Source organism: Candidatus Tisiphia endosymbiont of Thecophora atra, from assembly GCF_964026395.1.
GTDB lineage: Bacteria > Pseudomonadota > Alphaproteobacteria > Rickettsiales > Rickettsiaceae > Tisiphia.
Map to the genome: position 1 here is coordinate 1,730,143 of NZ_OZ032145.1, position 57,671 is coordinate 1,787,813.

General features: G+C 34.3%; 39 protein-coding genes, 1 tRNA gene and 2 pseudogenes (1 of these 42 running past the window's edge). 18 read left to right on the forward strand and 24 right to left on the reverse strand.

The features are described from left to right. Together AAGD45_RS08160 and AAGD45_RS08165 are read right to left on the reverse strand one after the other, a co-directional pair. Positions 1 to 111 carry the 5' portion of a cold-shock protein gene (locus AAGD45_RS08160; protein WP_341751689.1) on the reverse strand. 99 nt of this gene lie to the left of the window's left edge, so 111 of the gene's 210 nt are visible here — the first part of the coding sequence; the start codon lies at positions 109 to 111; the stop codon falls past the left edge of the window. A 239-nt stretch (positions 112 to 350) separates the two neighbouring features. Continuing rightward, the gene (locus tag AAGD45_RS08165; RefSeq protein WP_341761389.1) at positions 351 to 1,055 is read right to left on the reverse strand and encodes a TraX family protein; all 705 of its coding nucleotides are present in this window, start codon (positions 1,053 to 1,055) and stop codon (positions 351 to 353) included. A gap of 415 nt (positions 1,056 to 1,470) precedes the next feature. Here AAGD45_RS08165 and AAGD45_RS08170 point away from each other — a divergent pair, with 415 nt between their 5' ends. Next, positions 1,471 to 2,427 (forward strand): transposase, encoded by a 957-nt coding sequence (locus tag AAGD45_RS08170; RefSeq protein ID WP_341760848.1) that lies wholly within the window; start codon positions 1,471 to 1,473, stop codon positions 2,425 to 2,427. 549 nt (positions 2,428 to 2,976) lie between these two features. Here AAGD45_RS08170 and murJ read toward each other — a convergent pair. From murJ to AAGD45_RS08185, 3 genes are all read right to left on the reverse strand, one after another. Then, positions 2,977 to 4,500, reverse strand: a complete 1,524-nt coding sequence (gene murJ / locus AAGD45_RS08175) for a murein biosynthesis integral membrane protein MurJ (protein ID WP_341761390.1) — start codon at positions 4,498 to 4,500, stop codon at positions 2,977 to 2,979. A gap of 195 nt (positions 4,501 to 4,695) precedes the next feature. Then, positions 4,696 to 5,238 carry an inorganic diphosphatase gene (ppa, locus tag AAGD45_RS08180; protein ID WP_341761391.1) on the reverse strand — a complete coding sequence of 181 codons (543 nt, stop codon included), beginning with the start codon at positions 5,236 to 5,238 and terminating at the stop codon, positions 4,696 to 4,698. A gap of 4 nt (positions 5,239 to 5,242) precedes the next feature. Continuing rightward, positions 5,243 to 6,868, reverse strand: coding sequence for a class I SAM-dependent methyltransferase (locus AAGD45_RS08185; protein WP_341761392.1), 1,626 nt, complete (start codon positions 6,866 to 6,868; stop codon positions 5,243 to 5,245). A gap of 593 nt (positions 6,869 to 7,461) precedes the next feature. Here AAGD45_RS08185 and AAGD45_RS08190 point away from each other — a divergent pair. The 5 genes from AAGD45_RS08190 (at position 7,462) to AAGD45_RS08210 (ending at position 11,595) form a co-directional block, all read left to right on the forward strand. Further along, positions 7,462 to 8,418 carry a transposase gene (locus AAGD45_RS08190; protein ID WP_341760848.1) on the forward strand — a complete coding sequence of 319 codons (957 nt, stop codon included), beginning with the start codon at positions 7,462 to 7,464 and terminating at the stop codon, positions 8,416 to 8,418. Positions 8,419 to 8,722: 304 nt separating this feature from the next. Then, positions 8,723 to 8,797, forward strand: a tRNA-Gly gene (locus tag AAGD45_RS08195). 204 nt (positions 8,798 to 9,001) lie between these two features. Then, entirely contained in the window at positions 9,002 to 9,529 is a 528-nt protein-coding gene (locus tag AAGD45_RS08200) for a c-type cytochrome (RefSeq protein ID WP_341761393.1), read from the forward strand. Positions 9,530 to 9,997: 468 nt separating this feature from the next. Then, a complete protein-coding gene (locus AAGD45_RS08205) occupies positions 9,998 to 10,954 on the forward strand; it encodes a transposase (RefSeq protein ID WP_341760795.1) in 957 nt (318 codons plus the stop codon). 167 nt (positions 10,955 to 11,121) lie between these two features. Further along, positions 11,122 to 11,595, forward strand: coding sequence for an NfeD family protein (locus tag AAGD45_RS08210; protein ID WP_341761394.1), 474 nt, complete (start codon positions 11,122 to 11,124; stop codon positions 11,593 to 11,595). A gap of 374 nt (positions 11,596 to 11,969) precedes the next feature. On the opposite strand, the gene AAGD45_RS08215 is transcribed toward AAGD45_RS08210, so the two are convergent. Next, the gene (locus AAGD45_RS08215; RefSeq protein ID WP_341761395.1) at positions 11,970 to 12,971 is read right to left on the reverse strand and encodes a serine/threonine dehydratase; all 1,002 of its coding nucleotides are present in this window, start codon (positions 12,969 to 12,971) and stop codon (positions 11,970 to 11,972) included. A gap of 89 nt (positions 12,972 to 13,060) precedes the next feature. Here AAGD45_RS08215 and lon point away from each other — a divergent pair, with 89 nt between their 5' ends. The 3 genes from lon (at position 13,061) to AAGD45_RS08230 (ending at position 17,501) form a co-directional block, all read left to right on the forward strand. After that, positions 13,061 to 15,400 (forward strand): endopeptidase La, encoded by a 2,340-nt coding sequence (gene lon / locus AAGD45_RS08220; protein ID WP_341761396.1) that lies wholly within the window; start codon positions 13,061 to 13,063, stop codon positions 15,398 to 15,400. Positions 15,401 to 15,616: 216 nt separating this feature from the next. After that, positions 15,617 to 16,168, forward strand: coding sequence for a cytochrome b (locus AAGD45_RS08225; protein ID WP_341761397.1), 552 nt, complete (start codon positions 15,617 to 15,619; stop codon positions 16,166 to 16,168). A gap of 349 nt (positions 16,169 to 16,517) precedes the next feature. After that, entirely contained in the window at positions 16,518 to 17,501 is a 984-nt protein-coding gene (locus AAGD45_RS08230) for an LD-carboxypeptidase (protein ID WP_341761398.1), read from the forward strand. 332 nt (positions 17,502 to 17,833) lie between these two features. Here AAGD45_RS08230 and hemC read toward each other — a convergent pair whose 3' ends face one another. The 4 genes from hemC to AAGD45_RS08250 form a co-directional block, all read right to left on the reverse strand. Further along, the gene (gene hemC / locus AAGD45_RS08235; RefSeq protein WP_341761399.1) at positions 17,834 to 18,736 is read right to left on the reverse strand and encodes a hydroxymethylbilane synthase; all 903 of its coding nucleotides are present in this window, start codon (positions 18,734 to 18,736) and stop codon (positions 17,834 to 17,836) included. Positions 18,737 to 18,892: 156 nt separating this feature from the next. After that, positions 18,893 to 19,843 (reverse strand): aminoglycoside phosphotransferase family protein, encoded by a 951-nt coding sequence (locus AAGD45_RS08240; protein WP_341761400.1) that lies wholly within the window; start codon positions 19,841 to 19,843, stop codon positions 18,893 to 18,895. Beyond that, positions 19,782 to 22,514 carry a preprotein translocase subunit SecA gene (secA, locus tag AAGD45_RS08245; protein WP_341761401.1) on the reverse strand — a complete coding sequence of 911 codons (2,733 nt, stop codon included), beginning with the start codon at positions 22,512 to 22,514 and terminating at the stop codon, positions 19,782 to 19,784. The genes AAGD45_RS08240 and secA overlap by 62 nt, the downstream gene beginning before the upstream one ends. 219 nt (positions 22,515 to 22,733) lie before the next feature. Then, positions 22,734 to 23,690, reverse strand: coding sequence for a transposase (locus tag AAGD45_RS08250; protein WP_341760795.1), 957 nt, complete (start codon positions 23,688 to 23,690; stop codon positions 22,734 to 22,736). Between the two features lie 532 nt (positions 23,691 to 24,222). Here AAGD45_RS08250 and AAGD45_RS08255 point away from each other — a divergent pair. Continuing rightward, positions 24,223 to 25,068: a peptidylprolyl isomerase gene (locus AAGD45_RS08255; protein ID WP_341761402.1), complete on the forward strand. Its 846-nt coding sequence runs from the start codon at positions 24,223 to 24,225 to the stop codon at positions 25,066 to 25,068. 227 nt (positions 25,069 to 25,295) lie between these two features. On the opposite strand, the gene AAGD45_RS08260 is transcribed toward AAGD45_RS08255, so the two are convergent. Together AAGD45_RS08260 and AAGD45_RS08265 are read right to left on the reverse strand one after the other, a co-directional pair. Continuing rightward, entirely contained in the window at positions 25,296 to 25,766 is a 471-nt protein-coding gene (locus tag AAGD45_RS08260; protein ID WP_341761403.1) for a hypothetical protein, read from the reverse strand. Between the two features lie 118 nt (positions 25,767 to 25,884). After that, positions 25,885 to 26,466 (reverse strand): disulfide bond formation protein B, encoded by a 582-nt coding sequence (locus AAGD45_RS08265; protein WP_341761404.1) that lies wholly within the window; start codon positions 26,464 to 26,466, stop codon positions 25,885 to 25,887. A 367-nt stretch (positions 26,467 to 26,833) separates the two neighbouring features. On the opposite strand from AAGD45_RS08265, the gene AAGD45_RS08270 reads away from it, so the two are divergent. Together AAGD45_RS08270 and AAGD45_RS08275 are read left to right on the forward strand one after the other, a co-directional pair. Continuing rightward, a complete protein-coding gene (locus tag AAGD45_RS08270) occupies positions 26,834 to 29,011 on the forward strand; it encodes a Sca4 family protein (RefSeq protein WP_341761405.1) in 2,178 nt (725 codons plus the stop codon). Positions 29,012 to 29,247: 236 nt separating this feature from the next. Continuing rightward, positions 29,248 to 29,784: a hypothetical protein gene (locus tag AAGD45_RS08275; protein ID WP_341761406.1), complete on the forward strand. Its 537-nt coding sequence runs from the start codon at positions 29,248 to 29,250 to the stop codon at positions 29,782 to 29,784. A 434-nt stretch (positions 29,785 to 30,218) separates the two neighbouring features. Here the strand turns inward: AAGD45_RS08275 and gltX are convergent, their stop codons facing one another. The 9 genes and pseudogenes from gltX to AAGD45_RS08320 all read right to left on the reverse strand — a co-directional run bounded on the left by gltX (position 30,219) and on the right by AAGD45_RS08320 (position 45,547). Further along, complete coding sequence (gltX, locus tag AAGD45_RS08280) at positions 30,219 to 31,571, reverse strand: glutamate--tRNA ligase (RefSeq protein ID WP_341761407.1); 1,353 nt, start codon at positions 31,569 to 31,571, stop codon at positions 30,219 to 30,221. Between the two features lie 20 nt (positions 31,572 to 31,591). Then, a complete protein-coding gene (topA, locus tag AAGD45_RS08285; RefSeq protein WP_341761408.1) occupies positions 31,592 to 34,003 on the reverse strand; it encodes a type I DNA topoisomerase in 2,412 nt (803 codons plus the stop codon). 2 nt (positions 34,004 to 34,005) lie between these two features. Then, positions 34,006 to 34,926, reverse strand: coding sequence for a DNA-processing protein DprA (gene dprA / locus AAGD45_RS08290; RefSeq protein WP_341761409.1), 921 nt, complete (start codon positions 34,924 to 34,926; stop codon positions 34,006 to 34,008). A gap of 27 nt (positions 34,927 to 34,953) precedes the next feature. Then, a complete protein-coding gene (locus AAGD45_RS08295; protein WP_341761410.1) occupies positions 34,954 to 35,250 on the reverse strand; it encodes a DNA processing protein DprA in 297 nt (98 codons plus the stop codon). A 188-nt stretch (positions 35,251 to 35,438) separates the two neighbouring features. Next, on the reverse strand, positions 35,439 to 36,041 hold the full coding sequence (locus tag AAGD45_RS08300; protein ID WP_341761411.1) for a peroxiredoxin: 603 nt from the start codon (positions 36,039 to 36,041) through the stop codon (positions 35,439 to 35,441). A 578-nt stretch (positions 36,042 to 36,619) separates the two neighbouring features. Then, on the reverse strand, positions 36,620 to 38,896 hold the full coding sequence (locus AAGD45_RS08305; protein WP_341762250.1) for an excinuclease ABC subunit UvrA: 2,277 nt from the start codon (positions 38,894 to 38,896) through the stop codon (positions 36,620 to 36,622). Positions 38,897 to 39,336: 440 nt separating this feature from the next. Beyond that, a pseudogene (locus tag AAGD45_RS08310) lies at positions 39,337 to 39,495 on the reverse strand (IS6 family transposase); the annotation flags it as partial. A 219-nt stretch (positions 39,496 to 39,714) separates the two neighbouring features. Beyond that, positions 39,715 to 40,005 (reverse strand): annotated as a pseudogene (locus AAGD45_RS08315) (transposase); the annotation flags it as partial. An 814-nt stretch (positions 40,006 to 40,819) separates the two neighbouring features. After that, positions 40,820 to 45,547 carry an autotransporter outer membrane beta-barrel domain-containing protein gene (locus AAGD45_RS08320; protein WP_341761412.1) on the reverse strand — a complete coding sequence of 1,576 codons (4,728 nt, stop codon included), beginning with the start codon at positions 45,545 to 45,547 and terminating at the stop codon, positions 40,820 to 40,822. A gap of 1,252 nt (positions 45,548 to 46,799) precedes the next feature. Here AAGD45_RS08320 and AAGD45_RS08325 point away from each other — a divergent pair. Beyond that, positions 46,800 to 47,756 (forward strand): transposase, encoded by a 957-nt coding sequence (locus tag AAGD45_RS08325; RefSeq protein ID WP_341760848.1) that lies wholly within the window; start codon positions 46,800 to 46,802, stop codon positions 47,754 to 47,756. Between the two features lie 190 nt (positions 47,757 to 47,946). Here the strand turns inward: AAGD45_RS08325 and AAGD45_RS08330 are convergent, their stop codons facing one another. Next, the gene (locus AAGD45_RS08330; protein ID WP_341761413.1) at positions 47,947 to 48,507 is read right to left on the reverse strand and encodes a PD-(D/E)XK nuclease domain-containing protein; all 561 of its coding nucleotides are present in this window, start codon (positions 48,505 to 48,507) and stop codon (positions 47,947 to 47,949) included. Positions 48,508 to 48,521: 14 nt separating this feature from the next. Then, positions 48,522 to 49,112, reverse strand: a complete 591-nt coding sequence (locus tag AAGD45_RS08335; RefSeq protein ID WP_341761414.1) for an AAA family ATPase — start codon at positions 49,110 to 49,112, stop codon at positions 48,522 to 48,524. Between the two features lie 391 nt (positions 49,113 to 49,503). On the opposite strand from AAGD45_RS08335, the gene AAGD45_RS08340 reads away from it, so the two are divergent. From AAGD45_RS08340 to AAGD45_RS08355, 4 genes are all read left to right on the forward strand, one after another. Further along, positions 49,504 to 50,775, forward strand: a complete 1,272-nt coding sequence (locus AAGD45_RS08340; RefSeq protein WP_341761415.1) for an HlyC/CorC family transporter — start codon at positions 49,504 to 49,506, stop codon at positions 50,773 to 50,775. Beyond that, entirely contained in the window at positions 50,765 to 52,741 is a 1,977-nt protein-coding gene (locus tag AAGD45_RS08345; protein ID WP_410521069.1) for a heme lyase CcmF/NrfE family subunit, read from the forward strand. Before AAGD45_RS08340 ends, AAGD45_RS08345 begins: the two co-directional genes overlap by 11 nt. After that, positions 52,738 to 53,265 carry a histidine phosphatase family protein gene (locus AAGD45_RS08350; RefSeq protein ID WP_341761416.1) on the forward strand — a complete coding sequence of 176 codons (528 nt, stop codon included), beginning with the start codon at positions 52,738 to 52,740 and terminating at the stop codon, positions 53,263 to 53,265. The genes AAGD45_RS08345 and AAGD45_RS08350 overlap by 4 nt, the downstream gene beginning before the upstream one ends. Before the next feature lie 126 nt (positions 53,266 to 53,391). Then, entirely contained in the window at positions 53,392 to 54,282 is an 891-nt protein-coding gene (locus AAGD45_RS08355; RefSeq protein ID WP_341761417.1) for a HEPN domain-containing protein, read from the forward strand. A 210-nt stretch (positions 54,283 to 54,492) separates the two neighbouring features. On the opposite strand, the gene prfB is transcribed toward AAGD45_RS08355, so the two are convergent. Beyond that, positions 54,493 to 55,603, reverse strand: a protein-coding gene (gene prfB / locus AAGD45_RS08360; protein ID WP_341761418.1) for a peptide chain release factor 2 whose coding sequence is annotated in 2 segments (ribosomal slippage) — positions 54,493 to 55,533 and positions 55,535 to 55,603 — 1,110 coding nt in all. Because the reading frame shifts where the segments join, the coding sequence is not laid out codon by codon here. Positions 55,604 to 55,686: 83 nt separating this feature from the next. Here prfB and lepA point away from each other — a divergent pair. Then, positions 55,687 to 57,489 (forward strand): translation elongation factor 4, encoded by a 1,803-nt coding sequence (gene lepA / locus AAGD45_RS08365; protein ID WP_341761419.1) that lies wholly within the window; start codon positions 55,687 to 55,689, stop codon positions 57,487 to 57,489. Positions 57,490 to 57,671 lie beyond the last annotated feature (182 nt).

Genomic DNA, 57,671 nt, shown 5'->3' on the forward strand with positions numbered 1-57,671 from the left:
CTCTACAGCCGAGATGTGAACAAAAACGTCACTCCCCCCATCGTCTGGCTGGATGAAACCGAAACCTTTGGTTGTATTAAACCATTTAACCTTACCTACTTTAGTAGCCATAAAAACCTTTTAGTATAGAGTTACTTATTTGAACTTAATTCGCAACTCTTCCGTAGAAATTAAACCAAATAAATCGATAGATACAAGGTTTTCATGCTATTAAAGAGTTAATTATTAAACTCAACAAACATGTTACTCTTTTTCTTAATAATTGTCAACAAGGGATAAGACAATTATGTGTAGATTCTATATTTTTCTTTGAAACATAGACATTTTAGCACAGTTTATTAACTGATTTATCAATTCTGTAAGTAGAATTTGAAAAATAAAAATTGTAAAATTGCTAGATGTATAGCATAGATATATAAAGCATTATGGCTTATAATTCGCAAATTTATAGCAATTTTTTGTTCAAAATTTCTTGCAACCATAAATATATATTGCAAAACTCCAAATATAACTACTATAAGTACATAGATATGCGACAAGGGAAAAACAGCAATGGTATGCAGTACAGTCAAAATCATAGATATTGCAACGGCAATCCTAAGATTACCTAGATCATGTTTAGCTATATAGCCAAGTAACATGATAGCTAAACCTATGGTACCATAATCAACCAAGAACCAAGTGCAGAACCAAAGAGTCCCAAGGAAGACAACATGACAATAACCCTTATAGAAAAAATTATTTAGGCTATTTTGAAAACAATAAAGATAGCACTGACCTAGAAAAATAGGAATAAGTATGTTAGTTGTGGTGAACTGCTTAAATAATATAGTAGTAAAAATATGTAGTAGAACTCCGACTACAAGAATTTTAATTTTTGGTTTTTTATAAAAATTATAGCCAACAAAAAAGCAGAAAATAGGCATACTAATACGACCAATAACCCGCATTATCTCGTATTCAGGGAAAAAGTATAACCCTAAATGATCTATTACCATGGTTATTATGGCTATAGTTTTCAAAAAATCTTGATAATTAGATTCAGTTTTCATCATTAATATACTACTATGATTTCAAGAGTTGATAGACACCCCAGTTCAGGATAAGAATTAGTTAATCTTATCCCGAATTGGCTTTAATATTAGTAAATACACCTTCTCTACACGTCTATTAGTGAGAAGACCGTAAGGTTGACGAAGCAATTGTAAGTTAAAAGTATGATATAATAGATATTGAAGTCAATGTAAATAATGATTTATACTGACTTATAAGGGGGTATTACAGCGATAGTCATTAATAATATAAATGACTATCGCTGTGCAGGCGTGAGCGACCGTGAAGCAATTGGTTTTAAGACCGAATGGATATTGGTACTCTAGCCCAAATCCCCGAGACGTTTGAATAGTTGATTGGGATGCCTTTGCACGCCCGCTTACAATCGTAAACAACATTAAAAGTCTTCGAGGTATTATGCTATTATATAATAATTTTATCGGTCTTGATATAGGAAAATTCAATTTTGTTGTTGCTATTCATGGAAAAAAAGAAACTAAAGAATATAATAACAACTCTAATGGAATAGCTGATTTTATCAAGGATTACAAAAAAGAGATTAGTTCTGCATTGTGTGTTTTAGAAACTACTGGTGGATATGAAATGGAACTATTACTAACGCTTTGCAATCAGGGTTTTGCTGTACATAGAGCCAATACTCGTAAAGTTAAAAACTTTATTAGGTCTTTTGGTAATGCAGCTAAAACTGACAGTCTTGACGCTAAAGCTCTAGCACTTTATGGTTTTGAACGATCAGAAAGATTAGAGCTATTTAAAGTACAATCTAAGCAAGCTTTAAACTTGTATGAATTAGTAGGACGTAGGAACGATCTTAAACAAATGTTGATTGCAGAAAAAAATAGGTTTCAGTCCCCGAGAGCTGATTTAATCAAGTCTAGTTGTGTTAAAATGATCGAAGTACTAGAAGAACAAATTGCATCTATTACTAAAGAAATAGATGACTTAATAGCAAAAGATAAGCTCTTGCAAGCTAAGAAAGAGACTCTGCAAACTATTAGTGGTATAGGCGCAGTAGTATCTAATGAGCTTATAGCTTTGTTACCTGAACTTGGTACATTGAACCGCAAACAAATAGCATCATTAGTAGGTGTTGCACCAATATCTAATGATAGCGGTAGATATAGCGGATATAGACATACAGGTCATGGTCGAAATTTTGTTAGACCTATGTTGTTTGTAGCTGCTATGGCTGCTAGAAATTCTAACTCTGAACTGAAGGTATTTTATGAGAAATTGATCAATAGAGGAAAAAAGAAAATGGTGGCGATGGTAGCATTAATGCGTAAAATCATTGTGATTGCAAACGCTAAGTTACGTGATTTAACTAGCTCTGCACAAGCAATAAAAATTTAAACCAAATTTATTTAAATTTTTATTGCGAACATAGTTGATCCAGTAACATCATTTATCTATAGATTGTTTCCTAGATTGCTTCGCTTACGCTCGCAATGACGCATAGGCGTCAACTTAAGAGCGTAATGATTGAGCATGTATAAACAAATTAAACACAGCCGTTATAGCAAGGCTCGTTAGATGCCGTGGCGATCCAAATAAACAGCGAAGCTGTTTTTTAGAGTAACGCTTCGCGTATCTTAGATTGCCGCGTCGCCGCTTGCAGCGGCTTCTCGCTAATAGACGTTTAGGTTTGATTTACTTATACATGCTCAATCATTACGCTCTTAAGTTGACGCCTATGCGTCATTGCGAGCGAACGTACGTGAGCGTGGCAATCCATGAAGTTTGTCATATAGATCGCTTCGTTGACCTACGGTCTCCGACGGCTTTAACTTTCAACAGTTGTGGCTCAAATCCTCAAGTACGTCTTTGTACACTACAGTTTTGTGTTCCGTGTCTCCTTCAAATTCCTCGGAATAAATTAATTTCGGGAATTGGTATTATATATTATTTTGGATAAAGTCTAAAATAATAAATCATTAGAAAAAACGTCATCGCTCCAGATAAAATTGTGGCTGCCAGCATAAAAGTTTTTACTAATAACAATTCGGAATAATAATATTCAGAACAATAGTGCTTAATCACCCAAATTACTAGTGCCATTATTACGCAGCTGAATAAAATCTTGCCACAAAAAAAGTATAATTTTGAATCAATGAAAGAATGACCATACTTCTTTGTATATATATATAACAACCAAACATTATACCAAGCGGTAATAGAGCAGCCAAGAGCGATACCAAGATGACCATATGGTTTCATCAGAACGATATTTAATATAGTATTCACAGTAAGAGAATATAATGTTATTTTTAAAGGAGTTTTCGTATCACTATTAGCATAAAATATAGGCATCAAAATTTTGGCAAGTATAAAAGCTGGTAAACCAAGGGCAAAACCGGAAATAGCTTCAGCAGTTTTAATTGTATCAGCATAAGTAAAAGCTCCACGCTCATATATTACATGAATGATTGATTCTGATAAAGCGATAATACCGAACGCAGCTGGCAAAGATAATAAAAGTCCAACTTTAATAGCATTATTTTGAATCCTTGCTGCTTTTTCTAAATCATTCATTTGGTATGTTTTTGATAATTCTGGTAATAATATAGTACCAAAAGTTACCCCTATTATAGATAAAGGAAATTGGTATATTCTATCTGCATAGGATAATATTGAAATTGTTCCTTCGATGAAGCTAGCTATTGATTGCGAGATAAATAAGTTAAGTTGCTGAAATCCAGAGCTAATAGTCGCTGGACCCATACCAAACAAAAACTTTTTTACATCTTTATTACATGGGTCAAAAACTAGTGGGAATGATAAACCAACCCTAATTACACAAAAAAACATAAAGATAATTTGTAATAACCCAGCAATCAACAAAGATAAACTAATCGATATAGGAGTAGATATATGTTCTTGTAATATTATTGTTGTAATTATAACAGTAATACTTAAAATGATCGGAGAAAAAGCAAAAGCTGCAAATCTTTTTACTGAATTTAAAATTCCCCCTAGTAAAGCACTTACCGAGATAAAAATTAAATATGGCATGGTAATGCGACACAAAATAACTGTCAAATTAAACTTGTCTAGATCTTCATGAAAACCAGGAGCAATAATGAACATTAATGATGGCATGAAAATCTGCATTAACACTACCACACTCACTAAAGTAATAAGTAAAATAGTAAAGATAATGCCAGTGAAATGGCGTGCTGCTTCTCGAGATTCTATGAGTTTTGTATTAAAAATAGGTACAAAAACCACTGAAAGCGCCCCTTCCCCAAAAATACGCCTAAATAGGTTGGGTAATTTAAAAGCAACATTAACACTATCAGCAATATTACCAGCACCAAATAATGAAGCAATGAATAATTCGCGAGCCAAACCAAATATACGGGAGATTAAAGTAAAGACAGATACTATAATTCCAGAACGAAATAATGTATATCCTTCGCCTTTCATTTAAGCCGCCTCGATGTTATGTAAGCACTGTTCTTCACCTTATCGTTTTCGGTCATAAAGCAAATGCCAATTATTGATTTTCTATCTTATACCATTTCCCAAAACTAAATTGCTACTCGGAGTACGAGTGTCGGCTACCTTCGCGTACAACTAGTACGTGAGGAGAGGAGATCATGAAGTACGACGACGTGATGATTAGTTTTCGGAAATGGTATTAGTAGATACCCTTAATATACCTTCATTAATCAACTCCTTAGCTTTTTGAGCATTTTCCCAGCCAGTTACCTTCACCCACTTACCTTTCTCTAGATCTTTATAATGTTCAAAAAAATGTACTATACGTTGTTTCAACATCGGGCAAAGATCATCTAAATCTTTTATTGAATCAAAAGTAATATCTAGTTTAGAGCTAGGCACAGCAATAATTTTTTCATCCAATCCAGATTCATCTTCCATCATTAAAACACCAATAGGGCGTGACCTAATCACAGAGCTAGGTATGACAGGATAATGTGATACAACCAATACATCTACTGGGTCTCCATCCTCTGATAAGGTATGCGGAATAAACCCATAATTACATGGGTAAAACATAGCAGTTTGCATAAACCTATCAACAAATATTGCTCCTGATTCCTTATCCATCTCATATTTTATAGGACTATCTTGCATTGGAATCTCGATAATCACATTTATCTCTTCATGACCGACTTTGGTCTTAATTTTATCAACTAACATCACTTTACCCAATTAATAAATAATTTCTTTTGCATTTTTGCAAGCAAACATCTACATAATGACTAATAAATGGCTTTAAAAGGTTTTCGTCGCTTATCTTACCATTTTCATTAGATGCCACTAATACTCCAGAAGCAAATTTTTCAAATATTTTTTCTTCAATCTGCTGAATAGAGTTGTGTCCATCTAATAGCTCAATAATATATTTTTCATGCAATTGCAATGGAACAACAGCATTAACTCGATTTGTCACAAACAAATTAGTTGAGTCTAATTTTTGAGCTTGATATCTTGCTAAATCACTTACTTTTGGTTTTGCCGAGATTTCATATACTGACTGAGGTTTTGTTGCAAATATTTGTACGTACCCTTGTAACATTAGTTTTATAATTACAGGATCTAATTCTGCTCTAATATCTTTAAGCTGTAATTTTTCTAATTTTTTCATAGCCAATTTACAAATTTGATCCAAAGTCAAAGGATTACCAATATTATCAGCATAAACATAGAAAACTGCCTTTATTATAGGAGAAGACGTTGAAATATTAGGGGATTCTGAATTATTATTATAATGAAATCCTAAACTTTCTACTGTATTATTCATATCCACTTCATTTTCAGGTATTACTGGTATAATATTAGCAGTAGTATAAAAATCACTTAACTTACTTGGTTCAATTTTCCTATCTATAGTGACATTATTGTGGCATAACAAAGTAGTCCTAAATTTACGATTAGTGATAAAATCCATATATTGTTCGGTTCTAACAATATCATTTATCGCTTGTAATTGCTCTGCAGCCTTGGCAGGTAAATTACCGACAAACATCGCAGAAAGTGCAGAATCTCCAAGATAATTTAAATTATGTTTTCTAGCTGTACTTATGAATTCATGGAAATAAAAAGCTGTATTTTCTTCTCCAAGATATTCATGTAGTAAATATGAATCATTTGTAGTTTTAAGAAGTTTAGTTTCGTGTTGTAAGAATTTAGAATAAGAATTATCTGAACCTTCTAAAGAATCATTAACAAAATCTAATAATAATCTAGCTTGTTGTATTTTACTATGGTTGTCAGTAAAGGTGCTACTGTGAAACATCATCATATCTCTGATAGTTTTTTGCATATTCCAGCCTGGCAGAGTATTATAACTAATAAAGGCAATACCGTCGGGGTTTAATAATTTATTGCAAATTTCAAAAATCTTGTCCTTAACTATAGTAGGCACCCACGAGATTATTCCATGGCAAATTATATAATCAAATTTACCAACTGACTCATCAAGATTTAGTATAGATAAGTGTTTTAGTTCAATATTTTTAAGACCTAAACTCTTAACTATTTCCATGCCATTAACAATTTGGACATTTGACAAATCAATTCCTAAAGAATAAGATTTTGGGTAACTTTCAGCAAAGTCAATTATATTAGCACCTTCAGCACAACCAAGCTCAAGTATCCTAGCGGTCTCTATAGCAGGAGGTTTCATGTTAAATAATAGACCAATAGTTCTTAAATGTTCCGGCCTTGTATAAGTAAAAGGAAAACTTTCATAAGGAAAATCATCATAATTAATATTATTTGTTTGCTTTTCTAACAAACTGTTATTAGGATTGTTTTTTTGCCCCATAATTTGCTCCATGATAAAAGTAATAATTTCTAGTGGATTTAGTTATTTTAAGCAAGGATTTTCTACATTTCTGTAGGGTAATCTAATTAACCTCAAGTATCGATGTAAAAAATTAATAGTAGGCTCAAGTAATCATTGCCATTAGGGATGATGTCACCCCACGATTGTTGAAAGTTAAAAAACTGTCTATTAGCGAGGAGACCGTAGGTCGACGAAACAATCTATATGACAAGCTTCATGGATTGCCGCTACAACTGTTGAAAGTTAGTAAATACAGCTTCCCTATGCGTCTATTAGCGAGGAGGCTGTAAGGCCGACGAAGCAATTGTAAGTTAAAAGTATGATATAATAGATATTGAAGTCAATGTAAATAATGATTTATACTGACTTATAAGGGGGTATTACAGCGATAGTCATTAATAATATAAATGACTATCGCTGTGCAGGCGTGAGCGACCGTGAAGCAATTGGTTTTAAGACCGAATGGATATTGGTACTCTAGCCCAAATCCCCGAGACGTTTGAATAGTTGATTGGGATGCCTTTGCACGCCCGCTTACAATCGTAAACAACATTAAAAGTCTTCGAGGTATTATGCTATTATATAATAATTTTATCGGTCTTGATATAGGAAAATTCAATTTTGTTGTTGCTATTCATGGAAAAAAAGAAACTAAAGAATATAATAACAACTCTAATGGAATAGCTGATTTTATCAAGGATTACAAAAAAGAGATTAGTTCTGCATTGTGTGTTTTAGAAACTACTGGTGGATATGAAATGGAACTATTACTAACGCTTTGCAATCAGGGTTTTGCTGTACATAGAGCCAATACTCGTAAAGTTAAAAACTTTATTAGGTCTTTTGGTAATGCAGCTAAAACTGACAGTCTTGACGCTAAAGCTCTAGCACTTTATGGTTTTGAACGATCAGAAAGATTAGAGCTATTTAAAGTACAATCTAAGCAAGCTTTAAACTTGTATGAATTAGTAGGACGTAGGAACGATCTTAAACAAATGTTGATTGCAGAAAAAAATAGGTTTCAGTCCCCGAGAGCTGATTTAATCAAGTCTAGTTGTGTTAAAATGATCGAAGTACTAGAAGAACAAATTGCATCTATTACTAAAGAAATAGATGACTTAATAGCAAAAGATAAGCTCTTGCAAGCTAAGAAAGAGACTCTGCAAACTATTAGTGGTATAGGCGCAGTAGTATCTAATGAGCTTATAGCTTTGTTACCTGAACTTGGTACATTGAACCGCAAACAAATAGCATCATTAGTAGGTGTTGCACCAATATCTAATGATAGCGGTAGATATAGCGGATATAGACATACAGGTCATGGTCGAAATTTTGTTAGACCTATGTTGTTTGTAGCTGCTATGGCTGCTAGAAATTCTAACTCTGAACTGAAGGTATTTTATGAGAAATTGATCAATAGAGGAAAAAAGAAAATGGTGGCGATGGTAGCATTAATGCGTAAAATCATTGTGATTGCAAACGCTAAGTTACGTGATTTAACTAGCTCTGCACAAGCAATAAAAATTTAAACCAAATTTATTTAAATTTTTATTGCGAACATAGTTGATCCAGTAACATCATTTATCTATTAGATTGTTTCTTGGATTGCTTCGCTTACGTTCGCAATGACGCTGTGGTGTAGGTATTTGTAAACTTTCAACAGTTATGGAATGACACCCTGGGCTATTAAACCGATGTCTTACATCGAATTAAAGGTTAATTAACAGTATCTACGATTAAAATTAAATTTCTTTTTATGTTATTTCTTCTTGATCTTTTTACAGTATTTCCTTATATTCATGACTTGTTTTTATATAAGTGAGCCTTTTAAAAGCGGGTGTAGCTCAGGGGTAGAGCGCTACCTTGCCAAGGTCGAAGTCGAGGGTTCGAATCCCTTCACCCGCTCCAGTATAAAAATGGTTCTAAGATAATATACTGTTCGTAAATGAAGAGTTGGTAGACGATAGTATAACTTCAAGAAGAGCTAGGAGTGTCAAAGTCGAGCTGCTAGGCGTACATTAGTACGTGAGCAGCTTCGATCTTTGGTCGCGGGAACGCCAATTCTTGAAGTTCACCGAGTATACATATTCTCTCTACGGAGACGACCTAAATATGTCTGGAATAGAATTAAATAAAATTGCTGCTTCTATTTTGTTAGCCAGTTTAATTGCAATGATGGTAGGGTTTATAACAAATATTTTGTATAAGCCTGTTTTACATCCTGAATCTCGAGGTTATAGTGTAGAAGTAACAGAAGATTCTCATAGTGACCTTGACGCTAAGGTTGCCGTAGAAGCACCAGTGAATATAGAAGAATTGATGAAAACTGCTAATGCTGAAGCAGGAAGGGAGATAGCAAAAAAATGCCTAATGTGCCATTCTCTTGATAAGAGTAAAGCTAATAAGGTTGGACCACATCTATGGAATATCGTTGGGGCAGAAAAAGCTAAAGCAGAGAATTATAAATATTCAAGTGCTTTATCCAGTAAAGGGGGAATTTGGGATGAAGAAAGTTTATTTCATTTTTTGCATAAACCTAGTCAATATATACCTGGTACAAAGATGACTTTTGCTGGTTTAAATAAACCTCAAGATATAGCTAATGTTATAATGTTTTTAAAGACATTTGTTCATGACTAAATTCTCCTTGGAAGCTTGTTATATCGAAACAATTAGATTTGAGATAGCTCTGCATCTGATTGTTAAATCATGTCTATTAGCGAGAAGGTCGTAAGCACAACTGTCGAAAGTTCGAAGGTATAACGGGTTTTAGGCAGGGCAGTTTAAAAGTTGTATATGGTCAACGTCATTGCGAGAAGATCGTAGGTCGACGAAGCAATTGTAAGTTAAAAGTATGATATAATAGATATTGAAGTCAATGTAAATAATGATTTATACTGACTTATAAGGGGGTATTACAGCGATAGTCATTAATAATACTAAATGACTATCGCTGTGCAGGCGTGAGCGACCGTGAAGCAATTGGTTTTAAGACCGAATGGATATTGGTACTCTAGCCCAAATCCCCGAGACGTTTGAATAGTTGATTGGGATGCCTTTGCACGCCCGCTTACAATCGTAAACAACATTAAAAGTCTTCGAGGTATTATGCTATTATATAATAATTTTATCGGTCTTGATATAGGAAAATTCAATTTTGTTGTTGCTATTCATGGAAAAAAAGAAACTAAAGAATATAATAACAACTCTAATGGAATAGCTGATTTTATCAAGGATTACAAAAAAGAGATTAGTTCTGCATTGTGTGTTTTAGAAACTACTGGTGGATATGAAATGGAACTATTACTAACGCTTTGCAATCAGGGTTTTGCTGTACATAGAGCCAATACTCGTAAAGTTAAAAACTTTATTAGGTCTTTTGGTAATGCAGCTAAAACTGACAGTCTTGACGCTAAAGCTTTGGCACTTTATGCTTTTGAACGATCAGAAAGATTAGAGCTATTTAAAGTACAATCTAAGCAAGCTTTAAACTTGTATGAATTAGTAGGACGTAGGAACGATCTTAAACAAATGTTGATTGCAGAAAAAAATAGGTTTCAGTCCCCGAGAGCTGATTTAATCAAGTCTAGTTGCGTTAAAATGATCGAAGTACTAGAAGAGCAAATTGCATCTATTACTAAAGAAATAGATGACTTAATAGCAAAAGATAAGCTCTTGCAAGCTAAGAAAGAGACTCTGCAAACTATTAGTGGTATAGGCACAGTAGTATCTAATGAGCTTATAGCTTTGTTACCTGAACTTGGTACATTGAACCGCAAACAAATAGCATCATTAGTAGGTGTTGCACCAATATCTAATGATAGCGGTAGATATAGTGGATATAGACATACAGGTCATGGTCGAAATTTTGTTAGACCTATGTTGTTTGTAGCTGCTATGGCTGCTAGAAATTCTAACTCTGAACTGAAGGTATTTTATGAGAAATTGATCAATAGAGGAAAAAAGAAAATGGTGGCGATGGTAGCATTAATGCGTAAAATCATTGTGATTGCAAACGCTAAGTTACGTGATTTAACTAGCTCTGCACAAGCAATAAAAATTTAAACCAAATTTATTTAAATTTTTATTGCGAACATAGTTGATCCATAAAAGTAACCAAAAATGGATTGCTTCGTCACTGCGTCGCAGCTCCTCGCAATGACGCTAGGCTGTTTTTCCTATGACTTTTAAATTGCCATGCGTAAGGTGAGTACATTAGTTGAAGGTATCCTATGATCCTATCTGAAATTTCAATAGTAGAATGGTGGTTGATTGCTGGCGTTATTTGTATAATTATAGAATTTGCTAACATTCCAAATGTTGGTTTTTTATTTTTGGGTCTAGGTGAAGTATCTACTGCAATAATATTAAACAATTACCCGGGTCTTTTAAAATACCAGTATATAATTTTTGGCTTTGCTTCTTTTATGTGGCTGATTACCTTATGGTATCCGCTAAAATTTTATGTTTACAAGAAATATGATAAGTACGAATATTCTGATATGGTTGGTAAGGAAGTAGTGGTATACAGCAATAAACTTCTAGTAGGGGAAACAGGACAGGTATTGTGGTCAGGAACTATTATGAATGCTAAACTCAGCAAAGATACTATCAAATCAGTACATAAAGGAGATCTACTCCGCATAGTACAAGTTGATGGTAATGTGCTTATATGTACTGTAAAAAATGGGAGTGTTACGAACTGATTTTTTTTGGTAATTTTGTTGTCAAAATGTGTTGTTAAAATTTGCTTTTGCTCTATAACAATCGTCTGTGTATGCGAAGCACAACTGTTGAAAGTTAAAAAATCGTCATTGCGAGGCGTCTACTTAAGAGCGTAAATTGAATATGTATAAACAAATTAAACACAGCCGTCATAGCAAGGCTCGTCAGATACCGTGGCGATCTAGATAAACAGCGAAGCTGTTTTTTAGAGTAACGCTTCGCGTATCATGGATTGCCGCGTCGCCGCTTGCAGCGGCTTCTCGCAATGACGGTTTAGGGCTTGCAAAGCTCATTGCGATGACGATTTTTTAACTTTCAACAGTTGTGCTTTTTGCCCCAATTCGTGTAAACTAGGTTACATTAATGGGCTTGGTAAATTAGATAGATAGTTCCCCTTCCAAAGCTCCTGATAAAGAGCAGGATCAATGTTTCCACCTGATATAAGTACTAAAACTCTCTTAGGTTTTGATTGTCTCTTTAACCAATCAACTACTCCAACCATATTTAAAGCACATGATGGTTCACAAGCAATTTTTAGTAAATGCGTTAACCAAGCGGTCCAGTAATATATAGAATATTCATCAGCAAGAAAGAAATCATCAAGTTTATTTAGATAATTAAATGTACGTGGTGAAACTGCTAAAGTACGCAAGCCATCTGCTATAGTATGTGGTGAATTAGCAAATCTGTATATTGAACCTTGCTGAATAGATAAAAAAGCATCATTCGCATTAACCGGCTCTGAACCTATAAGCAAGCTGGATGGAGACAGTAATTTTTTTGCTAAATATGATCCAGAAAGTAATCCACCACCTCCACAAGAAGCAAAAATAGCATCTGGGCTAAACCCCAGCTGTTGCAAGGCTTCATAACACATAGTACCAGCCCCAGCTATACTCGAATCGCTATCAGAAGGATGCAAATAGTAGAAATCATTTTCTATGTCACCTTTTGCCCTATCTTCTGCCACTTGCCTAGTATCGGTCAGTATAACCTCTGCTCCGTAATATCTTGCTGCTTGTTGCTTAATTGGAGAAGTATCTTTGGGCAAATAAATTCTTGCATTCAGATTAAGAATTTTTGCTACCCAAGCAAGACCAATTCCATGATTACCTGTACTATATGCAACAATTTTATCTAGTAAACGATTTCGTTCTTGTAACTCTAATAAATGGTTTAATACCCCTCTAACCTTGAATGCTCCAGTTTTTTGCAACGATTCTATTTTAAAGAAAATTTTATGCCCCAGCATTTCATTTAAAGTTTCAGACTGGACTATTGGAGTCAAATGAAGATATTGTTTTACCCTATTACTTGCTATTGATATTATATTTGGAGATTGAGGTGATAAATGCATATACAAAATAAATGTAGCTTGAAATCCCAGCACGGCAACATTATATAGTTAACAATCCCTTTAGTATATAAATTTTTCAAGGTTTTAGTATGACAAATAAAGAAAAATTACCCCTACTCGCATTAAAAGACATGGTGATATTTCCCGGCATGATTGCTCCCATATTTGTCGGTAGGACAAAGTCTCTAAAAGCCTTACTGAATACTAAATCCACAGATACTAATAGATATATATTATTGGTGTTACAAAAACAACAAGATCAAGACACTCCAGATATTCAAGATCTTCATTCTACAGGAGTAATTGCTAAAATTATACAAACAGTAAGGTTACAAAATAATGCAAAAATTCTTGTTGAAGCAATGCAGAAGGTTAAACTTCATAACATAACTAATAAAGAAATGTTTGAAGCTGAATATAGCATACTACAAGATGAAGAGGTAATTGATGTGGAAGCTTTAAAAGTTTCTACGTCAATTGTCATTGAGTTATTTATGAAATATACCAAGAATCATAAAAAAATTAATCCAGAAATAATAGAAACAATAGCTGATGAAATAACCAAAGATCCGACAAATTTTAGTTATATTACTAATGTGCTAGCCTCTTATCTGACTGCACCATTACTAATAAAACAAACTTTATTAGAAGAAACAAAACCTCAAACACGAATTAAAACTATAATAGATACATTGACATCTAGTATGGCTCAAATGGAAGCAGAACAAGCTTTACAACTACGAGTAAAAAAACAAATTGAAAAAACTCAGCGTGATTATTACTTGCACGAACAAATGAAAGCTATACAAAAAGAACTCGAGCAGGATAAATCTGACTTCTCTGATATAGAAAAAAAGATTAAGACCTTAAAACTTTCAAAAGAAGCAAAAGAAAAAGCCGAATCAGAACTGAAAAAGCTAAAGCTTATGAATCAAATGTCAGGTGAATCCTCAGTTGTTCGTAACTATCTTGATACAATATTAGCTATGCCATGGGGAAAATTTGATAATAGTAAAACTGATATAAATAAAACTAGAGAAATTTTGAATCGGGATCATTTTGGTCTTGAGAAAGTCAAGGATCGCATCATTGAATATTTAGCAGTATTACAACGCTCTAAAAAAATTAAAGGACCTATACTATGCTTAATTGGTCCTCCAGGAGTGGGGAAAACATCACTGGTCAAGTCAATTGCTGAAGCAATGGGTAGGAAATATACTAAATTTGCTCTTGGTGGCATTAGAGATGAATCGGAAATTAGAGGTCATAGAAAAACATATCTTGGTTCTATGCCAGGAAAAATCATAAACTTAATTAAAAAAGTTAAAACTAATAACCCTGTTATGTTATTAGATGAAATTGATAAAATGGGTTCTGATTTCCGAGGTGATCCAGCATCTGCTTTACTTGAAGTTTTGGATCCTGAACAAAACAGCCATTTCGTTGATCATTATTTAGAAGTAGAATATGATTTATCAGAAGTAATGTTTATTGCAACAGCCAATTCTTATAATTTGCCAAGAGCTTTACTAGATCGTATGGAGATCATTAATGTTTCTGGTTATGTTGAAGAAGAAAAATCACAAATTGCTAAAAATTATTTAATACCAAAGCAATTGAAACTACATCAAATGAAGAAAAATGAGCTAACTATTGATGATGGAGCAATTTTAGAGTTAATCAGATATTATACCAAAGAATCAGGGGTAAGATCGCTTGAAAGAGAAATTAGCTCTGTTACAAGAAAAATATTGCAAAGGATTCTGAGTAACAAAGAAGTAAAAAGCATATCAATATCATCTGAAAATCTTGAAGAATATTTAGGTGCTAGAAAACATAATTTTGGTTTAGCTGAGAAAGAAGACCAAATAGGTAGTACCACGGGGCTTGCTTATACAGAAGTTGGCGGAGAACTATTAACCATTGAAGCATTGTCATTTCCTGGAAAGGGAGATATTAAAACTACAGGCAAGCTTGGGGATGTAATGAAAGAATCCGCTCAAGCAGCTTATAGTTGTTTCCGCTCTAGAGCTAATAATTTTGGACTGAAGTATGAAGATTACAAAGACCTTGATATCCATTTACATGTGCCAGCTGGGGCAATTCCAAAAGATGGACCATCTGCTGGATGTGCAATATTTACCACTATTGTTTCACTTATGACCAAAATACCAGTCAAAAGAACTGTGGCAATGACTGGAGAAATCACCCTAAGGGGTACAGTGTTACCAATTGGAGGACTAAAAGAAAAATTATTGGCTGCTAGCCGAGGTGGTATACAAACAGTACTAATACCTGAAGAGAACATCAAGGACTTAAAAGATATTCCACCGAATATAAAGAATAGCTTGGAAATTTTATCAGTGTCAAATATAGATGAAGTGCTAAAATTAGCTTTAGTGAATAATAATTTTACGGTTGTTAACTAAAAAAATATTAACATTAAGATAGAAACTTGAATATACTTAAAATTAGACTTCCTGCAGAATTCGCTTTTGCGCAAGGATTTGTAGGAGACACGGAACCTCGACCCGCAGCGTACTAAAATGTACGTGAGGAGCAGAGTACCGGTATCACGCACAAATTACCAGCAAAAGTAGAATTATGCAGGAAGTCTATTATTTAGCTATGTTATAGGTTTTAATATGACTATTAGAAACACTGAAAATTCCTATGGTTTAGTTACAAAACTTCTACATTGGATAGTTGGGGTTATGGTAGTATCGATGATTATAGTTGGTTTTTCTATGCAAAACATAGAAGATCCTGTTGTAAAACAGCAAATTTACGCCTCCCACAAGGCTATAGGCGTGATGGTATTATTACTAGTATCCGTAAGATTGCTATGGCGTTTAATTAATATCAGAGTAATCTTACCAAGTGATTTACCAAGATGGCAAAAAAATGCTGCTACCTTAAATATCAATATACTCTATTTTTTAATGTTTATAATGCCAATCAGTGGTGTATTAATGACCATTCTATCAGGTCGTAACATTGACATATATGGACTGTTTACTATCACTTCATTCATTCAGAATGCATTATTTGCCAAAATATTTTACAAAATGCATGAATTTTCAGCATTTATTCTCTGTGCTTTAATTGCTCTGCATACTTTAGCTGCCTTTTATCACCATTTTGTAAGAAAAGATGATGTATTGAAGAGAATGTGGTTTAACAACAGAAATAATTGAAAATATAAAGAATTAGGCAACTTTTGGAATTGCTGCATATAACTATGTATAGTCCTCTATAATATAAAAGTATTGTGGATAAGTTTGTGAATAAAAAATGAATAATCATTTTGTAAAATCCATGTTCAACTTAATTTTACATCTTATTAACAAACAAATATATTTCCATAATTGCTTAAAGTATTGATTAAATCTTATTAATATCTTAATTGTAAATAGAAAAAATATTGATGCCATTGACTAATTTTTACTTAGTGCATAACTTTTATCGTGTATAATCAAATTAATTAATTAATGATAAAATTCAGACTATAACAGAAAACCATCCATATCATAAATTTTTCAAATTATGTTACCAATGCGTATAGTCCTCCTACTAGTTGTTTTTATGTTATTATCAGCATTTTCGAATCTAGACTTTAACAAAAATAATAAGGAATTTATTAGCTTATTGAAAGATACAAAAATTACTGTTGTTGCTCCTGCCTCAGGGGTAAGCAGTGAATTATTATCTAATTTAAAAAATATTACTTCATTAAAACTAGATATTCCAAATAGTTGCTTTGGAGGAAAAAGCTTATTCCATTCTGCCGATGATAAAACAAGGTTATCGTGTTTAGAAAACGCATTACTGGATCAATCAAATGACGTAGTATGGACACTTCGCGGGGGATATGGTTCAGCAAAATTGATTCCTGACTTACAACGCATGAAAAAACCTATAAAGGAAAAGTTTTTTATAGGGTTTAGTGATATGACGGCTTTACATATTTTCTTTTCTCAAGAATGGGGATGGAAGACAATTCATGGTAACGGAATCATTGAAATATTTAATCCAACAAGAGATCATCAGAATTTTATAAAAATAGCAAAAATAATTTCTAGTAAAGAAATTCTAGCTAAAATTAAAGGGTTATCAGCAATCAACCCTGTTGCAAAATCTAGCAAAATTGTTACAGGTAATCTTACTGGTGGTAATTTAACCATTGTACAAACATCTATCGGTACATCATGGCAAATAAAAACAGCAGATAAGATTCTTTTTTTGGAAGATGTTGACATAAAACCATATCAGCTAGATCGTATTTTATATCATTTAAAACAAGCAAGGCTGCTAGATCATGTAAATGCTATAATATTTGGGACTTGTGGAGGTGATGGTAAGAATATCATTACTGTTCTTACTGATTTTGCAGCAACCTTAAAAATTCCAGTATTTAAGACTAATAGGTTTGGTCACGAGCAAATTAATGATCCAATTATTTACAATACTAGTACAAAAATTATTCCTTCTAATGATAACCAGTTCGAATTAATAATGAAATGCTATTAAGAATAATTCTAAGTTAACCCAAGAAACCCCAATTAGGGATAAGAATTAGTTAATTCTTATCCCTAATTCGCGTAAGAAGGTTTTAGCTATAGTCAATTGAAGAGAATTGAGTAGCAGGAGCGATGGAGCGACACCTATATATACTCGATGAAAATCAAGAATTGCGTTGTCGTCTTCAGGGATCGTAGGTAGCCACGTACTAATGTAGTACGCCTAGCACCTCGACCCTTTGACTCCTAGCACTTCATGATTTTGATCTTCGTCTATCAACTCTTCATTTACGAGCAGTATATAATAGGCGAGGGATCGAAGACGATGTTACCAAATTCTCCTCAATTCACTATAGCTAACATCAAAGTTTTTGCGGCCTGTATGCCAGAATTTTTGCAATCTTTTGGATTAGAAATGTCACTATGAAAAACTATTTTACTACCGTCAAAATCAGAAAGCATAAACTCTGTAAGAATATCATTACCTATATACGTTGAATAAGCAGCTATAGGAGTTTTACAATCTGCATCTAAATATTCCAAAAATGCCCTTCCAGCTTGCATTAGTTCCCATGTTTCAAAATGGTTAATTTTATTACATATTTCTTGCATTTTATTATCATTTTTTCTTATCTCTATCGCTATAACACCCTGTCCTACAGATGGCAACATTTCCTTTGTCTCTATTAAGTGGCAATATTGTGTATCAAATAGTCCTAATCTTTTTAAACCACTATAAGCTAAAATAGTTGCATCAACATCACCTTGCATTAATTTTTTTATTCTTGAATCAACATTTCCTCTAAAAGTAACAATTTTTAAATCAGGTCTTTTTCTTTGTATTAGGATTTTTCTACGCACTGAAGATGTACCTACCTTACTAGCAAAAGGCAGTTCTTCTATTGATTTATAATCTAAGCAGACAAATACATCCCGTGCATCTTCACTCTCAAGTACAGCACATATCATCAATTCTGACGGTAGTTTGCAAGGTACGTCTTTTAAGGAATGTACAGCTAAGTCAATTTCGTCATTTATAAGAGCATTTTCTATTTCTTTTAAAAATAAAGCTTTGCCACCTATATCATACAGATTTTTATCCTTAATCAAATCACCAGAGGTAATTATTGGGACTATTTCACAATTTATGTTTGGGTAATGAATTTTAATTTGGTCGACTACTAAATTTGTCTGTACTAAAGCCAAAGGACTTCTTCTTGTACCTATTTTTATTACTTTCTTCATAGAATAGAACTTAGCTATTTTCTCAAATGCAGATATTTTTATTACCGTTAATCTACGAAACTCATCATCTCCAAAATCTTATAATTACATATATTCTATGATAGGGCTAATATAGAAATTACTTCTATGTTCTATTTTTGCTATTCATAACATTGTTTAGTTATGCTTGTAATCTGTAAGTACTTCATCAATAACACGCCATGATTGTGTGACTTCTGCAGTATTTGTACCCGGGAGACCTGCTGCGATAATTAAAGCCTTCCATAATGTCCATGCACGACCGCGAGCCCAAGTGCCAGCATCTAACGGAAGCATTGTTCGAAAGATATCCCGACTTTTTCCTTGAAACAATGTCCAAGTAATCGCCAAATCACAGGCTGGGTCGCCGATACCTAGCCCTCCAAAATCAATGACAGCACTCAACTTTCCTTCTTGCACTAGCAGGTTGCCGGTGCTGATGTCACCATGAATCCATATTGGTGAACCTTGCCAAGTAGTAGTAAGAGCTTCTTCCCAAATTTTAGTAGCAGTGATGACATCGATCTTGTTACTTAATGCAGAAATTGCTTGTCGTGTTTCAGTGTCGTAGATCGTTAGAGAACCACCACGATAGAAGTTATGTAAGCCTGGTAGAGGTCCGTCTGTGGGATCAATGCTTTGCAGAGCGATGAGAAATTGTGCGAGACTGGTTGCGAAGTCACCTAGGTCGGCTATGTGTGCAGATGTAGTAGTTTCGCCCTCAATCCAGCGGTAAATGGACCATCGCCATGGATAGCCCTCACCAGCTTCTCCCATTGCTACAGGCAGTGGAATTGAAAGTGGCAGCAAAGATGCCAATCTAGGCAACCACTTTTGCTCTTTTTCTACCTGTATTGCATACCTCTCGCTACTAGGCATGCGTACAAGCATGTGCTTACCCAAGCGAAATGTTCTGTTGTCCCAACCACTTAGTTCGACCGGCTGAATAGGCAAATCTCTAAATTGTGGAAACTGGGTGGCTACTAAGCAACTCACAAGTTGGTTGTCTATCATTAAATTGCTCTGCTTATTCATTACTTCCGTGACAATATTTATATTTCTTGCTAGAACCACAGGGACATAACTCATTTCTAGCCACTTTTCCCCAACTTGATGGGTCTGATTGTACTCTATCCTGTGGATTGACTTGAGTTTTGATGGTTTTAAGTTGAGTTTCAATACTAACACCAGCATTATATTTATGAAAAGCTGGGTCCTCCCTAGTTTCTCGCATTGTCTTTTGAAGTTTTTTATTTTCCAAAGACATTGACTCTTTTTTAATATGGCTAGTATCCATATGGAGATGACAAACTCTTTGGATAAATAATTCCTTCAAATTATCGAGCATTTGTTCAAATAAATTAAAAGCTTCTCTTTTATACTCGTTAAGAGGATCTTTTTGGGCATAAGCCCTTAGTGATATACCTTGTCGTAAATGATCTAAATTATGTAGGTGATCTTTCCATACTTGATCTAAAGTTGTTAGTAAAATATACTTAATTGCGTCATTCATCAAGTTAACGCTATATGCTTCATATTTTGCTTGATACAAGTCATTTACCATTTGTACAACGTTAGATACCACCTGTACTTCGGTAACATCAGCCTTTGTTATAGATTCATGCTGTAGTTTTATAGCAAAAATACGCTGCAACTCTCCTATTAGAGCATTTATATCCCAGTCTTCTCTATAAGAACTAGGGGGAATAAAAGTTAATACCACTTTTTCCACTAGTTCTTTTGTCATGTTGGTTAAAAAATCATGTGCATCTTTTGACTTAATGATGTCACTGCGCTGTTCATAAACTATCTTACGTTGATCATTCATAACATCATCAAAACGTAATAAATTTTTACGTATTTCGTAATTATGTCCTTCAACTTTCTGTTGAGCTTTTTCAAGTGAACGACTAATCATAGGGTGATGGATTGCTTCACCATCTTTTAAACCTAACGTTCTTAAAACTCCGGAAATACGGTCTGAGGCAAAAATACGCATCAGATCATCTTCTAAAGACAAGAAAAATTTTGTATTGCCTAGATCACCTTGTCTACCAGCTCTTCCTCGTAACTGGTTATCTATCCTACGACTCTCATGCCTTTCAGTACCTATAACAAATAATCCTCCAGCCTCTATTACACGCTGCTTCTCTTCAGCTATCTGCTCTTTTATTTTTACTATTTCTAATTCATATTGCTCTTTTGCTAGGTTCTTTAGAGATAGTTGTTCTATTAGCATTTCTGGGTTACCGCCAAGCATAATATCTGTACCACGACCTGCCATATTTGTGGCAATAGTCACAGCCTTAAATCGTCCAGCTTGAGCTATAATAAATGCTTCCTGCTGATGAAATTTTGCATTTAAAACATTATGATTTATTTTATTTTTGGTAAGTAAGTTAGAAATTTCTTCAGATTTCTCTATACTAACCGTTCCAACCAAGACAGGTTGACCACGATCATAACATTCTTTTATTAATTTTAGGATAGCTTCATATTTATCTTGTTTACTGCCATAAATCTCGTCATCATAATCAACTCTAGTAATTGGATTATGGGTAGGAACAGCAAGAACATCAAGATTGTATATGTCTTTTAGCTCTGCAGCTTCGGTCATTGCTGTACCAGTCATACCTGATAATTTGGGATAATTCCTAAAATAGTTTTGGAAAGTAATAGAAGCTAAAGTTTGATTCTCATTTTGAATTTGTACATGCTCTTTTGCCTCTAGTGACTGGTGTAACCCTTCGGAATACCGTCTACCTTCCATAACGCGTCCAGTAAATTCATCAATAATCATAACTTTTCCATCGCGTACTAAATAATCAACATCACGATTGAAGAGGATATGAGCTCTTAATGATTGATTGATATAATGAACCAAACTTAAATTTTCAAAATCGTAAAGGCTTGAATCTTTTACAATAAGACTATTAGCTACAAGCATTGATTCTACATGAGTTATACCATTCTCAGTAAGATTAACTGTTCGTAATTTCTCATCTTTTTCGTAATCTTCATCTTTAAACTGACGAACTAATTTATCAATTGTGCTGTATAAATCCGAGCGTTCGTCTACTGGACCTGATATAATTAGCGGAGTTCTTGCTTCATCAATTAAAATTGAGTCAACTTCATCAATAATAGCGAATTTAAAAGGACGAAGTACCTTAGAATCTTCACTATATTTCATGTTATCTCTGAGGAAATCAAATCCAAGCTCGTTATTAGTTGCATAAGTAATATCTGCTCTATAAGCGTTACGTCTATCATCATCACTGATACCAGCAGTGATACAACCAACAGATAACCCTAGAAAATTATGAATTCTTCCCATCCACTCAGAATCACGTTTTACTAAATAATCATTTACCGTAACAACATGTACCCCTTCACCAGTAAGAGCATTCAAATATGCGGGTAATGTGGCAACTAAAGTTTTTCCTTCTCCTGTACGCATTTCAGTAATCATACCACGGTGCAATATCAATCCACCAATTAACTGAACATCAAAATGCCTCATCCCATAGAGTCTTTTTGAAGCTTCCCGTACAACAGCAAAAGCTTCATAAGTTAAGTCATCTAATGACTCACCATCTTTTAATCTTTGCCTAAATTGCTCTGTTTTATTTCTCAAATCATCATCAGAAAGTTTTTGTATTGAAGGCTCGAGCAAATTAATTTTTTCAATTTCTAAAGATAGTTTTTTTATACTTCTATCATTTGCTGTGCCGAATAATTTTTTAAGTAAAGAAAGCATTTATATCCTAGATTTAAATAGTAAATATCCTGTAAAATAACCTAAATTCACGCGAATTCGGGATAAGAATTTGTCAATTCTTATCCCGAATTGGCTTTAATATTAGTAAATACAGCTTCTCTACACGTCATTGCGAGCGAACGTATGTGAGCGTGGCAATCCATGAAGCTTGTCATATGGATCAACTATGTTCGCAATAAAAATTTAAATAAATTTGGTTTAAATTTTTATTGCTTGTGCAGAGCTAGTTAAATCACGTAACTTAGCGTTTGCAATCACAATGATTTTACGCATTAATGCTACCATCGCCACCATTTTCTTTTTTCCTCTATTGATCAATTTCTCATAAAATACCTTCAGTTCAGAGTTAGAATTTCTAGCAGCCATAGCAGCTACAAACAACATAGGTCTAACAAAATTTCGACCATGACCTGTATGTCTATATCCACTATATCTACCGCTATCATTAGATATTGGTGCAACACCTACTAATGATGCTATTTGTTTGCGGTTCAATGTACCAAGTTCAGGTAACAAAGCTATAAGCTCATTAGATACTACTGTGCCTATACCACTAATAGTTTGCAGAGTCTCTTTCTTAGCTTGCAAGAGCTTATCTTTTGCTATTAAGTCATCTATTTCTTTAGTAATAGATGCAATTTGCTCTTCTAGTACTTCGATCATTTTAACGCAACTAGACTTGATTAAATCAGCTCTCGGGGACTGAAACCTATTTTTTTCTGCAATCAACATTTGTTTAAGATCGTTCCTACGTCCTACTAATTCATACAAGTTTAAAGCTTGCTTAGATTGTACTTTAAATAGCTCTAATCTTTCTGATCGTTCAAAAGCATAAAGTGCCAAAGCTTTAGCGTCAAGACTGTCAGTTTTAGCTGCATTACCAAAAGACCTAATAAAGTTTTTAACTTTACGAGTATTGGCTCTATGTACAGCAAAACCCTGATTGCAAAGCGTTAGTAATAGTTCCATTTCATATCCACCAGTAGTTTCTAAAACACACAATGCAGAACTAATCTCTTTTTTGTAATCCTTGATAAAATCAGCTATTCCATTAGAGTTGTTATTATATTCTTTAGTTTCTTTTTTTCCATGAATAGCAACAACAAAATTGAATTTTCCTATATCAAGACCGATAAAATTATTATATAATAGCATAATACCTCGAAGACTTTTAATGTTGTTTACGATTGTAAGCGGGCGTGCAAAGGCATCCCAATCAACTATTCAAACGTCTCGGGGATTTGGGCTAGAGTACCAATATCCATTCGGTCTTAAAACCAATTGCTTCACGGTCGCTCACGCCTGCACAGCGATAGTCATTTAGTATTATTAATGACTATCGCTGTAATACCCCCTTATAAGTCAGTATAAATCATTATTTACATTGACTTCAATATCTATTATATCATACTTTTAACTTACAATTGCTTCGTCGACCTACGGTCTCCTCGCAATGACATGATTTAACAATCAGATGCAGAGCCGTCTCCAATCTGATTGTTTCTATAATTTCACCGAATTCAATATAAGAATTAACAATTCTTATATCTAATTGAGGTTAGTAAATATCCTGTAAAATATGATATTTTATGATATTTATCAAACAAATTGTAAATAGCTGTTGACGTAGAAGGGTTATCCTTATAAAATCCAGCTATCATAAACAATATATAATAATGGATAACAAATGAAAAGAACAACTATAATTTTTTTAGCTGCTAGTTTACTTGCGAGTAGTGCTTTTGCTGATGAAGATAAAATTGTTGCTACCTACAAAGGTGGTGAAGTAAAAGAATCACAGGTTATGCAACAATTCCAACCTTCTTTAGATACCCAACCAAGTGCTAAAGGAAAAAAGTTTACTGATTTCGATGCGAATATACAGGAAATGTTAGTAAAGGGCTATATCGATGCAAAATTGCTTGAGCAAGAGGCCAAGAATTCTAATATTGAATCTTCAAAAGAATTCCAATCTAAGTTGAATGTCGTAAAAAACCAATTGGTTCAGCAAGAATTGATGGAGCGTTATGTAAAATCTCATGTTGATGAGAAAATGATTAATGCTGAATATGATAAATTAGTTGCTAGCCTAAAAGGAAAAGAGGAAGTAAAAGTAAGTCATATTTTGGTTGCAACTGAAAAAGAAGCAATAAATGTACAAAATAGACTTAAAAAAGGGGAAAAATTTGCTAAGCTTGCTAAGGATTTCTCAAAAGATGAAGGGTCTAAAGCAAATGGTGGAGAAATAGGCTATATTACTTCTGGACAGCTAGTACCTGAATTTGAAGATAAAGCATTATCAATGAAAGTAAATGAAATCTCTTCTCCAGTTAAAACCCAATTTGGTTGGCATATAATTACTGTACTTGATAAAAGACCTGCACAAATACCTTCTAAGGAGGAAGCTACTGCTAGTATAACCAATCAACTTAGTAGAGATGCTATATTAAAGTATGTTGCTGATCTTGAAAGTAAAGCTGATATCAAAATAATGTTACCAAAGTCACAAATAACAAATGAGACTAAAAAATAATCTAACACCTTAATTTGATGTAAGATATTGGTTTAGTAGCCTATTGTGTCATCCCTGCTAGGGTTAATGTCATTCCCGCGAAGGCGGGAATCTAGACCCCGCACTGAAGCAGGGGTGACAGCACTTCTATTATTATAGCTAGAATCTCCTTGGGTTAACTATAAAGATAGCTCCGGACACTAATGAACCCACGCAGGAATCAATCCGCCTTGGTAATATTTTACTCCTCAACGTGTCTTTGACGGTCCCTCGAATGCTTTGCTAATCGCTTTACCTAGAGCTTCTACTGATTTGCTAAAGTTATCATATGCTTTTCCACGTTCTTTTGCAGATTTACCAATAGATCCTATTAAAGCAATAGTAGATTTTAAAAAATCACCGAATTGAGTGATCACTTTTGGAGTTTTCATGTCTTTCATAAAATTATCTTTGAGATTATGTAAGTCATCAACTATTTCAGCAAGATTTTGTGGACTTGGCTTAACCCCTATTTTTCCTTCTATCTTCCGCAAAGTTTTTGCACTTTCTGGGCTTACTTGAGCAACTTTAGAGTTAATTTTTTTAAATCCATCTCGGAGTTTGTCCATTATCTCATCATCAGTTGGTACAGCATCAACAAATTGTTCTACCTTTTGCTCTACCTTATCTGCTAATTTTGCTGCCCCTTTTTTTACTTTTTCTACAAAGCTTTTTGACATTGTATCCTCCATTTATTGGTTATTATTAAAAATTTTCATGATGTTCTATTATAATAATATAATTAAACTTCTTGAATAGTTATCTTTTTTAAACATAGATCTAATAAATTAAAATTACTTAACTACTACCAAATAATTGCTGTAAATTTTTCCATTCTAAGTAAGTTGTAGGATCGCTAGGACATATGCTAAAACCACATTCAAAATAAGTTGCAAACACATTAACAAGAGTGATAATTATCAAACTAATCTCAATTAATGCAGGTACAAAACTAGGATAAAATTGTAGTATACTAAATTTACTTAGAATAAGGCTAATTATAGGAATTATAGACATTAATAGGATTAAAGAAAAAGAAATTATTGCTGACCATGTATAAAAATGTAACCCAAGGAAAGTATTACCATATCCTAAATCATGGGGTAAAATATGCAGCAAAACCTGCCTAAGCCCTACCATCAGCGTGTAAATACTAGAGATGAATATAATCATATCATATTTCCAAGAAGGATTATATATTATGCTAAGTAGTGCTCCAAGTCCGATAGCAATAAAACCGAATCTTTGTAATAAACATAAAGGGCAGGGTAGTTCATAATAAAAAAATTGGAAAATAAAGGCTACGATATTTGTTACTATACATAAAATAGCAATAGCAATATATATAATTATTGTAGGTCGGCTTGAAACTGGGTTCATAACAAATTAAAAAGAGATATTTAAGTGGTCAGTAGCATGTAAGTAAAAATAGATATTAGCTATTAAAAGATTAATATAAAATAATGGTATGATAAAATTATAGCTCTTTTGGCTATCTCTATGCCTATTAATTGTAAAAACATAAAACATTAAAATAAATATCAAGATCATAATTACCGTTACTTCCGCTTGTTAGAGCTTAGTTTGCCTCTAGGCAAAGAAAATGTCAAGATATAATTGCGTATATGCTTAGTGCTAATATTATTTATGATATAATTAAAGTGATGGACTCTACTTTTTTAGTTGCTTTAAATAAGAATATTATTTAGCATCAATATAATTAGAATTTAAGAATAGGGTGGTAAAAATGAGTAAGAGTGAAGAGAAAAATCCTAGAGAGTATTTTGATTATTATACAGACTTGATGATTGAAATAGATAAAGCTGGAGAAAAAGTAGATATTCAGGCAAAAAATGATCTAGTTGAACATGAGGTCGTTGATCCTCTATTTAACCATCTACTTGAAATTCCAAATAGAGTTTTGGAAAATCATTATATTTCAAAAGAATTCAAGGTTGTTGTAGTAAATGATGTATTAGACGGTTTGGCTGAAGCAATCAAGACTAATGCTGATGAATGTAAAAAGATAGGGGAAAAGACTAAAGATGAGTTAACTGAACAAGATAAGTTAACATTTAATAAATTTATAGTGTTTGATATATTAGCTGACAAACTGCAACAATCCATGCAGAGTAAAAAAACTCTTGGTGGTTTAGAAAAATATGAAGATAAGTTGCAGGCAATCATTACTTCTACTAAAGAAGAACCTGCTCAAGAAGAACTCGCTCAGGACGTTTTTGTATTGCAAGGTTCTGCTGAGGAAAATCTTAGAGAATTAGAAGAGCATTCTGAAGGTCCTTCTTTTGACTCTATCCGGTTCTCTTCTTTTTCTGCTGCCGATCTAGATGTTGACCCTATAACCCAAGCAATTAGGAATCAAATCTTAACCAAGCAGAGGGAGCTAATAGTTGAAGCTCTAGTAAAGAATAATATAGCAAAACTAGAAGAAATTGGAGATATAACTAAATTTCGTGCGTACTGTGAGAATGAAGAAAACAAAGAGAAAATCAGTGAAGTTCTGAGAGGAGTTGAGTTAAAAAGAGCTTTGGAACAAGTCGAAATTGCCGGCTACAAGAATGTTCATACTCAGTTTGCAGATAGATTTAGTACTATGGAATGGAAGGATGGAGTTGGAGGAAGTGCTAATGGTATTACTACTAAAACGCAGATAGTACGAGATGCAAATGATCGTGAGATTGCTACATTAACAGAAGCAACACATCAAATAAATCCACCTCAAACAGTGCAAAAAAGTGATGGTACTCCAGTAGAAATTAAAAATTATAGGACGATAGATTTTCCGATAGAACTTAATGATGGTGGTCCAATGCATTTATCGCTAGCGGTAAAGGATCAGCATGGCAGAAATATTGCTGCAAGTAAGGCTGTATATTTTACGGCTCACTATGATGATGATGGTAGGCTAATCGAGGTCAGCTCACCACGTCCAGTTAAGTTTAATGGCACTAGCCCTGATGCAGTTGGCTATATAGAACATGGTGGACATATCTATACCTTGCCAGTAACGCAAGAAAAATATAAAGCAATGATGCAAGAAGTAGCCAAAAACAAGGGACATGGCGTGGATATTTCACAATCTATCGATACACTATCTGTGGACCGTATTATAACTTCCCCTCAGAAGACTGAGGAGTTGGGTAGAACAAAAGAGGCTGTGGTTTCTCTTGCTGACACGACCCAAAAGGAAGGAGTAAATGCAAGTGTTAATATTCTAGATAAGCCTCTTGATGCCCTAGATCCCACACCTGTTCTAAAACCAGAAAAAGTAAATGTGAAAGTAAATCCAAGGGGTAATATTATAGATGAACCTAAGCCCACTCTTCAGAATGCCCCCGTTCTAACACCAAAAGTAGTTGATAATGTTCGTACAGCTAGCAGATTAGTTGGGTCAAAGTCTGTTAAGGAAAGTGCAAAAGAGGTAGCCCAATCCCTTAGAAACAACTTTACAACACAGGTAATTCCATCTCGAAAAACCAATGTTGAGATTACTGCACAAGCAGAAGAGATATATAAAAATTTGCAAAAAAATGCACTTAAAAAGCAGAAACAATATATCAATGAAGAATTAAAAAAATTATCAACTCCTCAAGAACAGATAAAACTATTAATGGAATTAGCAAAGGTTGAAGCGGATGGAAGGGGAGAAAGAGTTAAAGAAATTGGTTCTGGAGGAGAGAGAGAAGCGAATGTAGGGCAGGTTAGATTAAGAACAGAAGAGAGGATAACAAGTATAAATGGATCTCCTAAAATGGGATACCAACGGCAAGGAGAACATGTTAATGTTAAAGATGATGTAAATTTACAAAAATTCCTAAATGATAGAATTGTTGAAATTAATCAAGAATCCCAAAAGTCAGCTCTTGCTTTTAAAACTCGGAAGGTAGGAAGTCATGGGTTTCCCTAATTTACTTTAACTTAAGTTTTATGTAAGCAGCAAACAAAATGCTACGTATTATGTAAAAACATAAACAAACTATTAGAACAGTTTGTTAGAAGACATCGGTTTAATAGCCTATTGTGTCCCGATAGCGAACATTCTTTCTGTAGATTTAACGTAAGTAAGCGGGTTAACATGCAATTTACAGAAAAAATGTTACGCTATCAAACTATATAATTATTAACATTAACAAGGAGATAAATATGCAGCGATTTTCTTTTTTTATACCTTTTATATTGTGTACCACTTTATCTGCATTTGCTAGCAATCCAGCAATGGAAAAAATAAAAAACGATCCAGTGAATGTTAACAAATTAGATAATTCTTCTAGTCAAATAAAAAGTCAAAAATCTTCATTAGTTAAATCAGATATACAAGATGACCAATGCCATAGTATGGGCGATGCTGGTTGGTATTTTGCTCCTGGTGATACATGCAGTTTTAAGTGGAAGAATCGCATAAGTTATACAGGTCAAGTGTGGAAATGCACAAGCTTTGGAGATAATCACACCAATATAATTCTTGCTAACTTTGACATAACTTATGAGATTGGTACTAAACCCCCACAAATTACAGGAACAGGATGTAATGTAACTGAAGTATCTTCAGGTCATATTCAAGTTAGGAATTGTCAAGATATGACTTTCATAGCATGTGGCTCTAGTATGAACGCAACTATAACTAATAATACTAATGGAGTTATTATTGGAGTTTGTAAAGCTGATATCTGTCCGAACTAGTAGGTGTGAAGGTTTCTATCTAATGGTCTTATCGATCGTTATTTTCGTTCTAGAATCCGTAACACGCGAATTCGGGATAAGAATTTGTCAATTCTTATCCCAAATTCGGTAAAATTATAGATTACTTCGTCGACCTACGGTCTCCTTGCTAATAGACGTTTTATAGACGTATATGTCTATTAGCGAGCGAACGTACGTGAGCGTGGCAATCCATTTTGCTAAAAACATGATTTTAAAAGATTAAAATCATGTTTTTAGCTTTAGAAAGGTTTAAAATGCATTCGCGTTAGCCGCTTTAAGAATGCATCTTTCCTTATATTAAAGCCAATTCTAGAAATGAAAATTTATGTTAAGTTATTATTTTCTTATTGACTTCCATTACGGATGCTGGGGTTAATAGCCTTTCAGGCTATTTTTTTAGATCAACACAAAAATCAACTTAATCTTTTTATAATTTCCTCTCTGCGAAGTAAGGGTAATATTACTGACATTTCCGGTCCGGATGCCATTCCCGTTATGCTAAGCCTTAGAGGTAAGAATACATCCTTGCCCTTTTTACCAGTAACGGTCATAATTTTTTTAGTCCATATGCTCCAGCTGTCAAGGGTTATTGGTTCGTCTGGTAACAATATAGCTGCCTGTTTTAAAAAATCTTTATCTAATCCTTCAACTTTAGATGGTGAGTAACAAATATTCCACCAATCTTTTATTTCATATAATTTTTGTAAATTAGCTCTCACTGCCAACCAAAACTGTTCAGTTACTTGCTCAGCCTTAATCTCTCTTAAGCGATCTTTTACTTCATCAAAACTAAGGCTAATTAGTAATTTATGATTCAGACGTTCTAATTCTTCCGGCAAATAAGTTGTTGGACTTTTAGAAAAATTATTAATGTCAAACTCTTTTATTAGCTGATCTAAATTTTTAAACGATACAATACTTGATGACGAACCAATTAAACTAAAAAAACTATTAATTGCCATTGGTTCTAATCCAATTTCATCCCTTAGAGCAGCGATCTCAAATCCTCCTATTCTTTTAGATATTTTTTCATCTCGGCTAATAACTAGACCGAGATGAGCAAAATTAGGTATACTCTTTTGATTTGAGTATAGTTCTCCCTGTAGGGCTTCAAACATTTGTAGCTGAATCGCCGTATTAGTTACATGATCTTCGCCCCTAATAATATGGGTAATCGAATAATCAATATCATCAATAACTGAACAAAGCATATAAGTCATACTATTATCTTCTCTGATAACTATCGGATCACCAAGATTCTTCCCATCATATTTAACTTCACCCTTAATCATATCTTGCCATATAATTGGAGTATGTGATACCAAGAATCGATAATGCGGCTTTTTTCCTTGATTAATATAATCATTTATTTGTTGTTGAGTTAAATTCAAAGCTGCCCGATCATAGATGGGGGGGAGTCCTCTTGATAATTGTAATTTACGTTTTAGTTCCAGCTCTTCTTGAGTCTCAAAACAAGGATATAATCTATTTTTTTGCAATAATAATGTCTTTACAGCCTCATATTTAGCAAGTCTATTAGATTGGCAAAACGTTTGATCCCAGTTAAGTCCTAGAAATTTCAAATCCTGTTCAATAGCATTTTTATATTGCTGTTTGCTACGCTCAAAATCAGTATCATCAAACCTTAAAATGAATATGCCATTATGCTTTCTAGCATATAACCAATTTATCAGAGCTGTTCTACTATTACCTATATGTAGCATACCTGTTGGTGATGGTGCAAATCTTGTGATAACCCTTCCCATAATTTTATCTTAACCGCTTATTATACTTTTTTCTTTTTTGTTGTTTTTTTTGCTGTAGCATTCTTTTTAGAAGTTTTTTTTGCAACTATCACCTGTTTGCCATTATCTTTCTCTTGTTTATTCTTTAACTTATTGTTACTAGTTTCAATTATTTCTACAGCTATCTCTGTTGTTATGGTAAAAGGATCGTATCTTTTTGGTATTGAAATAAACCTATCAAGATATTTAAGATACGGACCATATCTACCTATACCAAGTATAATCTCTTGTTGAGATTCAGGATGCAAACATAATTTAACCGGTAACTCAAGCAACCTCATAGCTAAAGCAAGAGTAACATCACTTTGTGCAATAGAAGGTGGCAATGATGCACGCTTTGGCTTTTCACCCTTGGCAACTTGCTCACTAATCTGTACATATAAACCATAGGGGCCTTTCTTTAGAAAAACATCAAAACCATCCTTATTTACTCCTAATAGTTTGTTCTCTTCCATAGTAGCAACATCATCACTATTTTTAGAGGTAATTTGTTTTTTGAAAGTACATTCTGGGTAATTACTGCAAGCTAAGAATGCTCCAAACTTACCAAGCTTTAGACCTAATTGACCTGTAGAGCAGGATGGGCAAATTCTTGAATTGTTACTTTCTGATTTTTCTCCAAATAAGTGATAATCTAAGGCTTCTTCAACATAAGTAATTATATCAGATATTTTCTTTCCACTAACTACTTCTACATTATTATTAAACCCATCCCAGAATTTTTTTAGTAAAGACTTCCATTCTATTTTACCTTCTGCTACCTCATCTAAATCATTTTCAAGATCAGCTGTGAAATCATATTCCACATATTTCTTAAAAAAACCTGTCAAAAATGTTGTAACTAAACGTCCTAATTCCTCTGGAAAGAATCGTTTTTTCTCAACAACTACATATTTTCTATCTTGCAACACTGATATAATCGAAGCATAAGTAGACGGGCGACCAATACCAAGCTCTTCAAGCCTCTTTACTAAACTAGCTTCAGAATATCTTGGTGGCGGATCAGTGAAATGTTGTGCTGGATTCACTGAATCTGTAATTAATTTCTCTCCTTCTTTTAGAGCTGGTAGAAGCCTATTTTCTTCTTCTGTTTCATCATCTAGACCTTCTCGATAAATTTTATAAAAACCATCAAACGCAATAATTGAGCCATTTGCTCTGCATGTAAATTCTTTATTTTCCGTATCAAGCTGAGCTACTACCAAATCAATAATAACATTTTCCATTTGGCAAGCTACCGTCCTCTTCCAAATTAGGTCATAAAGCTTGTAATAATCTTTGTCTAATTTATCCTTTAACTTTTCTGGTAGCAGGGTAATATCAGTTGGTCTAATCGCTTCATGAGCTTCTTGGGCATTTTTAGCTTTAGATTTATAAACTCGCTGGCTAGCTGGCAGATATTTATCCCCAAAATTCTTATCTATCAACTGGCGTATTTGTTCAACAGCTTCACTAGCAAGAGTTGTCCCGTCCGTTCTCATATAAGTGATCAAACCTATAGTTTCATTACCTATATCCATACCTTCGTAAAGTTTTTGGGCAATTTGCATAGTCTTCTTAGCAGTAAACCCTAATTTTCTTGCAGCTTCTTGCTGCAGCGAAGAGGTAATAAAAGGCGGTTGCGGTTGACGTTTTTGCTGTTTTTTTTCTATAGAGGCAACATGAAAATTCTTTAATTTTATTTTCTCGACTAGATCATTGGCAGCCAGTTCATTAGTAATTGAGAATTTCTCTAATTTTTTACCATTAACATGAGTTAATCTCGCTAAAAACAGTTCATTATTACTATTAAGAACATTAAGACTAATATCCCAATATTCTTGCGATTTAAAACGTTCAATTTCATCTTCTCGCTCGCAAATAAGTCTCAGTGCTACAGACTGCACTCTTCCGGCTGATTTACATCCTGGCAATTTACGCCATAATATCGGCGATAAAGTAAATCCTACCAAATAGTCTAATGCCCTCCTTGCTTGTTGAGCATTAACCAAATCAATATCAATCTTTCTTGGGTTTTCAATTGCATGTAAAATAGCTTTTTTTGTAACTTCATCAAATGCTACTCTTTTAAAGAAATCACTAGATTTAACCAAGTTTTTTTCTTTTATTATTTCTGCAACATGCCAAGCAATTGATTCTCCTTCTCGGTCTCGATCTGTTGCTAGATAAACCATTTCAGCTTTGGCAGCATCTTTAGTTATTGCTTCAACATATTTTTCTGCTTTATCTGATATAATATATTTCATAGCAAAATCTTCATCTGGCAGAACTGAACCATTTTTAGATGGTAAATCTCTAATATGTCCAAACGAAGCAATAACTTTAAAACCATTATCTAGATATTTATTTATCGTTTTCGCCTTTGCTGGCGATTCTACTATTACTAATTTCATATTTATTTATAAATTAAAGATATCTTGTTGCCAGGATATCTAGTTATTTTTCCAGCCAGTTCTAGCTCCAGTATTATCATATATATAACCTGCAAAGGTAGCTGCGTTTGATGCAAACAATCAAAATCTATAGGAGTTGAAGATAAAAGCTCCTTAACTTTCATACGCATATCGTTGGTAATTGGATTAGCATATTTTATATCTAACGCTTTAAACTGGTTACTCTCAGCTGAATCATTTGCTACATCCTTAGATTTGCTGACAACCTTAGAAAAATGTGGTAGATTAGTTACTATATCTTGGGTAGATTCCACCATGTATGCTCCTTCCTTGATAAGTTTATTAGTACCCTGACACCTAGAATCTAGCGGAAATCCCGGCACTGCAAATACTTCTCTATTCTGTTCTAAAGCAAACCTTGCTGTTATTAATGATCCAGATTTTAGGCTTGCCTCAATTACTACCGTTCCAAGAGATATACCAGAAATCAATCGATTACGCTGTGGGAAATGTTGTCCAAGAGGTTTTGAACCTATTGGTAATTCAGCAATTATTAATCCCTCTTGCTGAATTTGTTCGAATAATTTAACATTTTCTATGGGGTAAACATGATCAATTCCTCCAGCTATAACTCCTATTGTTTTAGAAATATTAACTTGATGCACTGCCGTATCAATACCTCTTGCAAGTCCAGAAGCCATTATATAATCTGCGTCTGTCAATTCCTTAGCGATTTTAGCTGCAAAAGCACGACCATTTACTGAAGCATTTCTTGCTCCAACAATTGCTAAACATCTTTCGTGTGATAATAACCCGATATTGCCCTTATAACTTAGTATCGGCGGACAATCAAAAATCTCTAACAATAATCTTGAATATTCTAGAGACTTATAGGTAATAATTTTGGCGTTATTCTTTTCCAAAAGCTCAAGTTCTTTACTTGCCTCACTTTATGAAAATACCTTTACTGGTTTAGAGCGTCCACCTCGCAGCGAAAATTCTTGGATGTTTTCAATAGCAGCACTACTACTACCAAATAGTTTTATTAAACTCCAAAAAGTCCTTGGACCAACATTTTCACTCCTAATTAGTCTTAGAATATCAATTGTTTCTTTTGTATAAGATACTCGGTTAGTATCCAAAAATAGCTCCTTAAGCATCAAATCTCTTTCTTTGGCTTTAAGATTACTTTGACATAAATTATCCCTTGGATGATATTTGCAGTATATAGCAAAATTTTTTCCCACTAAGTAAAAAAATAAAAAAACAATTAATTTCTAACTAGAGAAGTTTAAAAATGACAACTGGTCGTGGAAACCTGCGTAAACCTATGTGTGTCAACTTAAGAAATCTCGATGTCATCTCTAGCTACGGTATATTGGTGTTAGTAGCTAGCAATGACATCCTACTGATCCGGCAAAACCTACGCTATATACTATAATTTTTCTGCATTAGAAGCTAAGTAATCTGCCACTCCTTTATGTGATGGGGTAATACCTTCATCACCTTTATGCCACCCAGCTGGACATACTTCACCATGCTTTGCATTATAGTCTAGAGCATCTATCAGTCTTATTACTTCATCAACATTTCTACCAATTGGCAAATCATTAACTGACAAATGGCGTACTATAAATGCTTCATCAATAACAAAAGTACCACGTAGTGATATTCCATCATCATGAAGTACATTATAACTATGGGAGGCACTTTTTTTAAGATCTGACACCATAGGAATTTGGATATTGCCAACACCACCTTTATTGTAAGGAGTATTCTTCCAAGCCAAATGAGAAAAATGCGAGTCAACGCTTATTGCTATTAACTTTGTATTTCTCTCAGTAAATTCTCCTAATCTATTATTAAAGGCTATAATTTCTGATGGACAAACAAAAGTAAAATCTAGGGGATAAAAAAACAATACAACTTTATGACCTGTAGCATAATTTTTAAGATTAAATTCAGATTCTATACTATTATCAGGCATAATAGCTTTAGCTGTAAAATCCGGTGCAGCTTTTCCAACGAATACTTGCATTTTAAATTCCTTCAGTTTCAAGTGATTAAAAATATTTCTTATGATAACCTCAAATATCGATGTAACAAATTAATACTAGACTCTGTATCAACCCTAACAGGGATGACACCCACAACTGTCGAAAGTTAAAAAACCGTCATTGCGAAATGCTGTTGTAAGGCTTAAACCGTCATTGCGAGAAGCCGCTGCAAGCGGCGACGTGGCAATCTTGTGAAGGAGGTCTTGACTATCATGAAGATTGCCACAGTGCCTAACGGCACTTCGCAATGACGATTTTTTAACTTTCAACAGTTATGGGATAACACCCTAGGCTATTAAACCGATGTCTTACATCGAACTCAAGTTATGATACACAAAATAATAATGTATTACAATACCAAATCTTAAATGAATTAGCAGAGTAATTTAAAAATTGCAATCAATAGTTGAGTGTATGCCATAATCGGAAATGGTACGAGAACTATAAGTCATGTAATAAATAATCACTCACCTTACGCATAACTCCCATGGCAATTTAAAAGTCATAGGAAAAACAGCCTAGCGTCATTACGAGAAGCCACTTTGTGGCGATGAAGCAATTATAAGTTGGAATCCAAATGAGTTTTCAAGCACTGTCCTGTTATTGATGATTTGCTCTCACACACTTCTTGTACCGTACCTCTAGCAATAACTGTACCACCTGCAGTCCCACCTCCTAGACCAAAATCAATTATAGTATCAGCTCTACACATGACATCAAGATTATGCTCAATGACTACTACAGTATGACCCTTAGATACCAGCTCCCTTAAGATATTAAGCAGTAGTCCTACCTCCTCACAATGTAACCCTGTTGTAGGTTCATCCAATAAAAACAAAGTCTTTTGCTTACTAGCTTTCGATAATTCGGAGGCAAGTTTAATTCTTTGTGCTTCACCACCAGATAACGTTGAAGTGGATTGACCTAACTTTAAGTGTTCCAAACCAACCCGCTGCATTAACTTCAGAACTTCAAGAATTTTCTTCTGCTTATCAAAGACAGGGATCGCATCACTTACTGTCAGGTCTAGGATTTCAGCGATATTATATTCCGCAAACTTCACTGCAAGCAGATCATCATTAAACCGCATACCAGCACAAGAGGGGCAATCCATTTCCACTCCAAGCATGAAAGACATATCAATCTGTACTACACCAGCTCCATTACAGTTCTCACAACGCTCATCTGATGCATTGAATGAAAATGCGTTGGCACCAAAGTCGCGTTTCTTTGATTCTGGCAAAGAAGCAAACAAATCCCTTATTGAATCAAAAAGATTTGTGTAGGTTGCTACATTGGAGCGAGATGATTTTGAGCCTATAGTAGATTGATTGACTGTCACTACTCGCTTAACATTTTCTAATCCCTCGACAGAAGTATGTTTCCCAGGTACTTCTTTCGCTTTATTAAAATGATTTCTCGTTACCTTATCTAAGATGCCAAATAAAAAGGTTGATTTTCCAGAACCGGATACACCCGTTAGCACAACCAATTGTTGTGTTGGTATAGAAACATCAATATTCTTAAGGTTGTTTTCACTCGCACCACGAATAGTAATTGCTTTCCCATCACCCTGAGCTGGAGGATTGAGTTTGATAGCTGCCTTCCTAGCTAAGTGCTTACCAGTAATAGATTTTTCGCAAGCCATAACTTCAGTAGGCGTGCCGGAAACCACAATTTCTCCACCTTGAGTTCCTCTTCCAGGCCCTACATCTATTATATAATCTGCACTCTTAATAACATCGGGATCGTGTTCAATGACCACTACAGTATTGTCATTTTCTTGTATCCTTCGCAGTGTTTTTAATAGCTTAGCTGTATCATGGGGATGTAAGCCAGTTGTTGGTTCGTCTAGAATATACAAAACACCAGTCAGCGAGCTACTACCAAGAGCATCAGCTAATCTAAGTCTTTGTGCCTCTCCTGCAGACAATGAGGGAAGTGTCCTATCTAAAGTAAGATAGTGCAAACCAACTTCGATTAAGTTTGATGCACGCTCTTGCAATCCGTTTGAAAAGGCGGTATATGCTTGCAATTCATCCTTCGGAAGAGTCCTTTCCAGTGTTTCTAACCATTTAAGTAGTTCGCTTAGGCTGAGACCATTGACTTCTATAATAGTTTTACCACCCACGGTTACTTCCCTCCCGAGTTTTCCTAAGCAGGCATTGTTACAGGATGGACACGCACTTCTTACCATAAATTTTGTGACACTATCTAGTGCCTTACTAGGATTTTTCTTATACTGAGTCATTAAATGAGGAATGATGCCTTCAAATTTACCCTCACCAACTTTTTTAGGTGCTTTGAGTCCCTTATGGCTCTTAACAAAATCTGGGTATGTGATTCCGTACAGCAAAAAATTATGCAATTCCTCAGAGTAAGACTTTATGGGTATATCTTGGTCAAAAGGAAAATCATAATATTTGCTAGCAGCTTCAATTACCTTCGTATAATGAGTTGCAACACCTGACTCCCAATACCTAACCCCTCCGTTAATGATAGTTTTTTCTCCATCAAGTAAACCGGATATATCAACGTCGAGAGTTTCACCTATTCCTTTACATGACTCACAGATTCCAGAAACTGCATTAGGGGAAAAATGTGACATTTGCAGTATTTCTAATTGCTCATTACAATGAGGGCAACCAAAATAACTTTTTTTGCTTTTTTTAGTCGATGAAGAATCGGTATTTCTTTCTTCAGTTTCAACAGTTATCAGTTTATGCTTACCTTGTAATGGTTGCTTAACTTCAACATCGCAGCCGCTACACTGCTGATGGCCAATAGTAGCAAATAGATTTCTTAGGAGTGTTAAAATGCCTGTTTTTGTCCCCACCAACGAACGGGAATTAAAATCCGTTTTTCGCTGAGAAATGGTTATTGCCGGAGATAAGCCCAAGATGGTATCCACTCTTGGCTTTGGAATGTGATCAGTAACCAAGCCATATCCGCCCAAAAGCTGTCTAACACATTCGTTCGCTAAAACATCAACAGCAATGGAAGATTTACCTGAACCTGACAGGCCGGTGAACGCAACTAAGCGTGTTTTTAGTATTTCAAAGCAAACACCTTTCAAATTATGTGCATGTGCACCATGCACAATAATCCGACCGTGCTGTGGTGTAACAGGTAAATGACATTTACTCGAGGAACATACAAAATTGTGCATACATGAACTCCTATCATTTTGTTTAGAAGGTGGCATTTTATCAGGTTCTGTCGCATTTATAAATCATGGTCTAGCAAAAATCGTAAAACCTCGGATTTGGGACATTATTATGCCATGAGTATAACAAAATTTTCAAAAGTAGAAAAATTATTATTAGCTCCAGTAATTTGTCTTTTTTGAATCATACGAATATTTTCTATACCAGTGATAGTAATCGCAGCAGAACGAAAACTTTTAAAACCAAGTTTCTTGATAAAGCGGTGGTCAAAGCATTCTTTCGTAAAGTATTTAAATATAATGGTCGTCCTGATAAAGTAGTACAGTATCTAACATTATGGGTTGGCTTTAATCAACTCCTTTCTACTATCAATACTTCATTATTGCCTGTTTTAGCTCTTAATTAGCATTTGAGAAAGAAAGGAATGAAGGCAGTTATCAGACCTCCAAACCATTCATTATCAGTTAAATTAGAGCTTGTCCGCAAACTAAGTAATAGAAGTAAATATCCTACGAAGAAGTAATCGACTCATAGCCAAAAAAATTATATTTTCACTAGAATCAGTAAGAAAATCATATTCCTTGGAGAGCCTTCTATTTCTATTTATCCAAGCAAAGCTTCTCTCAACAACCCATCGCCTTGGCTGTACTTTAAACCCAACTTCTCTTGTTGACAATAGTTCTGATGGTGTACTTTTTGGTATCCAAAATCTGCACGCTGGTCGTTTAACAATTTCTAAATCTATGTTATACTTTTCCTTAATGAGACCCTTTAAATCTACTTAAAGTTTTTTTACTAATGTCCACACTAATATAAGTTGTTGCCATATAGAGCCTCATGATTTATATTAATAATAGGATATGCTACAGCAAGGTTTAAAAACCTTATGACATCCGTTCGTAGTCTTTATCCAAACAGGATGGGTCTTTGCTCAGGTACGAAGTCTTTAAAATTCAAAGCTTCAATTCGAGATACAGTTTACCCATCCTACCACCATATATAACTGATCATGTTATATTTATCATGGCTTTTTTATTGTATGAGTTCGATATGAGACATGGATTTAACATTCTCGATGTTTCGGCACAACTGTTGAAAGTTAAAAAATCATCTAAGCACCGTTAGGCACTGTGGCAATCTTCATGATAGTCAAGACCTCCTTCACAAGATTGCCACGTCGCCGCTTGCAGCGACTCCTCGCAATGACGGTTTAAGCCTTACAACAACACTTCGCTAATAGACAATTTTTTAACTTTCAACAGTTGTGATACTCACTCCACCGCTCCTGCTATCCAATCCTCCTGGAATTGACTATATCTTAGTTTTTGCTTCTGCACTAAAATTTCTACTTTGTTTCTTTGTCATTCGTTTCCTAAGTATAATTTTTTATTCTATCTTATTACGAAACAAAACTACATGCTTTTTTATCTAAATTTTTTAGCCCATTATATAAGGAGAGAAAACAAATTCTGACGACAAACTTATCAGGAAGAATCAGTTCGTAGGCACTCTTATTAAACAAAAAGGGCTTTCTTTTTTAAAAGAAAACCCTTTTGTTTGAAGTAATAGATAAGTAAACTTAAAAGATTAGTTTAGAAGTTTACACGAACTTTTAAAGTACCTTGGTGACCAACATATTTACTAGCTAAATATGCATCGTAACCAGCTCCATACTCCATATTACCAGCTTTAGCAGTAACGCCTAAACCAAGGTTAAATAATGTTTTTGCCTCTTTGTCAGATCTAGTAGCAAATGAACTAGTCATACCATCTAATTTAGCACTAACTTTCCCTGAACTACCAAATAACTTTTGCGAAACAAAAGCATGTGCTTCAGGCATCACTGTAATACCACTAGTATCTACAGAAACTGCAAATCTAGTACCAAGCACAGCTTCAACTTTATTGTTAGTCTTCTTAGCAACGACCTTATTTGCGTTGTCTGTACCAGTTTCCTTATAACCTTCATCGCTAGATCCTGTATAACGAATTCCAGCCATCGGTATTAATGACATTGAGTCAGACATTTTAGCATTGTAACCAAATAATACTTGACCACCGTAAGACAGAGAATCATAACTAGCTTTAGCAATTTGCTGACCACTAGCATTACGAGAAGTAGGAACTTTTCTAGGATCGCTATTCTTAATTTTATTTGAACCAAGAGAAACCAAACCTTGTACAAAGAAATTTTTATCAAGTTGTTGTGATCCATAAATAGAGAGCATCACAGTATTAATGTTTGTTTTTTCTCCAATTTTATAATCTTTGTATTTCATATCAGTTCTAACAATACTAACAGCAGCACCGATCATTAGATTTTCGTTTGCTAAAGCATCGAAACCAAGGATTCCACCAACAGATTTCGTTTTATAGCCAACAACACTACCTTCACCCTTCTGAACAGCTTGATTATAGTATGGCATAGCCCATGCCCCCATTGATTCACCAGCTACATCATCAGAGCCACTAGCTACAGGTTTTTGTTGATCATCAACTTGGGCAAGTCTTGCTCCCACTAAACTAGCAATCCCAGCATTAGTATGATCGACAGCTTCAGTTACTAGTGCATTCTCAGCATTTACACGTTGTTGTATTGCTTTACCACGTTCTTTTTGGTCTTTTAACAGACCAATATCAGTCATATCAGCTAATGCCTCACGACCAAGCAAAGCAGCATTTTCTTGATCTTTATCATCACCACCAGCAGCTTTCATATCAGCTGGAGCTATAGTTGCAGCATTATTTGAACGCAACAAGTAAACATCTTTATCCTCTTTAGTATAAACAGTCCACTTTGCATATGCTTGATCTGTTTTTACTCCTGTTAGAGGACCAAATCGTACATCATTACCTAGAATTAGATTTTTACCATTGCTAATCAACTTGTACTCTTGATCCGCCCCTAATTTACCTTCATCCTTAAGGATTATAGCCTCAACTGGTACACTAGCAGCCACATTTATATGAGTATTAACTTCTATAGAACCAAGTTTTCCATCTGCAGTTAAGGTAGTTGCAATAGAAGTTCCAGGATTCCATGTAGAATTTACGTCATTTTGGTTATCTTGGAAGATTAACTTACCAGAGTTCAGATTAATATTGTCATGAATATGTGAAGTACCACTAATTATGTTGTTATCACCAGTAATTACGATCTTTTCAGTACCGAAGTTAACTATGTCTGCATACATAGCAGCATTATTCAAGGTTACTTCTTTATTGCCATTAAATGTTATAGTCTTAAAACGATCATTCTCTGTACCAAGCTTAGTACCAATAATAGTAGCCTTATTTGTGAAGTTAATATTATTACCTACTCCCTTACTGGTTACAGCAGCTGTCAAAATAACACCATCTTTAAACTCAGCTACAGAACCACCATCAGCACTACCAACTTGTAGTCCACCAGCTACTGTTCCACCAGCTGTGTACTTCAATTTGTCATTAATAATAGCATTATTGACATAAGTATCACCAAAGTTTTCGGTATTTACTTCAAAAGTTACATCTTTTAAGTTGTGTCCGCTAGAACCTAAGCCATAAACCTGATTAGAACCAGCCTTAAAGTTAACAGCACCTTGATTATCAGTTTTAGTTGTTACACCAGCAAAGAAGCTTGGAGTATTAACATCTAAGGTATTATCTCCAGCAAATTGTAGATTAACCAAATGATCTTTATCAGTACCAATATGGTCAGGTTTATTAATAGTGTGATCAATAGCTGATAATACAACTGTAGGTCTAGCGTCTTTAGAACTCAAAGTACTATCAACATTTATATCTTTAAGTTTCATATTTGAAGCTAAAGTTAAGCTTGCAGCAGTTGCAAACTTAATATTGCTAAATTTCAGACCGTTATCACCTACTAATTCAACATCACCACCATGCAATTCTAAGGTAGATATAGCGTTAACAGCAGGAGCATTAGCATCTGCTGTAGTAGTGAATTTTACACCAGTACCAACACCAGCAGCATTAACAAATTTCAGTGTTCCATTACCAGCAACATTACCAACAACTGCTTTAGCGGTATAATTACCATCTACAACTAATGTAGATCCGGCACCTGCTAATTCTATATTTCCGCTGAAAAAGCCTTGACCCGATGTAATTGCCTTAACACCAGCATTTACTTTGAGACCTTTAAATTGCCTGTTTAATGTTCCTATGTCGCCTTTTAGAGCAGCATCCCCAGCAAAAATTAGATTACTTCCATTAGCTCCATCGGAAGCAGTTATACTATTAGCAGTAATATCATTACCTTTATGAAGAGTAAGAGTCTTATTGTCTTCTGTAAACTTGATTTCCTTTACTCTCCCATCCTTAGAGGTTGTTGTCTTATATAAGGCAACATTCTTACTAATTTCAAATGTAGCTTCCCCTGCATTTGTCAAAGCTCCAAAGGCATACCTAGCACCCTCAACATTCATCTTAACTGTTGACGCGTTACCACCAAAATCAATTTCAGCAATATTAACCCATTTATTGGGAGCTATGTTAAAGTTAGGTTTTTGTCCGTTCAGTGATAATTTATTTAGAGCCTTAGAATTATCAAGAGCAAGATCCCCACCAATAGTGCCAACAATATTTAAAGTACCATCTTTTTTCATTTCAGTTGCATCAATAGTACCACCACCATTAGCACTTATTGTAGATGTAATGGTTACATCAGCTGCATTATTAGTTAATTTCAATGTTCCACTATTAACATTATCAAAGATAGTCTTAGCATTAATCGTAGCACCACCAACTTTTACTGTTTTATCCTTAGGGATGATAATATTACCAACTGTTCCAGCACCAGCAGCACCAATGTTACCAGTAATTTCAGCATTACCCTCAAACGTTAAATTTGAAGCAGCAGCAGCATTAACATTAGCAGCAACTTCATTAATATTACCGATCAGTTTATAACCATCAATAAATGTAAAATGTGTATTAGCCGCCCCTCCTTGTAGTTCAGTGACAGCATGCTGTCCTGACAATTTCAGAGTACCAACAGCAGTATTGCGAATTGCAACTAATTTGTTTATTATATCAGCTTTTAATACACCCTCACCTTGAAAAATTATTGTTCCAACTTGAGCTGCAGCATTGTTTACGTCAGCATGAAAGTTTCCTTCAAGTGTTTTACCAGCTGCCACAGTAATTGTACTATTAGCTATATTATGGAAATCTGTTATACCAAGATTACTATTCTTGGATAGAACTACAGCTGAAGCTGCTATTATATTTGTAACACCCTTATCTCCTACATCAACTTCACCTTCTAAATTGATAGTCCCACCGCGTAATTCAAGATCTTTAGTATATATTCCTCCTGTAATTGTTGCAGCATTACCAGCATTAGCATCAACTATGAATTTCCTAGCTCTATGCCCCTTATCTATACCAACTACGGCACTACCTGCACCTCCCTGATGAGAAAGAGATGAATTTCTTCCATCATTATTGAAGTGAATTATACCATGTCCATCTTGAGTACCACCAAGAGAGCCATCTATAACTGTAAAGTTAACAGCAGCAGCATTCTTAGAAGTAAGTAACAATATACCATTACCCTGATTACCAAAGTCGATTCTATCACCTGCTCCTGGTTGTAAGTACAACGTATTAGGAACAGCACCACCAGCAGTTGCAGTAGAGTTGAATTCAACAGTGCTACCATCAGAGATGTTAATTGTGTGGGCTGTAGCAACTGATGCTTTGTTAAATGTTGTCTTAGCACCAGCATTGTTAATATTCAATGTTGCATTTGCACCGTTAGTAACTGTAAACTCACCAAACGCAATATCTACAGGAGCAAAAGCAAACCCATTAGCAACTGGACCAGTAGTAATATTAAGGATACCCCCCGCTTGAAAATCAACATCACCTAAGAAGCCATTACCAAGACCACCACCAATAGCAATACCAACATCAACTTTATTACCACCTAAAGTTAAACTGTGACCAGCTGTAACTAGAAAAGTAGCAGCATTACCACCATTTGTTATAGAGTTGATAGTTGTATCGGTAGTAACTGTACTAAGAGCTATATTCTGACCATTCAAATCAAGATGTGAAATAGTTTGACCATTAAGAAGGTTAAGATCAAGCGTATGACCACCAGTAATTGTTAGACTCGAACCTGAGACAAATGGTGCAGCTCCATTTAATCCGACACCTGTACGAAAGTTAGCATTACCTGCCGTCTGCCTCACAGCAGGAGCAGCACCAGCAAATGCCATATTACTTCCACCGATTATAACTGAAGCAATAGAAGCAGTCGCTAGCAAGTTTTTCAAAAAACTGCTTTTTTTACTTTTATTATTCATAATTTTTTCCTATTTAAGTTAATTCATTTTCTAAATACAGTTTCTTAGAGCAATTAGTTTCAAAAGTTATTTCTGCTCGATGTCATTCCCGTGCAGGTAGAGAAATCTAAAAAAAACAGCCTAGCAGACTATATTAAACTTTTCTAGCCCCATACTTTCGCAAGGGTAACCATCGAGTGCACAGGGATGACCCTACGCAATCATAATACCTTAAAACCTTTTTAGAAATATCTAAACACGCAGCTACTATATATGTAAAAATAATTAATTACAAGCTACTTGACTATTTTTTTTATAAATTTCTATCAACTGTGTTATATTTGAAACAGCTATAGAAATTTGTCATATCATGATAGTTTGACTTACTTGACTCCCAAACTTTCTTCCAAGCACCAAACAAACCGCTGTGCATTTGTGATATAGTCAATTGATGAGAATTTGGTGACGTCGTCTTCGATCGCTCGCCTATTATCTATAGGCTTCGCTCCATCGTTCCTAGCATCAAATCCTCCTGAATTGACTATAACATAAACAAACTGTTGTGGTGATCTATCAACCTTAAGGTATAGGCTAAAATAAATCCTTCTTTAAACCAGTTTGTTAGAAGACGCGAAGCGTTACTCTAAAAAATAGCTTCGCTGTTTATCTGGATCGCCACGGCATCTAACGAGCCTTGCTATGACGGCTGTGTTTAATTTGTTTATACATGCTCAATCATTACGCTCTTAAGTTGACACCTATGCGTCATTGCGAGGAGTCGCTGTAAGCGACGACGTGGCAATCTTGTGAAGAAGAGCTTACTTCATGAGATCGCCACGGCGTCTATCGACGCCTCGCGATGACGATTTTTTAACTTTCAACAGTTGTGCCTTCTACCCCAATTTGCACAACTGTCGAAAGTTCAACAAACGTCATTGCGAGGAGACCGTAGGTCGACGAAGCAATTGTAAGTTAAAAGTATGATATAATAGATATTGAAGTCAATTGTAAGTTAAAAGTATGATATAATAGATATTGAAGTCAATGTAAATAATGATTTATACTGACTTATAAGGGGGTATTACAGCGATAGTCATTAATAATATAAATGACTATCGCTGTGCAGGCGTGAGCGACCGTGAAGCAATTGGTTTTAAGACCGAATGGATATTGGTACTCTAGCCCAAATCCCCGAGACGTTTGAATAGTTGATTGGGATGCCTTTGCACGCCCGCTTACAATCGTAAACAACATTAAAAGTCTTCGAGGTATTATGCTATTATATAATAATTTTATCGGTCTTGATATAGGAAAATTCAATTTTGTTGTTGCTATTCATGGAAAAAAAGAAACTAAAGAATATAATAACAACTCTAATGGAATAGCTGATTTTATCAAGGATTACAAAAAAGAGATTAGTTCTGCATTGTGTGTTTTAGAAACTACTGGTGGATATGAAATGGAACTATTACTAACGCTTTGCAATCAGGGTTTTGCTGTACATAGAGCCAATACTCGTAAAGTTAAAAACTTTATTAGGTCTTTTGGTAATGCAGCTAAAACTGACAGTCTTGACGCTAAAGCTCTAGCACTTTATGGTTTTGAACGATCAGAAAGATTAGAGCTATTTAAAGTACAATCTAAGCAAGCTTTAAACTTGTATGAATTAGTAGGACGTAGGAACGATCTTAAACAAATGTTGATTGCAGAAAAAAATAGGTTTCAGTCCCCGAGAGCTGATTTAATCAAGTCTAGTTGTGTTAAAATGATCGAAGTACTAGAAGAACAAATTGCATCTATTACTAAAGAAATAGATGACTTAATAGCAAAAGATAAGCTCTTGCAAGCTAAGAAAGAGACTCTGCAAACTATTAGTGGTATAGGCGCAGTAGTATCTAATGAGCTTATAGCTTTGTTACCTGAACTTGGTACATTGAACCGCAAACAAATAGCATCATTAGTAGGTGTTGCACCAATATCTAATGATAGCGGTAGATATAGCGGATATAGACATACAGGTCATGGTCGAAATTTTGTTAGACCTATGTTGTTTGTAGCTGCTATGGCTGCTAGAAATTCTAACTCTGAACTGAAGGTATTTTATGAGAAATTGATCAATAGAGGAAAAAAGAAAATGGTGGCGATGGTAGCATTAATGCGTAAAATCATTGTGATTGCAAACGCTAAGTTACGTGATTTAACTAGCTCTGCACAAGCAATAAAAATTTAAACCAAATTTATTTAAATTTTTATTGCGAACATAGTTGATCCATATGACAAGCTTCATGGATTGCCGCGCTCACATACGTTCGCTCGCAATGACGTTTGTTGAACTTTCGACAGTTGTGGGGCGTAGTGGACAATTTCAGAACCACAACAAACACTAAATTACTTATTATTCAAGCACTAACGCTCTATTATTAAAGATTTGTTACTTGATATTGTAAATCCATATTTTTACCATAAAAAGCCATGCAGATTTTTAGTATTTGTTTAACATGTTGATGTTCTTTTATTTTAGTATCATATTTCCTATCAATAATTTGTTGTAGACCAGACCCTGCTATAGTCGTTAAATCTTCTGCATTTTTAGCTATCTTATACTCAATAATAATTGCCTTATCTCCTTTACCAGCTTTGGGGATCATGATTACATCAGGGCGTCCATCACCTGATTCTTGCTCACTTGATATTATATAGCTCGGTGCTAGCATATTAACAATCCCTAGCATAAAGCCACTATAAAATAATTCGACCTTTTTCTCTCCCACTTGATGAAAACTAGTGCTACTGTGCAGCAACTCCTGCATTTTTTGTTTAAACTCCTCTATTTTGCCAGCTATTAACAAGCTAATAAATGAGTAGTACCTAGAATTATCAATGTTTATTTGTTTGCTAACCCATTGGAGTACTCTTTTTTCGTAAATATATTTTACTTCATAATTAGGAATAGATAGTTCATAAATATCCCTTTCTGGCATCTTAGCATGTGGATTTAAATAGCCAAACTATTTTTGATATTGTCTAGAGTTACCTCGCCAAATAAATATTGGTTGAAATCAGCTATCTCACTTGTTTTCAGTTTGTTACTATCACTTAAATAGCTATGAGCCTGAAATAATTTCCGTAACTGGCTTTTTACACCTTGTTCAATATCGTAATAGTTTGAACCTTCTATGCTTTTAAAGGTGATGAATATAACGGGGAATTGACCTTGACGCTTCATAGCATTTGTTATACTAGCAATTTTTAATACTTTCAGTTCTTTAGTCTCACCAAAGCCTAAATCTATTTCTCCACCTGTAAATAATTTATAATTTACTCGCTCTTCTAGCGGTAAAGGATTCCCCCTATTATCTAGCTCCATTTCTAGAAAGCGTCTGACCATATCCATATTAATACTTTTCCCCCAACGCCTTGGTCGAGTAATTAGAGTCACTGCTCCATTATCCTCTAACAATTCTTTGATCATTAGGCTTTTGTCAACAAATACATCACTGTTTAATAATAATGTTTTAAAGTCATCAGTACCAACAAACATCTTTGGCTGATAATTACCATTATTCTTCGTTTTTTCATCGCGCATTGCTTTTACTGTTTTCTACTAACTATATAATACATTATACACCTTTTTTATTGTACACTAATAGATATTAGTAACATTTTTGCTAATCATACTATTTTTTATCAATATTAAGTCAAACCTTAACTTTTGTATTCTAGTCGAAATTAATTATATATGCCTCTTCTACACCTAACAAGTTAAAATGCACTTGCAGAACCGCTTCAAGAGTGCATTTTTCCTTATAACAAAGCCAGTTCGATATAAGAATTATTAATTCTTATATCGAGATTTAGGTTATTTACAGTTGCGACTTTTAAATTACCATGAGGCAAGAGCATACTAAAAAAGTATTAGGGGAATTGCACAGTTGCCAATATAATTAGATTTACGCTAATAATTTACACAAGGATCAATGACTATTTTTTTGACAATCATTATTGTTCTAATGATAGGATGTGCCGCACTGCTTTCAGCTACTGAAACAGCCATCACCGCGTCTTCTCCGGGGAAAATACAAAAATTTAAGGCAAAAGGTGCTAAACGTAACACTGTATTACAAGTTCTAAAGAATAAAGAAAAAGTAATTGGCACATTATTGATTGGTAATACTCTGCTTAATACTGTTTGCACTACCATTGCTACCAGTATATTTATCGACTGGCTAGGTGATGGCGGCACTGTCGCAGCTTCAGCAGTTATGGCTTTCGTGATAATTGTTTTCGGCGAAATAATACCTAAAGCTATTGCTGTAGCAAAAGCAGAACAGTTAGCATTATTCACTTCTCCAGCAATTATATTTTTCCTAAAGCTTTTGAAACCAATTAATTCTATTTTTGAAGTTATAGTTAAGCTGTTCTGTTTTATTTTCCGTATTAATCTACAACAAAATATCTCGGGAGCAGAAGAAGTCAGAGGAGTTATTGAACATTATCATCAAGAAGGTAATGTTTATAAATCTGACCGTGACATGTTAGGGGGTATATTAGATATTAGGAAAATGACAGTATCTGAAATTATGATACATAGAAGTAACATAGTAGCCATTAATGTAGATTTGCCTAAAGAGGAGATAGTGAAGCGAGCATTATTATCCAGCCCCCATACAAGAATACCATTATGGAAGGATACTCAGGACAATATAATTGGCGTACTGCACATGAGAGATCTACTCCGGGCTCTTTATGAAAAGAATAACGATGCAAAAAAAATTAATATCAAAGAATTAGTAAATCAGCCTTGGTTCATACCTGACAATGCCTTGGTAACTCATCAACTTCATGCTTTTAGGGAAAGAAAGAGCCATTTTGCCTGTGTTGTTGACGAATATGGTGATCTACAAGGTATTATTACTCTAGAAGATATTCTAGAAGAGATTGTTGGTCCTATTATCGATGAGCATGATTATCCTATTAACACAATTGTAAAAAAATCTGATGTGGAGTTTATTATTGATGGATCTGTAACCATAAGAGATGTAAATAGAGAATTAAATTGGAGTCTACCTGATGATGACGCAAATACCATAGCTGGCTTAATTATCCATAAACTTGAGCGTATTCCCAATCAAGGAGAATCTATCAAGATATTTAATTTAAGTATCACCATTAACAAAAAAATAGGTAACAGACTTGATAGCATAAAAGTCATTATTCTACCAAATAAAGAATCTGAAAGTGATAAGTAGTCTTGGCAATTATTTACAAATATCTGCAATCTTATTCAGCATACTAACAGTTGTTAGTTCTTTATATTTACATCGTTCTGCTACTTTTTTTTTCTACCTTAGTTTCCTGTCAACATTATTATCTTTCCTACTATTAGTATATGGATTTATCATATCAGATTTTTCTGTGCAGAATGTCTTTCTGAATTCTAGTACATTAAAACCTCTTGGATTTAAAATTGCTGCTAGCTGGGCAAGCCATGAAGGCTCTATACTGCTGTGGCTATGTTTGTTGCAGATTATAGGTTTTATTTACATCGCTCTATTCAATAGCCGTCCAAATCAAGTATATCACATAATTATACTAGCACTAATACAAATATTATTTGGTAGTTTTATTTATTTTACCTCTAACCCATTTGACAGCCTATCATTCCGTCCCGCCCAAGGTCTTGGTTTAAACCCTATGCTGCAAGATATTGCACTAATAATACATCCACCTATATTATATTTAGGTTACGTCTGTTACGTTGTACCTTTCACATCTGCTTGCGTAATCCTACTTACGTCTAGTTTAGACTTTGTTAATCTCAGAGCAATTAAAATATTTACCAATTTAGGAATGCTATTTTCAACCTTAGGAATAGCCTTAGGATCATGGTGGGCTTATAGAGAACTTGGCTGGGGAGGGTTTTGGTTTTTTGATCCAGTAGAGAATATTTCCCTGTTCCCATGGCTATCTGCTATTGCTCTACATCATTCAGTCTTGGTAACGATAAAATCTGGACAAATGAAGAATTGGACTATAACCTTATCAATCATCACTTTCTTACTTGTAGTATTTGGTACGTTTTTGGTACGTTCAAGCGTAATCACCTCAATTCACTCTTTTGCATCATCACCTAAGCGAGCAATCTACATGCTAGCAATATTTGCTATCCTCGCTACATCAAATTTAGTTTTACTCATTCTAAAAGGTCAAAATATCGGTATCCTTCTTCCGACAAAATTAGACAAACCTAGACTTATTATTTGGGGTAGTAGCTTTTTCTTAATAGCCTTAGTAGTATTACTATGTGCCACCATTTACCCCATAGTTTATTATTTATTATACCAAGAATCTATTACCATTAGCGAAAGATTTTTTATCAATAATTTTATAATCTTTATTATTCCAACGCTTTTACTAGCTGGTATTGCTCAAACAAATAATATAAGAACAAAAAACCTACTAGACTTCTTGCATAAATCAAAAAAACTTTCGGGATTTTTAGGAAAAACGAAGCCAAACACCGCAGCACACATAGACGATTGTTACGGAGCAAGGCAAGTTTCGAGCGAACAAGAATCACCAACTAGATTGATTTATCCAAGAAGTCTACTTATCCTAGCTTTTTCTTTAGTAATAACTTTTACTAGCTCGTATCAAATGCAGTATGGTTTTATTTCAGCATGTACCATGACATTTTCTCTTTTTCTAATAATACAAAATTGTTATTATATATTAGCAAAAAGCAATTTCTTTAGAACAAAACTAAAAGCCAATATTGCTATGATCTTAGGACATCTAGGTTTTGGATTGCTTGTTTTTACTATTACTGTTAATTCATTATTACAGAGCGAAGTAGATTTTATAGGAAAAGTTGGAGACAAGGTAGTATCAGGAAATTTTGAAGTTACGCTCAGAGATATTAGAATATCCTCAGCTCAAAATTATTATCGTCAAATTGCTGAATTTTGGATTCAGGATAAACAGAATAATATCACTATATTAAAGCCTGAAAATAGATTATATATAATAGAAAAGCAACTATCGCAAGAAAGTAATATATATTCTTATTTAACTTATGATCTTTACGCGGTTTTGAGTAAAATTGATGATGATGTAATTCACGCAAAAATATATTACAAACCAATGATGAGTTTTATTTGGATATCTATTATGCTTATGGCTGGAGGATTCTTAATTGGATTATTGAAAAAATGACAGTTTTCTTCTTAATAAGGCATGGTGAAACCGATTGGGCATTAAATGAAAAGTATAAACTAAAAGGTGCAAGTAGAGATTTGCCTTGTTTGACAGAAAATGGCACAAGAGAAGCTAACGAAGTATCTAAAGACCATAGATTAAAAAAAGCAGAAATAATTTTATCTTCTCCTTATACTAGAGCACTTCAAACTGCTGCAATTATATCAAAAAATATTAACCTAGATATTATTGTTGAATTTGATTTAAGAGAATGGCAACCAGATTTAAATTTTATGATAAAAAATCAATACGAATTAAAAAGTACAATTGAGGATTATGAAAAAAATAATGGGGTATATCCAGCTGGTATTAGTAAAAGATGGGAATCAAAAGAGTTATTAAGTAATAGAGCAAATAACGTATTAAGAAGGTACTTAGATTATAAATATGTAATAGTTGTAACTCATAAACAAGTAATAAAAACTTGGATAAACACTATCAAAATAGATCACTGCTTTATTAATGAGTTAAATATGGTTTAAGTTAATAAAAGAAGTGTTGCTAACTTTCATAGCAACTTTGAGAAAATAAATCAATTTATGGTTCAATTATTATTGACTATTTAATATATTTAGTATATGATTGATTTGGAATAAAAAAGCAGTTTTATGAAAACTACCTTACCTGACCGTTCACTAGTGATTAAAGAAAAGCTAGATAATATTGTTAAAGAAATCCTATATGTAGGCAAATCAAAAATAGCGATGATTATCTTATTTGGCTCTTATGCTAGAGGAGATTGGGTAGAGGATATAGAGAAGGTAGGGGATATTAGTTATTATAAGTATCAAAGTGATTTTGATCTTTTGTTGATTTTAAAGAACGGAGAATATGCTGGCTATCCAGCTATAAACCTACAACATAAGATAGAGAACAGGCTAAGTAAAAAATTCTCATTAGATGAAAAACCACCAATTACTCTGATACTTGAACCTATTAGGTTGGTAAATAGGCAACTGGAAAAAGGTCAGTATTTCTTTAGTGATATCAAGAAAGAGGGAATTCTTTTATATGATAGTAGTGAATTTATACTGTCTGAAGCTAAGGAACTATCATGGCAGGAACGCAGACCAATAGCTGAGAAAGATTTTAAATATTGGTTTAGGAAAGGTATAGAATGCATAATTGACGTCCATAATATCTTACAAAGAAATAATTTTAATAAGTGTGCTTTTGAACTCCATCAAGCTACAGAGAGCTTTTATAATGCTATCCTGTTAGTTTTTACTGGTTACAAGACCAAGTCACATGATATACTAGGACTTGGCGATAGAGCTAGAAGTCATCATTACGATCTCTATAAGATATTTCCACATGAGACTCCTGAGCAAGAAGAGTGCTTTACGTTACTGCGAAATGCTTATGTTGATGCAAGATATGATCAAGATTATACAATTAGTAAAGAACAATTACTTTACCTTATTAACCGGGTAGAGGAATTAAAGATAGTGACTGAAAAGATATGTCTAGAAAGGATTAATAAAGAAGAATTAATGTGATTATTTTTCCTGAGGTATTTTTTCAATAAAAACTTTATCAAATTAGGAATATATACTCTTCTGTTTTGAAGAATTGGATTTGAAAATGAATGGTGAGCAAGCGTTATAGTATGTGAACATGCGAATCCATGATATTTTCAAAAAACAATTCTTCAAAGCAGAAGAGTATAGATAATTTATGTAAAAAACTAACTATATAACTAGTATAGTCTAATGACTAATATTACCAACACTCATTGATAGGCTGGCTGAAACGAATTTCTCTAAATCCCCATCAAGTATACCCTTAGTATCAGAAGTTTCATGGTTGGTACGTAAATCCTTAACCATCTGATAAGGCTGTAATACATAAGATCTTATTTGATGTCCCCAACCATTTTCAGTCTTGGATGCATTTTGTTCATTAATATCATCGGTACGTTTTTTTAACTCTGACTCATAAAGCCTTGCTTTAAGCATTTTCATAGCTTGTGCTTTATTTTTATGCTGCGATCTATCATTTTGGCACTGGGTTACGATATTAGTCGGTAAGTGGGTAATCCTTACTGCAGAATCGGTAGTGTTTACATGTTGCCCCCCAGCCCCGGAAGACCTATAAGTATCAATTCTAAGATCTTTTTCATCTATTATAATAGAAATATCATCATCAATTTCTGGATATACCCAACTGCTAGCAAAACTAGTCATCCTTTTACCTGCGGCATTAAAAGGTGATATCCTAACTAGCCTATGCACACCAGATTCCGTTCTAAACCAACCATATGCTTGGTAGCCATTAATTTTGATAGTACATGATTTTATTCCAGCTTCTTCGCCATTAATAAGATGAATAATTTCGCTTTTAAAACCCAGCCTTTCTGCGAAGCGTAAATACATACGCATCATAATTGATGCCCAGTCGTGGCTTTCTGTTCCTCCAGCTCCGGCGTTGATTTCTAGAAAGCAATTATTACTGTCAAATTCTCCAGAAAATAAACATTCAGTCTCAAATTTTCCGGCAATAATAGATAGTTCCCCTAAATCTTCTTGAACTTGCTGCAAAACTTGTTGATCATTTTCAGTAAATGCCAAATCCTCAAGTTCTAAACATTCCGTAAAATTAGACTGAAGTTGTTTAAACGAGTTAAGCTTGATCTCTAGAAGTCTTTTTTCTTTTAGAATACTCGAGGCCTTCTCTTGATTATTCCATAGATCCGGATCTTCTGATATATTTTCTAGCTCTAAAAGCCTTTTGCTTGCATTATCGAAATCAAAGCGACCTCCTGAGCAGTTCTAAAGACTGTTCGATTTTTTTTACATAATGTTCAATTTCAGCACGCATTGTTAATTTTCCTACTATAAAATGGAATTTTATTATATAAAGATAAAACTTCTTTCTAATTTTAACATTATACCAAATATACCATGAATAATCAAAACTTTATCAGAAATTTCTCAATCATCGCTCATATTGATCATGGTAAGTCTACTCTAGCAGATAGATTAATTGAATATTGTGGGGGGCTGGCAGCTCGGGAGATGAGTCATCAAGTACTTGACTCAATGGACATAGAAAAAGAACGTGGTATCACTATCAAAGCACAGACTGTTAGATTAACTTACAAAGCAAAAGATGGTAATACATACTATCTAAACCTAATGGATACTCCTGGTCATGTGGATTTCTCTTATGAGGTGAGTAGATCGTTAGCTGCTTGTGAAGGTTCTTTGTTAGTAGTGGATAGTAGCCAAGGTGTTGAAGCACAAACTCTAGCAAATGTTTATCAAGCGATCGATAATAATCATGAAATTATTCCAGTTCTAAATAAAATTGATCTACCAGCTGCTGATCCTGATAAAGTTAAGCAACAGATAGAGGACGTAATTGGCATAGATGCAGGCGATGCATTGTTGATTTCTGCAAAAAGTGGTATAGGAATAGAGGAGATACTTGAAGCAATTGTTAATAGGCTGCCATGTCCAAAAACTAATCAAACAGATATTCTAAAGGCATTATTGGTTGATAGCTGGTACGATTCTTACCTAGGGGTAGTAATTTTAGTTAGAGTTATCGATGGAGTTTTACGCAAGAATATGCGTATTAAAATGATGGCTACCAATTCTACTTATAATGTTGAAAATGTTGGGTATTTTACTCCTAGAAAACATATATCAGATATTTTATACCCAGGAGAAATAGGCTTCTTTACTGCTTCAATAAAACAAGTTGCTGATTGTAAGGTTGGGGACACAATAACTGACGAGAAAAGACCTTGTCAGGAATCTCTGCCTGGTTTTAAGCCGCATTTACCGGTAGTGTTTTGTGGTTTATACCCTTCAGATGCTTCACAATTTGAGCATTTAAAAGATTCTTTAGCTAAATTAAAACTTAACGATGCTAGCTTTGAATTTGAAGTAGAGAGTTCAACAGCCTTAGGTTTTGGCTTTCGCTGTGGGTTTTTAGGGTTACTACATCTTGAAATAGTACAAGAAAGATTGGAACGCGAATTTGACCTTGATATGATAACCACCGCTCCTAGTGTGATTTATAAGATTAATATGCGTGGTGGAAATCAATTAGAAATACATAACCCAGCTGATTTGCCACCTGTGCAAAATATCGACTCAATGTTAGAGCCTTGGGTTAAGGCAACAATATTAGTACCAGATGAGTTTTTAGGTAATGTGTTATCTTTATGTACCGATAAAAGAGGGGTGCAAATTGAATTAACTTATGTAGCCGGTAGGGCTATGGTAATTTATCGATTACCGTTAAATGAGATAGTATTTGATTTTTATGATAAGTTAAAAAGTTATACAAAAGGCTATGCTAGCTTTGATTGGGAAATAGATGTTTATCAGGAGAGCGATTTGGTAAAATTATCTATTTTAGTTAATAGCGAGCCAGTTGATGCTTTATCTACTATAGTACATCGTTCAAGGTCAGAATATCGAGGTCGAGAATTGTGTAAACGCCTCAGTGATCTAATCCCAAGGCAATTATTTCAAATTGCTATTCAAGCTGCTATTGGTAGTAGAATAATTGCTAGAGAAACTGTCAAAGCAATGCGTAAAGATGTCTTATCTAAATGCTACGGCGGTGATATAACTCGTAAGCGTAAATTACTGGAAAAACAAAAAGCTGGCAAAAAACGTATGCGTAATATTGGTAATGTTGAGATACCTCAATCTGCTTTTATAGCTGCTCTTAAAATAGGAGATGAGTGATTTAGATTACTTCGCTTACGCTCGCAATGACGCTGTGGTATAAGTATTTGTAAACTTTCAACAGTTGTGACCAAAGTGGCTTCTCGCTAATAAACTCTAGGCTATTTTCCCTATGACTTTTAAATGCCATGCGTAAGGTAATGGTATGGATCTCCTGATATAAAGAATAAAAAGCAGTGGCT

What these genes read in the sequence shown, in the direction of transcription:
- AAGD45_RS08165 (WP_341761389.1), bottom strand. Translation starts at nt 1,055, where the DNA reads ATGATGAAAACTGAATCTAATTATCAAGATTTTTTGAAAACTATAGCC.
- AAGD45_RS08170 (WP_341760848.1), top strand. Translation starts at nt 1,471, where the DNA reads ATGCTATTATATAATAATTTTATCGGTCTTGATATAGGAAAATTCAAT.
- murJ (WP_341761390.1), bottom strand. Translation starts at nt 4,500, where the DNA reads ATGAAAGGCGAAGGATATACATTATTTCGTTCTGGAATTATAGTATCT.
- ppa (WP_341761391.1), bottom strand. Translation starts at nt 5,238, where the DNA reads ATGTTAGTTGATAAAATTAAGACCAAAGTCGGTCATGAAGAGATAAAT.
- AAGD45_RS08185 (WP_341761392.1), bottom strand. Translation starts at nt 6,868, where the DNA reads ATGGGGCAAAAAAACAATCCTAATAACAGTTTGTTAGAAAAGCAAACA.
- AAGD45_RS08190 (WP_341760848.1), top strand. Translation starts at nt 7,462, where the DNA reads ATGCTATTATATAATAATTTTATCGGTCTTGATATAGGAAAATTCAAT.
- AAGD45_RS08200 (WP_341761393.1), top strand. Translation starts at nt 9,002, where the DNA reads ATGTCTGGAATAGAATTAAATAAAATTGCTGCTTCTATTTTGTTAGCC.
- AAGD45_RS08205 (WP_341760795.1), top strand. Translation starts at nt 9,998, where the DNA reads ATGCTATTATATAATAATTTTATCGGTCTTGATATAGGAAAATTCAAT.
- AAGD45_RS08210 (WP_341761394.1), top strand. Translation starts at nt 11,122, where the DNA reads ATGATCCTATCTGAAATTTCAATAGTAGAATGGTGGTTGATTGCTGGC.
- AAGD45_RS08215 (WP_341761395.1), bottom strand. Translation starts at nt 12,971, where the DNA reads ATGCATTTATCACCTCAATCTCCAAATATAATATCAATAGCAAGTAAT.
- lon (WP_341761396.1), top strand. Translation starts at nt 13,061, where the DNA reads ATGACAAATAAAGAAAAATTACCCCTACTCGCATTAAAAGACATGGTG.
- AAGD45_RS08225 (WP_341761397.1), top strand. Translation starts at nt 15,617, where the DNA reads ATGACTATTAGAAACACTGAAAATTCCTATGGTTTAGTTACAAAACTT.
- AAGD45_RS08230 (WP_341761398.1), top strand. Translation starts at nt 16,518, where the DNA reads ATGTTACCAATGCGTATAGTCCTCCTACTAGTTGTTTTTATGTTATTA.
- hemC (WP_341761399.1), bottom strand. Translation starts at nt 18,736, where the DNA reads ATGAAGAAAGTAATAAAAATAGGTACAAGAAGAAGTCCTTTGGCTTTA.
- AAGD45_RS08240 (WP_341761400.1), bottom strand. Translation starts at nt 19,843, where the DNA reads ATGAGTTATGTCCCTGTGGTTCTAGCAAGAAATATAAATATTGTCACG.
- secA (WP_341761401.1), bottom strand. Translation starts at nt 22,514, where the DNA reads ATGCTTTCTTTACTTAAAAAATTATTCGGCACAGCAAATGATAGAAGT.
- AAGD45_RS08250 (WP_341760795.1), bottom strand. Translation starts at nt 23,690, where the DNA reads ATGCTATTATATAATAATTTTATCGGTCTTGATATAGGAAAATTCAAT.
- AAGD45_RS08255 (WP_341761402.1), top strand. Translation starts at nt 24,223, where the DNA reads ATGAAAAGAACAACTATAATTTTTTTAGCTGCTAGTTTACTTGCGAGT.
- AAGD45_RS08260 (WP_341761403.1), bottom strand. Translation starts at nt 25,766, where the DNA reads ATGTCAAAAAGCTTTGTAGAAAAAGTAAAAAAAGGGGCAGCAAAATTA.
- AAGD45_RS08265 (WP_341761404.1), bottom strand. Translation starts at nt 26,466, where the DNA reads ATGAACCCAGTTTCAAGCCGACCTACAATAATTATATATATTGCTATT.
- AAGD45_RS08270 (WP_341761405.1), top strand. Translation starts at nt 26,834, where the DNA reads ATGAGTAAGAGTGAAGAGAAAAATCCTAGAGAGTATTTTGATTATTAT.
- AAGD45_RS08275 (WP_341761406.1), top strand. Translation starts at nt 29,248, where the DNA reads ATGCAGCGATTTTCTTTTTTTATACCTTTTATATTGTGTACCACTTTA.
- gltX (WP_341761407.1), bottom strand. Translation starts at nt 31,571, where the DNA reads ATGGGAAGGGTTATCACAAGATTTGCACCATCACCAACAGGTATGCTA.
- topA (WP_341761408.1), bottom strand. Translation starts at nt 34,003, where the DNA reads ATGAAATTAGTAATAGTAGAATCGCCAGCAAAGGCGAAAACGATAAAT.
- AAGD45_RS08300 (WP_341761411.1), bottom strand. Translation starts at nt 36,041, where the DNA reads ATGCAAGTATTCGTTGGAAAAGCTGCACCGGATTTTACAGCTAAAGCT.
- AAGD45_RS08320 (WP_341761412.1), bottom strand. Translation starts at nt 45,547, where the DNA reads ATGAATAATAAAAGTAAAAAAAGCAGTTTTTTGAAAAACTTGCTAGCG.
- AAGD45_RS08325 (WP_341760848.1), top strand. Translation starts at nt 46,800, where the DNA reads ATGCTATTATATAATAATTTTATCGGTCTTGATATAGGAAAATTCAAT.
- AAGD45_RS08330 (WP_341761413.1), bottom strand. Translation starts at nt 48,507, where the DNA reads ATGCCAGAAAGGGATATTTATGAACTATCTATTCCTAATTATGAAGTA.
- AAGD45_RS08335 (WP_341761414.1), bottom strand. Translation starts at nt 49,112, where the DNA reads ATGCGCGATGAAAAAACGAAGAATAATGGTAATTATCAGCCAAAGATG.
- AAGD45_RS08340 (WP_341761415.1), top strand. Translation starts at nt 49,504, where the DNA reads ATGACTATTTTTTTGACAATCATTATTGTTCTAATGATAGGATGTGCC.
- AAGD45_RS08350 (WP_341761416.1), top strand. Translation starts at nt 52,738, where the DNA reads ATGACAGTTTTCTTCTTAATAAGGCATGGTGAAACCGATTGGGCATTA.
- AAGD45_RS08355 (WP_341761417.1), top strand. Translation starts at nt 53,392, where the DNA reads ATGAAAACTACCTTACCTGACCGTTCACTAGTGATTAAAGAAAAGCTA.
- lepA (WP_341761419.1), top strand. Translation starts at nt 55,687, where the DNA reads ATGAATAATCAAAACTTTATCAGAAATTTCTCAATCATCGCTCATATT.